Origin of the sequence: Saccharothrix sp. CCNWYY140 (assembly GCF_037401995.1) — a bacterium.
Classification (GTDB): Bacteria; Actinomycetota; Actinomycetes; order Mycobacteriales; family Pseudonocardiaceae; genus Actinosynnema.
The window spans coordinates 1-46261 of record NZ_JBBEGC010000060.1; the positions used below are offsets into that span (position 1 = coordinate 1).

A 46261-nucleotide genomic window follows, 5' to 3' on the forward strand; every position below is an offset into this window, starting at 1 on the left:
GGATGACACAAGCAAGAAGCCCCCGCCCTTGTAGTTGTGTCATCCTTGGCGGCCTGCCCGCCGGCGAGGCTCTTTTAATCTCTAGACCGGACCTCCGCTGCTCAAGCCCACGCTTCGCGGGTCCAACCGCAACACGCTCCACCCACGCAAGCTCGAACGAACCCCGCGCTCTCAAACGCTCCTACCCACACCCACTCACACCAGGTCCGCCAAATTCGCCGAACGCAGTTGATCCGGCGACACCGCCGCCTGCGAATCCACCAACGCCTGCAACGCCACCCCATCATCCCACTGGTTGACGTTCATAGCCGCCCGCAACCGCCCCTCCCGCAACCAAAACGCCGTAAAATCCCGATCCTCCAACGACCCCCGCACCACCAACTGATCCTTCTCCGCATCGGCAAGCCCCCGGTACTCCATACCCAGGTCATACTGATCGGAAAAGAAATAGGGCGCCACCACATACGGCTCCCCACGCCCAAGCAGCGTCCCAGCAACGTGAGCACCCTGATCCTTGGCGTTGGCCCAATGCTCAACCCGCACCCGCCGTCCATACCGCGGATGGTCATGAGCAGCGATATCCCCAGCCGCGCAAACGTCAGGCACCGAGGTCCGCAGCGCAGAGTCCACCGCGACACCCCCTTCAGCCAACGCCAGCCCAGCCTTCTCCGCCAACTCGACAGCCGGCCGCGCCCCGACCCCCACCACAACCACGTCACCCTCGACCACGGACCCGTCCGCCAACCGAACCCCGTTCGGCTCGAACCCGTCGACCCCGACCCCCAACCGCCAGACCACACCTCGATCCGCATGCAACCCGCGGAACACCTCCGCCACCACCGGACCGAGCACCCGCCGCAACGGCAGGTCCACCGGATCGATGACGGTCACGTCGGCCCCGCGCACCCGCGCCGCCGCGGCCACCTCGCACCCGATCCACCCGGCGCCGACGACCACGAGCCGGACCCCCGGCACCAGCACCTGGCGGAGCCCGAGCGAGTCCTCGACCGTCCGCAGGTACCGCAGACCTGGGAGGTCTCCGCCCGGAACCGGCAACACCCGCGGCACGGACCCGGTCGCCAGCAGCACCCGATCGTACGAACGGGTTACTCCTTCGGAGTCCACGATCACCCGTTCGCGCACACGGACCTCGGCGACCTCGACCCCCAACCGGAGCTCCACGCCGTGCGCCTCGTAGTAGCCGGCCTCGTGCACCCGGTTGGGCCACTCGGCGTTCCCGAGCAGCACGTCCTTGGACAAAGCGGGCAGCTCATAGGGCTCGTGCCGCTCCCGGCCGTACACGACGAGGTCGCCGTCGTAGCCCCGTTCCCGCAACGCGCCGGCCGCCGAGGCACCGGTCAGGCCCGACCCGATTATCACGATCCGTTGCGGTTCAGCCATTTTTCACCCTCCCAGGTGACTGGAGTGATGACCACATGCGACGCTATCGACAGCTCGGCACGGTCGCCCGTCGGGATTTTTCCCGTCATGGCACCAACCCCCGTGCGTCCCTTCCCCGGGCGCACCCGGATTGGTCCGAGCACCCGTGTCGAGAAGTAGGAGGTATGGGGGCCGTGGGTACTGGCAAGGAGTGGCAGATCTCCTGCCGCGACATCGCATCCCGTCGTCGCGACATGACCGTCTTCGTCAGCCAGGGGCACGTGGTGGTCACCGTGCCGCCGGGCGAGGCGGCCGTCCTGACCCCTCTGGAAGTGGGCCGCCTGCGGGCAGCTCTGCGCGACGCGGTCGTCACCGCGTCCGTTCCACCGGAAAACTGAGCCCGCCGACCGGGGATCTCACCAACACACACCGGGAACTGTGCCGCGCAGGCCGTTCCCGTGGTCTGCGCACCCTGCCCGATCTCGTACGCTTCCGTGCGCCTCAGCGCAGCCGCACGCCCAGCCCCGACGCCAAACCCGCAGCTCAGCGCCTTCGGAAACGGTCAACGGCCGGCCGCCGCCCCCCGGTGACCATTCTCCCACCGACCACCGACATTTTCGGCACGCACTCTTCCTACTCGCGGGTAGGTAGTGCCAGTATCGAGCCGTGAGCACCTACTTCGTGACCGGCGCAACCGGCTTCATCGGTCGCCGCCTGGTCGAGAGGCTTCTGGCGCGGCCCGACTGCGACCACGTGTTCGCCCTGGTCCGGCCGCAGTCGGCGGACCGGGTCGCGAAGCACGACAAGCTCACCGTCGTCCCAGGCGACCTCACCGCCCCCATCGAGAAACACACGCACCCGATCGACCACGTCGTCCACCTGGCCGCGATCTACAACCTCACCGCTCCCGACGACATCCAGCACCAAACCAACGTCACCGGCACCCGACACATCCTCGACTTCGCCCGCGCCCACCAGGCAGTCCTGCACCACGTCTCCTCCATCGCCGTAGCCGGCGACTACCGCGGCACCTTCCACGAGGACGACTTCGACCTCGGCCAGCACCACCCCTCCCCCTACCACCGCACCAAGTTCGAGGCCGAAAAACTCATCCGCGCCGACCAAACAACCCCCTGGCGCATCTACCGCCCATCAGCAGTGGTCGGCGACTCCACCACCGGCGAGATCGACAAGGTCGACGGCCCGTACTACTTCTTCCCCGCCATCGCCGCACTCGCCAAACTCCCCACCCACCTCCCCCTCATCGCCCCGCACTTCGGAGCGACCAACATCGTCCCGGTCGACTACGTCGTCACAGCCCTCGACCACCTCATCCACGCCGACGTCCCGGACCACAGCACGTTCCACCTCACCTCCGACAACACCTCCCTCACCGACGTCTACAACGCCCTCGCCACCCCCGCCGGAGCCCCGAAGGTCCGCGCCGCCTGGCCGCCCCTCCCCCTCCCCACCGCCCCGACCAGCGCGATCCTCACCGGCACCCTCACCGAGCTGGGCATCCCGCCGCAGGTCCTCCCCCACCTCGCCCTCCACGCCACCTTCGACTCCACGACCACCAGAACCGTCACCGGCCTCGAACCCCCGCCCCTGCACACCTACGCCGACGTCCTCTGGCGCTACTGGCAGGACCACCTCGACCCGCTGCGCGCCGCGCGCAAGCACGGGCTGGCCGGCCGCACGGTCCTGATCACGGGCGCGTCCTCGGGCATCGGTCGGGCGACCGCCCTCGCCGTCGCCAAAAAGCAAGCCACCGTCCTGCTCGTCGCCCGCCGCGCGGAGGAACTCGACCAGGTCGCCGACCAGATCCGCCAGGACGGCGGCACCGCGCACACCTACCCGTGCGACCTGACCGACGCCGAAGCCGTGGACGCCCTCCTCAAACGGGTGCTGGCCGACCACGACGGCATCGACATGCTGGTCAACAACGCGGGCCGCTCGATCCGCCGGTCCGTGCACCTCAGCGTCGACCGCCTGCACGACTACGAGCGCACGATGGCGTTGAACTACTTCGCCCCGCTGCGCCTGATCCTCGGCCTCCTCCCCCACATGAGGGAGCGCCGGTTCGGGCACGTCGTGAACATCTCCAGCATGGGCGTGCAGATCAACACCCCGCGCTTCTCCGCCTACCTCGCCTCGAAATCCGCGCTGGACGCGTTCAGCCGGGTCGCGGCCAGTGAAACGGTCTCGGACGGCGTCACCTTCACCTCGGTCCGGATGCCGCTGGTGCGCACGCCGATGATCGGACCCTCGAAGGTGTACGACGCGTTCCCCGCCGCCACCCCGGAACGTGCGGCACAGTGGGTCGTGCGCGCGCTCGAACGCCGCCCCGAGGAAGTGAACCTGCCACTCGGCGTCCTGGTCGAACTGGCCCGGAAGGTCGCCCCGAAGACGATGAGGTCGTTGGTGCACTTGGGATACCGCGCGATGCCGGAACGCATGCCGGAACGAAGCGAACGCACGTCACCGCTGGCCGCCGTGGCCGGCGGCGTGACGCGCCTGACCCTGCGGGCACTGCGGTGAACCGGGTCGCGGGCGCGGCCCGCGCGCTGCTGGTCCTGGTCAAGGCCGGGGTCGTGCGGCCGATGAACCCCCTGAAACTGCTGAAGGTCCTCGACGCCTACCTCCAGTGGGACATCACCATCGCGTCCGGGTTCGCCATCGGCGCCGCCCGTCACCCGGACCGGCCGGCGATCGTCGACGACCTGGGTTCGTTGTCCTACAAGGAGGTCGACGAGCGCACCACCCGCCTGGCGCACGGCCTGCGCGACCTCGGCGTCACCGCCGGCACCAAGGTCGCGGTGCTGTGCCGCAACCACCGGGGGTTCATCGAGACCACCACCGCGTGCGTGAAGATCGGCGCGGACGTCGTCCTGCTCAACACCGGCCTGAGCGCCGGCCAGATCGCGACCGTGCTGCGCGAGCAGGACGTGTCGGTCGTCGTGGCGGACACCGAGTTCCGCGACCTGCTGGCCAACGCACCGCGCAAGGTCCGCCGCGTCATCGCGTGGGTGGACAGCCCCACCAAGAGCCGCACGCTCGACGAGCTCATCGCCGGCTCCCCGGCCACCCCGCTGCCCCGGCGGCCACCGCGCGGCCGGCTGATCGTGCTCACCTCGGGCACCACCGGCGCGCCCAAGGGCGCCAAGCGGCCCGAACCGGCCAGTCTCATGCCGGCCGCCGCGCTGCTCTCGCGCATCCCGCTCAAGGCGGGCGACCGGTTCGTCGTGCCCGCGCCGCTGTTCCACACCTGGGGGCTGGCCGCGTTCCAGATCGGTCTCGTGCTGGGCACGACCTTCGTGCTGCGGCGCAGGTTCGACCCGGCCACGACGCTCGCCGACGCTCGCACCCAGCGCGCGGACGCCTTGTTCGTCGTTCCCGTGATGCTGCAACGCATCCTCGAACTCGACCACCGCGCCCACCTGCCGCACCTGCGGGTCGTGGCGTCCAGCGGCTCGGCGCTGCCGCCGCCGGTCGCCAAGCGGTGCCTGGAGGAGCTCGGTCCCGTCCTCTACAACCTGTACGGGTCGACGGAAGTCTCGTGGGTCAGCATCGCCCGGCCCGACGAACTGGCCCGCCACCCCGACACCGCCGGCCTGCCGCCGCACGGCACCCGCGTGGAGATCCTCGACGACGAGGGCCGTCCCGTGCCGCCGGGCGCGACCGGCCGGATCTTCGTCACCAACGACATGCTGTTCGACGGCTACACCAACGGCAGCGGCAAGGAGGTCCGCGACGGCCTGATGTCCACCGGTGACGTCGGCTACCGCAATGGCTCCGGTCTGCTGTTCGTCGCCGGACGGGACGACGAGATGATCGTCTCCGGCGGCGAGAACGTGTACCCGCGCGAGGTGGAGGACCTGCTCGCCGGTCTCAAGGGCGTGCGCGAGGTGGCCGTCGTGGGCGTGCCGGACAACCAGTTCGGCCAGCGGCTGGCGGCGTACGTGGTGTGCGACGAGCCCGGCGCGCTGGACGCCGAGGCCGTGCGCGAGCACGTGCGGGAGAACCTGGCCAAGTTCTCGGTGCCGCGCGAGGTGGTGTTCCTCGACGCCCTGCCCCGCAACGCGACCGGGAAGGTGCTGAAGCGCGAGCTGAAGTGAGTATCCTGCCCGTCGGGGGGCGAGCGAACCCGATGATTCCCGTGCCACGCAACGACGCGACGCCCGAAGCGGTGCCCATCCACACCCCGGACGACCACACCCCGGACGACCACCCGGACGACCTGACCCCGGACCCGGCGCACCGGCGTGCCGCCCGCCCGGCGGACCCGCGCGCCGGCGCCCTGGCCAACCTGCGCGAAGCCCGCCGCGCCCTGGACGAGGGCCGCCCCGGCGACGCAATGGAAGCCGCGGAGAAGGCCGTGGCCGCCTTCTCGTGGCTGGACGACGCGGAGGGCGTGGCGTTCGCCGTGCTCACCCAGTCCATCGCGCTGGGCAAGCGCGGCCTGCTGCCCGGCGCGCTGGACACCATCGACCGGATCCGCCAGATCGCCTCCGCCAACCGCCACACCCAGCTCCAGGCGTGGTGCAGCTACGCCCAGGCCGTGGTCGAGCTGCGCCTGGACTCGCGGGAGCGCTCGATGCACTCGCTGTCCCGGGCGCTGGGCCTGGCCGAGCTGACCGGCGACCACGAACTGGTCGGCTCGATCCTGTTCGAGCAGGCCGCGCTCATGCGCACCCAGTACCACGAGCACTGCATGACCCGCTCCGACGCCGCGCGGTGCAGCTCGGACGGCGAACCGTGCCTGCGCAAGCTGCGCCGCGCCGAGGCCCTGTGCGGCCAGGTGCGGGAGAAGTGGAAGCCGCTGGACGACCCGATCCGCCTGGCCCGGGTCATCCTGCTGCTGGCCCACGTCCGCTTGGACCTCGGCGACGTCGACCGGGCGCTGCGGGCGTGCCGCCGCGCCGACCAGCTGCTCGCCGGGCACGACCGGCCGGCGCTCAAGGCCGAACTGCTCATGGCCCGTGCCCGGGTCAACGGGGCACGGGGTCGCAACGCCGACGAGGTCCGGCAGCTCGCCCAGGCCGCCGAGCTGGCGATGGGATGCCTGGCCCGCGAGGTGGCGGTGCGGGCGCACGGCGCGCTCAGCGCCGCCCACGAGCGCACCGGCCGCCTCGACGCGGCCCTGCGGCACGCCCGCGCCCAGCTGGAGCAGTACCGGCTGTGGGAACTCCAGGAGGGTCGGGACCTGTTGCGGATGCGCGAGCACGACCTGTCCGCGCGGCTGGTCGAGCAGTTGGCGCACCAGCGGTTCGAGCCGCGCCGGGAGGCCACCGTGGCCCGCCGACCGGACCGGCGGGAGCCGCTGCGCGCCACCTCCACCGCCGAACAGGTCAGCCGGCGCATCGCCCGGGCGTTGGACGCGGGCCTGACCAAACGGGGCATCGAAGTGCTCCGCCGGGTCGCCGCCGGCGAGAGCACCACCGCCATCGCCGCGGACCTCGGGCTGTCCCCCAAGACCGTGCAGAACCACCTCCAGCGGATCTACCGGACCCTCGGTGTGCGGGACCGCGCGGGCGCGGCCGTGTGGTGGGTGGACGCGGGCGACGGCGGCAGTGGCTGAGAACACATCCCGACTCCGTCGTGACCGGGATGGCCGAGCGGTGCCGCCAATGGTGGGATGTTCACGACGAACGCACCACCGCGCTTGGGGGATTTGCCTATTCCGCTGCGACAGAACTGGGTGATGAGCCGCACGACACCTCTGTGCCATGCTCCGCTTGGACGCTTCTCCCTGCGTCCCCTGGCGAAGCGGCGGTAGTGCGATGCGGTTGGTCGGTGGGCAGTGGGGCCCCGCGGACCAGACCCGTGCGCCGCGGTGCCGGGCGCCCTCCGGCCGTGCGGGTGCGGCCGGTCGATCAGGCGGAACCGGCCCCGCCGCGCCGGCCGTACGGCCAACCCCCTCCAGTCCAGGCCGCTACCGATCGAACGGAGCTAGACGATGGTTGTGAACGCGATCCGCAGAATCCTCGCCGTGGCCGCGCTGTGCGCGGGCCTCGGGGCGGTGCTCGCCGCGCCGGCGATCGCCGAGGTGCAGGGCTCGAGCACGGCCACGGAGATCTTCACGCCGCCGTACGTGCAGCCGTAAGCGGCGTTGGATGGCGCGCCTCCGGCGCGCGGCTCGGCCGCCCGGAAGTCGGCTCATCGCGCCGCGTTTCCCGCCGATCGAAAAGCGTGATCGTCGGGAAAGGCGGCGCGACAAGCCGACGGCGGCCTCGCGGCACGTCTCGAGGCCGGGTCCGTGACCACGCGGGGCCGGCCTTGGGGCACAGTGGACTCGTGAGCACCGATCAGCTGCGCCTGCGCGCGCCGCGGCACAGGGTGAGCCGCAAGTCGATCACCCTCTGGACCCTGCACGCCGTGATCGGCTGGACGGTGCTGCTGGTCCCGCAGCTGGTCGCGCTGGTGTTCAGCCGCAGCCCGTGGCAGGTCACGGCGGTGGTCGCGACCCTGGTCGTGGGTGTCGCGCACACCCTGGTCATGCCGCGGTGGCGGTACCGGGTGCACCGCTGGGAGGCCACGCCGGACGCGGTCTACACGCTGGCCGGGTGGCTCAACCAGGAGTGGCGCATCGCGCCGGTGTCCCGCATCCAGACCGTCGACACCAAGCGCGGCCCGTTGCAGCAGCTCCTGGGCCTGTCGACGGTGACCGTGACCACGGCGTCGGCCGCCGGCCCGGTGCACATCGAGGGCTTGGACCACGACGAGGCCGTCCGCCTGGCCGACGAGCTCACGACCACCACCCAGGCCACCCCGGGCGACGCGACATGACCACCTCGCCGCCCGACCGCCCGGCCTCGCCGCAGGACTACCCGGACCACCCGGCCTCCCCGCTCGACCTCCCGCCGGCCCCGGAACCCCCGGCCCCGGTCGTCGACTGGCACCGGCTGGACGTGCGGATGCTCGTCGTCCGCCCCCTCAACGAGATCATCAACCTGGTCCCGGTCTTCCTCGGCCTCCTCGTGCTCGGCCGGGGCGAGACGTGGCGCGTCCTGGCCAGCGTCGGCGTCATCGTCGCCATCGTGCTGCTGGGCCTGTTGCGCTGGGTCACCACCCGCTACCGGATCACCGCCGACCAGGTCGAGCTGCACACCGGCCTGTTCGTGCGCAAACGCTTGGCCGTGCCGCGCGAGCGGATCAGGACCGTCGACCTGACCGCGAAGCTCGGCCACCGCCTGTTCGGCCTGTCCGCGATCCGCGTCGGCACCGGGCAGCGCGACCAACCCGGCGAGGACGGCCTGACCCTGGACGCCGTGTCGTCGGCCGAGGCCGAACGCCTGCGCGTCCTCCTCCTCACCCGCACCGCCGCCCCCACCGACTCCGCCCAGCCGGATGAGCGCCCCGGCACGGTTCTGTCCGCTTTGGACACCCGTTGGCTGCGCTACGCGCCCCTCACCCTGTCCGGACTGGTCGCGGTCGGCGCGTTGTTCGGCCTGGTCACCAACTACGCGCGCGAGCTGGACGTCGAGGTGCTCGGCCCGCTCACCGAGGCCGCGCACTGGGTGGTCGAGCAGCCCTTGTGGCTGACGGTGTCCCTGTTCGCCGGCGCGGTCGTGGTGATCGCCGGTGTCGGCTCGGTGCTGGTCTACCTCGTGCAGTTCTGGGGTTACCGGCTGACCCGCGAGCCCGACGACACCGTTCGCGTGCAACGGGGTCTGCTCACCACGAGGTCCGTTTCGGTTGCCGAGCAACGACTTCGCGGTGTCGAGGTCGAGGAACCCCTGCTGCTGCGCGCGGGTCGTGGCGCCCACGCGAAGACCGTGACCACCGGTCTGGGCCGCAAGGGCGAGAGCAACCTCCTGCTCCCGCCGGCCCCCATCACGGAGGCCCACCGCGTCTCGGGCCTGGTCCTGCGCCAGGAGACCCCGCCGACCCGGACACCCCTGCGCCGCCACCCCCTGGCCGCACTGCGCCGCCGCTTGGTCCGCGCGGTCGTGCCGCTGCTGGTCGTGGCCGCGGTCCTGGCCTACCTGGCACCGCCGTGGGCGTGGGTTCCCCTGACCCTGCTCCCGCTGTCGGCGCTGCTGGGTTGGGACCGCTACCGCTCGCTGGGCCACGCCCTGACCGACCGCTACCTGCTGGCCCGGCAGGGCTCGCTCATCCGGGAAACCGTGGCGCTGCAACGCACCGGCATCATCGGCTGGCGGATCTCGCGGTCGTTCTTCCAACGCCGCTCGGGCCTGGTCACCATCTCCGCCACCACGGCGGCCGGCGACGGCGCCTACCCCGTGGTGGACGTGGCGGAGACCGATGGCCTGGCCCTGGCCGACGAGGCCGTGCCGGACCTGCTGCGGCCGTTCCTGGAACGCGACTCAGGCTGACCGGAAGGTGGACCGGTAGGCGCTGGGCGACACCCCCAGCAGGGCGCCCATCTGCTGGCGCAGCGCCGCGCCGGTGCCGAACCCGGAGTGCCGCGCCACCTGGTCCACCCCCAGGTCCGTCGTCTCCAGCAGGTGCCGCGCCAGCTCGACCCGCCGCTCGGTGATCCACTTCCCGGGCGACACCCCGGTCTCCTCCCGGAACCGCCGGGTGAACGTCCGCACGCTCATCCGCGCCCGCTCCGCCAGCACCCGCAGTTCCAGCGGGTCCGCCAGGTGCTCCAGCGCCCAGGCCCGCGCGGGGGCCGTGGAGGCGTCGGCGACGTCCGGCACCGGGCGCACGATGAACTGCGCCTGACCACCGGGCCGCCACGGGGGCACGACACAGCGCCGCGCGGCGAGGTTGGCGATCTCGGTCCCGTGGTCCTCGCGCACCACGTGCAGGCACAGGTCGATCCCGGAGCCGACGCCGGCCGAGGTCAGCACGTCCCCGTCGTCCACGAAGAGGACCTCCGGGTTGAGGTCGACCAGCGGGTACAGCGCGCGGAACCGGTCGGCGTGCATCCAGTGCGTCGTGGCCCTGCGCCCGTCCAGCAGACCGGCCGCCGCCAGCACGAACGCGCCCGTGCACGTCGACATCACCCGGGCCCCGCGCGCCGAGGCCGCCCGCAGCGCCGCGCACACCTCCGGGTCCACGACGCCGTCGAGCACCTCGGAGCTGGGGTTCACGCCGGACACGACGACCGTGGCCACCTCGGTGAGCAGCTCCAGGCCGTGGTCCGGGGTGACCGTGAACCCCGACGAGCTGTGCACGGGCCGGCCACCCGGCGTGCAGATCCGCACCCGGTAGAAGCGCCGGTCGTCCTCGTCCCGGGCCGCGTTGAAGACCTGCGGCGGTGTGCCCAGGTCGAAGCCCACGACCTCGTCCAGCGCGAGCACGGCGACCTCGTGGCGGTGCATGGCCGGATTCTTTCACACAATGGCTGCTCGGCCACTTCCGTGCGGGCGGCCGATCATGGAAGCTGTCCGCGTGACTGGGATGAACGTGACTGGGAGAACCCAGAACTGGGCTTGGGTGGTTGCCGGGGTGTCCTTCGTGGCACTCGTGGGGGCGGCTGCCTTCCGCGCGACCCCGGGCGCGTTGATCGAACCGCTCCAGGAGGAGTTCGGCTGGTCCACGGGCCTGATCGGCCTGGCCGTGTCGGTGAACCTGGTGCTGTTCGGGGTGACCGCGCCGTTCGCCGCCGCCCTGATGGAACGCTTCGGCGTGCGGCGGGTGGTGGCGTTCGCGCTGGTCATGGTGGCGATCGGCAGCGGACTGACGGTGTTCATGACCACCGCGTGGCAGCTGGTGCTGTTCTGGGGCGTGCTGGTCGGGCTGGGCACGGGGTCGATGGCGCTGGCGTTCGTCGCCACCATCACCGGCCGGTGGTTCATCAAGCACCGGGGCCTGGTGACCGGTGTCCTGACCGCGGGCGGCGCGACCGGGCAGCTGGTGTTCCTGCCCGCGGTGGCGCACCTGTCGGAGTCGTCGGGCTGGCGGTCGGCGTCGATCATGGTGTCGGTGGCGGCGCTGGCCGTGGTGCCGCTGGTGTGGTTCCTGCTGCGCGAGTACCCGGCGGACCTGGGCGTGCCGCTCTACGGGGGCACCGAGGTCGTGCCCCGGCCGGAGAAGGCGACCGGCGCGGCCCGCCGTGCGATCGGCGCGCTGACGTCGGCGGCCCGCACCGGCCCGTTCTGGTTCCTGGCGGGCGGTTTCGCGATCTGCGGCGCCACCACCAACGGCCTGGTCGGCACCCACTTCATCCCCGCCGCCCACGACCACGGCATGCCCACCACGACCGCCGCGGGCCTGCTGGCGCTGGTCGGCATCTTCGACATCGCCGGGACGATCCTGTCCGGCTGGCTCACCGACCGCGTCGACTCACGGATCCTGCTCGCGGCGTACTACGTGCTGCGCGGCCTGTCCCTGCTCGTGCTGCCGCAACTGTTCCACGAGTCCGTGCACCCGAGCATGCTGGTGTTCATCATCTTCTACGGCCTGGACTGGGTCGCCACCGTGCCCCCGACCGTGGCGTTGTGCCGCGAGGTCTTCGGCGCTTCGGCACCGGTCGTCTTCGGTTGGATCTTCGCCTCGCACCAGTTGGGCGCAGCCATCGCCGCCACCGCCGCCGGCCTCACCCGCGACCACTTCGGCAACTACCACCCGGCCTGGTACGCGGCCGGAGCACTGAGCATCGGCGCGGCATTCCTGTCCATGAAGGTCCGCCGCAAGACCCCGGAGCCACTCACGCCTCAGCCGGTGTGACGGGAGGCTGAGTCGATCACCGGTCGTACAGCTCCTCCCGGGTCCAGGTGGTCCCACCGCGACTGGTGGCGTTGTCCAGCGCATCCAGCGCCCGCATCCTCGCCATCAGGTAGCGCTCGTTCTCGTCGACAAGTGCGCGCACCTGCTCCGCCAGCAACGCGCTCACCGACGTGTTCCTGCGCGCAGCCGCGACCTCGGCCAGCTGGATGACTTCCTCGTCCAACTGGAGCGTTACCTTCCGCTTAGCCATGACCACAGTCTGACGTGTGGCGCACGTGGTTTTCACGTGGACTAGCGGCGCTTGCGGGCGGTGCCGAAGAGGCCGCGGGTGATCTCGCGGCCCAAGGCGCTGGCGGCCGAGCGCAGGAAGGACTTCACCGCCGAGTTGCCCAGCACCTTCTCCACCACGCCGGGCTCCTCCCGCTGGGCTTCCTGCGGCTCGGCAGGCGCTTCGGCGGGAGGCGCGACCTTCGCCGCCAGCTTCTCGTAAGCCGACTCGCGGTCCACCGTCTCGGCGTACTTCCCGTGCAGTTCGGACGCCGCAGCCGCCGCCTTGATCGCGTCCGCGCCGACAGTGTCCATCAAGGACCGAGGAGGACGAAGTCGGGTCCACGCAACAGGAGTAGGCGCGCCCTTCTCGCTCAGCACGGTCACCACCGCCTCCCCGATCCCCAGCGAAGTCAACGCCTTCTCCAAGTCGTAGTGCGCCGACGTCGGGTACGTCTTCACCGTCTTCGCCAGCGCCGCCTGGTCCTCCGGCGTGAACGCCCGCAAGGCGTGCTGCACCCGAGCACCCAACTGCGACAGCACGGAGTTCGGCACATCGGTCGGCAGCTGCGTGCAGAAGAACACGCCAACCCCCTTGGACCGGATCAGCTTCACCGTCTGCGTGATCTGCTCCAGGAAAGCCTTCGACGCGTCCGCGAACAGCAAGTGCGCCTCGTCGAAGAAGAACACGAGCTTCGGCTTGTCCAGGTCCCCTTCCTCGGGCAGCTCCTGGAACAGCTCCGCCAGCAACCACATCAGGAACGTCGAGAACAACGCCGGCCGCGCCTGCAACTCCGCCAGTTCCAGCAGCGACACCACGCCGCGGCCGTCGGAGGACACCCGCATCAGGTCGCGCGGGTCCAGCTCGGGCTCGCCGAAGAACGTGTCGCCGCCCTGCGCCTCCAGGTTCACCAGCGACCGCAGGATCACCCCCGCCGTCGCCGACGACACCCCGCCGAGGCCCTTGAGGTCCGCCTTGCCCTCGTCGGAGGTCAGGTGCGTGATCACCGACCGCAGGTCCTTGAGGTCCAGCAGGGGCAGGCCGCGCTGGTCGGCCCAGTGGAAGACCAGGCCCAGCGTCGACTCCTGCGTGTCGTTGAGGCCCAGCACCTTCGACAGCAGGATCGGCCCGAAGCTGGTGATCGTCGCCCGCACCGGCACGCCCGCGCCGCCCGTGCCCAGCGACAGGAACTGCACGGGGAACGCGGCCGGCTGCCAGTCGTCGCCCGTCTCGGCCGCCCGCGTGGTGATCCGGTCGTCGGCCGCGCCCTCCCGGGACAGCCCGGACAGGTCGCCCTTCACGTCCGCCATGACCACCGGCACGCCCGCCGCCGACAGCTGCTCCGCGACCAGCTGCAACGTCTTGGTCTTGCCGGTGCCGGTGGCGCCCGCGACCAGGCCGTGCCGGTTCAGGGTGGCCAGCGGGACGCGGACGCGGGCCGTGGGCTCGACCGCGCCGTCGACCAGCACGGCCCCGAGTTCGATGGCCGCGCCCGCCGCGGCGTAACCAGCGGCGATCTCGCTCTGAGCCGTCATTGCAGCGAGCGTAATGAGATTGGTAGGTCCCGCCACTCGAAGCGATCGCGGCGTCCGACGACCCGACGACTAGGCTCGCTCGGGTGATGGATCGCTTGGTGTGGATCGACTGCGAGATGACCGGGCTCGACCTGGGCAAGGACGCCCTCATCGAGATCGCGGCGCTGGTGACCGACGCGGAGCTCAACGTGCTCGGCGAAGGCGTGGACGTGGTGATCCACGCCGACGACACCGCGCTGGACTCGATGCCGGAAGTCGTGATGGCGATGCACGCCAAGTCGGGCCTGACCGAGGAGGTCCGCCGCTCCACCGTGACGCTGGCCGACGCCGAGGCGCAGGTGCTCGCCTACATCAAGGAGTGGGTCCCGGACCCGCGCACCGCCCCGCTGGCGGGCAACTCGATCGCCACCGACCGCGGGTTCATCGCCCGGGACATGCCCGAGCTGGACGCCCACCTGCACTACCGGATGGTCGACGTGTCCTCGATCAAGGAGCTGGCCCGGCGCTGGTACCCGCGCATCTACTACGCGCAGCCGGAGAAGGGCCTGGCGCACCGGGCGCTGGCGGACATCCGCGAGTCCATCCGGGAGCTGGCCTACTACCGGCGGACGGCGTTCGTGCCGCAGCCCGGCCCGTCGACCGAGCAGGCGCAGGCCGTGGCGGCCGAACTGCTGGCCGCCGACCGCGCCGCCGGTTCCGACCCCGGGAAATAGGGTCGATTTCAGTCCCGGCGGTAGGGCACTGTATGCTTCATGCCGCCGGGTCGACCGGTCTTGGTGGGTGTAGCTCAGCTGGCAGAGCACTGGGTTGTGATCCCAGGTGTCGCGGGTTCAAGTCCCGTCACTCACCCCAAGCGAAACGCCCCCTGGCCACCCGGCCCGGGGGCGTTTTTCTCATTCGAGGAGTTCAGTCCCAGTGAGCGCCACTCTCGTCGCGAAAGGTCTCGCCGCGGGTCACGGTGACCGCGTGCTGTTCTCCGACCTGGACCTGGTCGTCGCGCCCGGCGACGTCGTCGGCCTGGTCGGGGTGAACGGGGCCGGCAAGTCGACCCTCCTGCGCACGCTCGCGGGCCTGCTGCCGGCCGAAGAAGGTGTGATCCGCCTCTCCCCCACCAGCGCGACGGTCGGTCACCTGCCGCAGGAGCCCGAGCGCCGGCCCGGCGAGACGGTCCGCGACTTCCTGGCCCGCCGCACCGGCGTCACCGCCGCGCAGGCCGAGCTGGACCGGGCGACGGAGGCGCTGTCCGAGGGCGTCGACGAGGGGTACTCCGAGGCGCTGGAGCGGTGGCTCGCGCTGGGCGGCGCGGACCTGCCGGAACGGGCCGAGGAGGTCGCCGCGGACCTCGGGTTCACCATGAGCCTCGACCAGCCCATGACGTCGCTGTCCGGCGGCCAGGCGGCCCGCGCGGGCATGGCGTCGCTGCTGCTGAGCCGGTACGACGTCTTCCTGCTCGACGAGCCGACCAACGACCTGGACCTCGACGGCCTGGCCCGGCTGGAGGCGTTCGTCACGGGCCTGCGCGCGGGGACCGTGGTGGTGTCCCACGACCGCGAGTTCCTGGCCCGCACGGTGACCCGGGTGGTCGAACTGGACCTCGCGCAGCAGCAGGTCCGCACCTACGGCGGCGGCTACGAGGCGTACCTGGAGGAGCGCGAGATCGCCCGCCGGCACGCCCGCGAGGACTACGAGGAGTACGCCTCCACCCGCCAGTCCCTGGAGGAGCGGGCGCGGGCGCAGCGGGCATGGATGGAGAAGGGCGTCAAGAACGCGCGGCGCAAGGCCGGTGACAACGACAAGGCCGGCCGCAAGTTCCGCACCGAGGCGACCGAGAAGCAGGCGTCCAAGGCCCGGCAGACCGAACGGCTCATCGAGCGCCTGGACGTCGTGGAGGAGCCGCGCAAGGAGTGGGAGCTGCGGATGGAGATCGCCGCCGCCCCGCGAGCCGGTGCCGTGGTCGCGGTGCTGCGCGGGGCCGTGGTGGCGCGCGGCGACTTCACCCTCGGCCCGGTGGACCTCCAGATCGACTGGGCGGACCGGGTGGCCATCACCGGCGCCAACGGGGCCGGCAAGTCCACGCTGCTGGCCGCCCTGCTGGGCCGCGTCGAGCTCGCGGAGGGCACGTCGTCTCTCGGGCCGGGCGTGGTGGTCGGCGAGATCGACCAGGCGCGGGGGTTGTTCCTGGGCGACGAGGCCCTGGTGGACGCGTTCGGGGCGGCGGTGCCGGACATGGCCCCGGCCGACGTCCGCACGCTGTTGGCGAAGTTCGGGCTCAAGGCGGCGCACGTGCTGCGGCCGGCTGCGTCCCTGTCGCCCGGCGAGCGCACCCGTGCGGCGCTGGCGCTGCTCCAGGGCCGGGGCGTGAACCTGCTGGTGCTGGACGAGCCGACGAACCACCTCGACCTGGCCGCGATCGAGCAGCTGGAACAGGCCCTGGACACCTACACCGGCACCCTGCTCTTGGTCACCCACGACCGGCGCATGTTGGACGCAGTGCGCACGACCCGCCGCCTGGAAGTGGCGGCGGGTCGTGTGAAAGACCTCTGAGGTGCGCTTTTAGCGGTCTTAGCGGTTCCCGCCGGTGACCCACTGCTCCCACGGGATCTGCCAGTCGCCGAAGCCGTCGGTGGGCTCCAGCGCCGGTCCGCCCGAGTTGGTGACGATCACGATGTCACCGGGCTGGGAGATGTCGTAGACCCAGCGCGCGTTGTCCGGCGACAGGTTGAGGCAGCCGTGGCTGACGTTGCGGTTGCCCTGGTCGGCGATGGACCAGGGGGCGCTGTGGAAGAAGATGCCGCTGTGGGACATGCGGGTCGCCCACTTCACGTCGGTGACGTAGCCGCCCGCGTCCAGGGCCAGGCCGTAGGTGCGGGAGTCCATGACGATGTCGGCGTGCTTCTCCATGAGCACGTAGGTGCCCGTGGGGGTGGCGTTCTCGGCGTTGCCCATCGAGGTGGGCATGGTGCGCGCGACCTGGCCGTTGATCTTGGTGACGACCTGGTGGGTGCCGCCGTCGGCCTCGTGGACGATCGAGTCGCCGATGGTGACCGTGGCCGCGCGGTCCTCTTCGCCGTAGACGCCGTTGCCGAGGTGCTTGCCGTAGACCTTGGCGTTGACGGTGATCTTGGTGCCGGGTGCCCAGTAGTGCTGCGGGCGCCAGTGCACGGTCTTCTCGTCGAACCAGTAGAACGCGCCGTCCACCTTGGGCTCGGTGGTGATGCCGATCATCGCCTCGGCCGCGACCTTGTCCGCGATCGGCTCGTCGAAGGAGAACGAGAGGGGCTGGCCGACGCCGACGGTCCAGCCGTCGAGGGGGTAGATCGACAGGAAGGTCAGCGTGCGCGGCTTGACGGTGGTGAAGGTGGAGGTCTTGGTGGCGGTCTTGCCGTCCGCACCCTGGCCGGTCACGGCGAGCGTGTAGCTCTTGCCGTACCCGAGGGGCTCGGTGTTGACCCACTGGAGACCGTCCGGCGAGAGCTGCCCGGCGACCGCCTTGCCCTCGGGGTTGGTCAGGGCGACCTGGGTGAGCTTCCCGTCAGTGGCGGTGGCGACAACCGGCAACCCGGGCGCCACGTCGACGGCCTGGTCCACAGGCCCGGTGCTCAGGGACACGGGCTTCGGCGGCGTTGTGGTCGTAGTGGCGGTACTGGACCCGGTCGAAGGACTCTCGGCAGCCCCACTGGCCGTACACCCGACCGCGACCAAGGCGACCAGCCCCATCGCCAACGCTCTCAGCGTCCCCCGGCGCACCGACATCCCCGTTGCCTCTCTTCCCCTCACGACACACCCCATCGGGTGTCCCCACACAAGGTGACGCTTGGAGGGTTGACGTTGTTGCCCGAGATGCCGGATCGTTACCCCCGCGAAGTTCCCCTTGGACCGAGGGCACGCACACCGCCCCTGACCAGGCGATTGGGAACCGCGTAGGACGCTGTGCTAATGTTTCTCCCGTCGGAAGGGCCAAGCCCCTCCAGCGCCGCTAGCTCAACTGGCAGAGCAGCTGACTCTTAATCAGCGGGTTCGGGGTTCGAGTCCCTGGCGGCGCACTTCCCGAAAGCCGGGTCGCATTACGCGGCCCGGCTTTTTGCTTTTGCGGGTTTATGTCTTCTTCGTGGCTGAGGTCACAATTTCCAGTGGCTTCCTTCAGCCGAAGGCCAGGGCGATGCGGCGGCCCGAGAGCAGGCGAGTGCGGTGGACTTCCTCGTCGACGGTCAGGGTGGGGTTGCGGTCCAGGCGGTGGAAGGACCTGGCCAGGAGCCAGTGGGCGGCTTCCGGGTTGATGCGGTGCAGGGGGCCTTGTTCGGAGAGTTTGGCGTGGGCCGTGGTGATGTTTCGGGTTACGAAGGCTTTTCGGACTACGCCGCCGGTCAGTTCGTCGATCAGGAAGACCATCGCGTGCTCTTCGGTGAAGCGGTACGTGCAGAGGAGGGCCAGGTAGCCGGCGTCGAGTGAGCGGTCGCAGATCCAGGAGTCGCCGGTGGACAGAGCCGGTTGTGCGGCGGGGACTGCGTTGGCGGCCCATTCTTGGGGGCGGCCGGTGAGCATGGCGGCCAGTACGCGCAGCAGGCGGTCGTTGCGGCGGGTGGGGCGGGTGGTGGCGTGGTCGATGACGCCGGCCCAGAACTCCTCGTCGGCGGTGATGTCGGACACGGCGGTGCTGACCGTCAGTTCGGCGTCGAGTGGGTCGGCTAGTTGGAGCAAGGGTCGGCAGCGGTCCAGGAAGCGGCGTTGGGCCAGGGTCAGTGGCGTCCCCTGTGGACGGTGGACGACCATGATCGGCCGCCGGGGGCGGGTGCGCGTCTTCCGGCTCACCGCGCGAGGCTGGCACGTCCGCAGCCGCACCGGGCGCAGCGACACCGCGCGGCGGGAGGACAATCACCGATCGTGGACACCCTGCGCGACGCGATCCTCCGGGCGGCGACCCATCGGCGTGCCCCGCTGCCGCGCACCGGCGGTGTGCCCGCGGCCGATGTGGACGGTGCGGCGCGTGACGTCCTGGACCGCGTGCTGGTCGGGTTGTGGGAGCACGGGTGGCTGCCGGTCGACGTCGTGGAGGTCGTGCGGCGGGAGGCGGAGCCGCGGGCCGAGTCGATCGTGGTGGACGCGGTGGTGCGGACGCTGGCCGGGTATCGGTCGCTGCACCCGGAGTGGGTGGAGCAGATTGGTGATGTTGGGGCGGTCGTGTGGTGGGACCCGTCTGAGCCTTACCTGACGCAGTGGGCAGCTCGGCACATCGAGGTGTTGGACGAAGCCGTGGCGGTGGTCGTCGCGGCTCTTGCGGCTTTGATGCCGCTGCCGGCGGTGCCCCGGATCGTGCCGCCGCCCGGGACGCCGCTGGCCGACGTCACGCACCACCACGTGGACCCGAAGGTGCTCAAGCGGGTGCGGGGGTTGTTGGCGAAGGCCGAGTCGACGGCGTTCCCCGAGGAGGCGGAGGCGTTGTCGGCGAAGGCGCAGGAGTTGGTGACGCGGCACGCCCTGGAACGGATGCCGACCGAAGCCGCGACCACCGCCTCGAGGCGGGTGTGGCTGGACAAGCGGTACTTCGACGGCAAGGCGCAGATCGTGCACGTGGTGGCGGAGGCGAACCGGTGCCGAGCGGTCGTATATGACCTGGGGTTCGTGGCGCTGGTGGGCGAGGAACTGGACCTGGAGATCGTGGAACTCCTGTCCGCGTCCCTGCTGGTCCAGGCGACCCGCGCGATGGTGGCGGCGGGCGATGGCGCGCGCAAGGGCGACGAGTCGCGGTCGTTGGCGTACCGGAAGTCGTTCTTGCTGTCTTACGCGCACCGGGTGGGCGAGCGCTTGAAGGCAGCGAACGAACCACCGGCCGACGACGACCGACTGCTGCCCGTGCTGGCGGAGCGGAAGCGGGCGGTGGACCAGCTTTTTACCACCTTGTTCACGAGCACGGTGTCGAAGTCCACCCCCGTTCGGAGTGAGGCCGGCTGGCAGGCCGGCCGCGCAGCAGCGAACCGCGCCGACCTGGACGTCCGGCGTTCCTGAGGCCAATTGGTGTGACGTCGGTTGGCGTGAGGCCAGCCGGTGTGACGTCGGCGGCGTGAGGCCGGCTGGCGTAAGGCCGGCGGCGTGAGGTCGACCTGCGTGAGGTCGGCGGCGTTTGTGCGTGGTGGGGTGCGCTGGGCCGACGTGGGTCGGCCCAGCGCGGTGGGGGCCTCAGGGGGTGTTAGTGGCGGACCTTGGAGCGCTTGGAGAGGGCTGTTACGCCTGCGCCGGCCAGGCCGACCTGGAGGGCCAGTTCGATCCAGTCGATGCCGTCCGTGTTGGCCACGCCGATGATCGACGCCGCGAACGTGCCCACCAGAGCCGCCGCTATGCCCACCACCATCGTCATCAGCAGGGAGATGTGCTGCCTGCCCGGGACGACCAGGCGGCCCAGGCCGCCGATCGCGATGCCGATGAAGATGGCCGAGATGATGCCGGTGATCTCCACGTGAGGTCCCCTCCTCGATGGTGCGCGGTCACCACGAGCATCACTCGACTCCCTCCCCCGGCGAATCGGGTTCTCCCCTGAGAACGCCCTGATGCCGACCCTGAACTCCCAGGACCGCCGCCGCCTCCGGGGACAGGGACCGGCCTGGGATGTCCGGGTCGCAGCCGATCCTCGCCAAGCGGGCGCGGATGGAGGTGGCGGAGCGTTCGTGGGTTCGGGCCAGGGTTCGGATCAGGTCGGTGGTCGTGGTGTCGGGGGTGGCGTCGAGCCAAGTGGCGCGGAGGTGGGCGTCCAGGTCGTCGGTCCAGGGTTGGTTGGCGTTGGCGGGGCGGGAGCGTGGGGAACGGGGTGGCGGTGCGCCTAGCCTGCCCAGGGCGTCCAAGACTTGGGCCAGGAGCTTGCCTACCGTGGCACCGGCGTCCAGGGGCAGTCTGAGGGAGCCCTGGGCCACCATCGCGCCGGTCGTGTCGGTGCCGGCCAACTCCAGGAACAGGTCCGGGTCGGCTGCCGCGCGCAGGCGGTAGTTGGTGGTGCCGATGCGGGTCTGGGTTTCGTACGTGGTCGTCGTCATGCTCGGCAACGTACGACGGGGGTACGACAAACCCAGGCGTGTCAGCAGAGGGGGCAGTCGGAAGTTTTTTCCGCGGCGCCGGTCAGGTGCGGTTTGAGGTGGTTGGCGATGGCGCGGGCGAGGGTCGGCGGGACGGCGTTGCCGATCTGGCGGGCCACCTCGATCTTCGTGCCGCACCACTCGAAGTCGTCCGGGAAGGACTGGATGCGCGCGGCTTCCAGGTGGGTGATCGGGCGGTCGTGCTGGGGGTGCAGGTAGCGGCCCTTCTCGGGCTTGTAGAACTCGGTGCGGATGGTGAGGGACGGTTCGTCCCAGCGCATCCGGCCCATGACGTCGGTGGTGCCGGTCTTCTTCTCCCGCCAGCAGCGCGGCAGGAGGTGGTCGGGCAGGTCGAACCGGCCGCCGCCGGGCGGGATGTGGCGGTAGCGCTCGACCGACAGCGGGGTCGGGTTGCGGCCGATGTGCAGGTCCGGGCTCTTGTGCCGGCCGGGCAGCTCGACGCCGAAGAACTCGACGCGGGAGTTCGGCAGCGCGGTGGTGCGGGGGCGGTTCGGGAGGCCGGTGAGGACGTCGCGGACGGTGTGCCAGCGGGGTTTCGGGTGCGTCGGGGTGGGCAGCGGGATGCGGCCGACGCGGGAGCCGATGACGATGGCGCGGCGGCGGCGTTGGGGCACGCCGAAGTCGGCGGCGACGAGCAGGCCGGCGCTGAGTTCGTAGCCCTTGGTCTCGGCTTGGAGGAGGGCGAACTCGGTGGAGGTCAGGAAGCGGTCGACGTTCTCGATGACGAAGACCTTGGGCTTGGCCTTGCGGACGAAGCGCAGGTACTCGCGCCACAGGGAGTTGCGCGGGTCGTCGACGTCCTTGCTGCCGAGGTTGGAGAAGCCCTGGCACGGGGGTCCGCCGACGATGATGTCCACTTTGGGGATGGCGCGGTTGGGGATGGCGGCGATGTCGGACCAGGTCATGTGGTCCTCGCCGAAGTTGGCCGCGTAGGTGGCGGCGGCGTGCAGGTCCCACTCGACCGCCATGACCGGGTGGTAGCCGCCCGCCGCGGCGAAGCCGGAGGTCATGCCGCCGCAGCCGGCGAAGAGGTCGATCATGGACAGCACGGTGGCCAGGCTAGCCGGCCTGGTGGGCGCGGCGACATCGACACGCCGGCCTGGCTGGCCGGCGGTGCGGGCCTCCGGCTGGTAGTCCTCGCCACCGGCCGGCGGCGCGTGCCTCCGGCTGGCGGTGCGGGCCTCCGGGCGGCGGTGCGGGCCTCCGGGCGGCGGTGCGGGCCTCCCGGGCGGCGGTGCGTGCCTCCGGCCGAAGGTGCTTGCCTCCGGGCGGCGGCGCATGCCTCCGGGCGGCCGTGCGGGCCTCCGGGCGAAGGTGCCGGCCTCCGGCCCCCGATGTCCATTGTCCCAGCGGGGTACGACATTGCTGGGCGTGGTGGGGTCAGGGGCGTTTGGGGCGGCGGGTGTCGACGGCGGTGTGGATGCGGGTGGCGGCGGTGGTGGGGTCTTCGTGTTCCCAGACGCGTACCGCTAGCCAGCCCGCTTCGGCCAGGAGGTGGTCGGTGTTGGCGTCGCGGGCCTGGTTGGTCTCGATCTTGGTGCGCCAGAAGTCGCTGTTGCGCTTGGGCCACGTGCCGTGGTCCGGGCAGCCGTGCCAGAAGCAGCCGTCCACGAACACCGCGACCTTCGCCGGGCCGAAGACGACGTCCGCCTCCCGGCGCACGGCCTTGATCGGGCGCTGGTGCACGCGGTAGCGCAGGCCCAGGCGGTGCAGTTCCTTGCGCAGCGCCACCTCGATCCCCGTGTCGCGGGAGCGCTGCCTGCTCATCCTCTGGCTGGTGTCGGCCGTGGTCGGGAGGTTCGGCACGCGGTCAATCATGGACCATCCGGGTACAGGATCCGGCGGAGACTCCTCGCGGCTCGGTCGAGGTCGTGGCGGGAGGGCAGGGTGACGCAGCCGACCTGTTCGTGGTCGGCGATCGCCAGGTCGTGGAAGAAGAACGGCGGCATGGCCTGGATCAGGAGGCGGGCCGAGCGGTGCGCGCCGCCGCGGGGGTTGAGGATCAGGCGCTCCGCCCAGGCGTCCACGTCGAAGACCAAGTCGGCCAACGGGTGCACGCGCACGTCCAAGTCCGACTGACGCAGGTGTGCGATCACGGACAGGTAGCGCAGGAAGTCCGCGAACTCCCCGACCACCTTGTGGCGCATGGCGTCCCGCGCCAGCGCACGGTCGGTGGTCGAGGCGATCGCCTCCGCCGCCGGAGTCCACAGCATCGCCCTGGTCGGCTCGTCGGACTCGCAGAACTCCCGGAACTCGTCCCAGACCGGTAATCGGCCCAGCCGCTCCACCACGTGGTGCGCCACCTGCGTGAACGGGAACTCCGGCCGCCACTGCCGGATCTCCGGCACGTCGGGGGGCCGGTCGGCGCTCGGGAGGCTCGCACAGGCCGAGCGGACGTCGTCGGGCGTGACCCGCAGGACCGCCGTGGCGGCGTGGGACATCACCCGCTCCACCAGCGGTGTCCGGTCGCGGAACCAGCCATTGAAGCGGTACCTCGTGTCCTGCGTGACGTTGAAGGTCTTGCGCACGTCCATAGCGGTGATCGTCATGACCCAGAGGGTACGGACGAGCACCGACAGTCCCGGCGAATGCGCTGGTCGGGGACCGCATAGAGTCGGGAGCGTGTTGGTGCTCCACGGGCTGTGCGCGCCCGACGGGCGGACGGCCGTCTGGGCCGAGGACGCCCGCCTCCCGGTGAAGGTCGGCTCGCGGCTGCCCAAGTCGCCCGTGCCGCACCCGTTCGCGGTGGACGGCGCGGACCTCGCGGCCCTGGTGGACGGCAAGCACGGCGAACTGGTGGTCCGCCTCCCCTCCTACGCCTCCGGCCCTGCCGAGTCGCCGGAACTGGTGCGCGACCCGCTGGCCAAGCCGCCGGTGCGGCGGGGCGCGGTGCGGCTGCGGTCCTGGGTGGTGCCGGTGGTGTGGGTGGACGACGTGCCCGACGCGCTGCCCGAGGCCCGGCTCGGCGCGTCGGCCCGCTACCTGGCCGAGGTGGTCGCGTTCGCCCGGGACCTGGTGGCGCGGGGCCGGGTCGTGCCCGGTGGCGACGCGCGCTGGCGGGCGGCGCCCGAACGGCTGCGGCTGACCCGGTTGCGGGACGCCATGCCGCCCGCGTTCCGCGCGGTGGACGGGGTCGACGACCCGCTCGACGCCGTGCTGGACGCGGTGGTGGACAAGGAGGTCCGCGGCCGGCTGCGGGACGTCGAGGTCGACGGGCGCGGTGTCGTGGGGCGGTGGCTGAAGGCGCTCACCGGCACCGGGTCGGCGCCGCACGACGACGCCCTGGTCAACGCCGTCGAGGCGTGGCGGGCGGAAGAGTCGGAGCTGGTGCGGACCTGCTTCCGGCTCGCCTCCCCCGACCAGGGCGGACCGGACCAGGAGGGGTGGCGGCTGGAGTTCCTGCTCCAGGTCGTGGACGAGCCGAGCGTCCTGGTGCCGGCGCGGGACGTCTGGCGCCACGACGCCGTGCTGCGGCGGTGGACGCCCAGGCCCGAGGAAGTCCTGCTCGGCGACCTGGGCCGCGCCTCACGGCTGTTCCCGGCGCTGGACCGCGCGCTGGCCGAGCGCCACCCGGCCGCCGTGGACCTCGACCTGGACGGCGCCTACGACTTCCTGACCCGGGCGTCGCTGCTGGCCGAGGCCGGGTTCGGGGTCATGCTGCCGTCGTGGTGGCGGCACCCGCGGCAGATCGGGCTGTCGCTGACCGCGACCAGCCGGGGCGCGGCCGGTGTCGTGGCCAAGGAGAGCGAACTGGGCATGAAGGCCCTGCTCGACTACCGCTGGGACCTCGCCCTGGGCGACGAAAAGCTCACCCAGGCGGAACTGTCCGCCCTGGCCAAGGCGAAGTCGCCGCTGGTCCGGGTGCGCGGCCAGTGGGTGCACCTGGACCGGGCGCGGCTGGCCGAGGGCCTGGCGGTGCTGGGCAGCGGGCGGATGACCGCGGGGCAGGTGCTGCGGATCGCGGCCGGCGACGACCCCGACCTGCCGCTGCCGGTTACCGCCATGCACGCGGACGGGTGGCTCGGCGATCTGCTGTCCGGCGAGGCGGAACAACGGCTCGACACCGTGGAGGCACCGGAAGGCCTGACGGCGGTGCTGCGGCCCTACCAGCTGCGCGGCTTGTCGTGGCTGGTGTTCCTGGACCGGCTCGGGTTGGGCGCGTGCCTGGCCGACGACATGGGTCTCGGCAAGACCGTCCAGTTGCTGGCGCTGGAGGCGTACGCGCGGCAGCACGTGACGAGGCCGCCGACGTTGCTGATCTGCCCCATGTCGGTGGTCGGCAACTGGCAGCGCGAGGCGGAGCGGTTCACCCCGGGCCTGAAGGTCCACGTGCACCACGGCGGCGACCGGGTCGCGTCGGCGTTGCGTGGGAAGCACGACCTGGTGATCACGACCTACGCCGTGGCCACCCGGGACGCGGCGGCGTTGGCCGAGGTCGAGTGGGACCGTGTGGTGCTCGACGAGGCCCAGAACGTCAAGAACAGCGCCACCCGCCAGTCCCGGGCGGTCCGAGGGCTGCCCGCACGGCACCGGGTCGCGCTCACGGGGACGCCGGTGGAGAACCGGCTCGCCGAGCTGTGGTCGATCATGGACTTCGTCAACCCGGGCCTGCTGGGCACGGTCAACACCTTCCGCGCCCGCTACGCCGTGCCGATCGAACGGCACCACGACGACGAGGCCGCGGTCCGGCTGCGCAAGGTGACCAGGCCGTTCGTGCTGCGCCGGCTCAAGACCGACCCCCGGATCATCGACGACCTGCCGGAGAAGATCGAGGTCAAGCAGCTGTGCACGCTGACCGCCGAGCAGGCCACGCTCTACCAGGCGGTCCTGGACGACATGTTCGCCCGGATCGCCGAGGCCGAGGGGATCAAGCGCAAGGGCCTGGTGCTGGCGACCATGTCCCGGCTCAAGCAGGTGTGCAACCACCCCGCGCAGCTGCTGGGCGACGGGTCCAGGGTCGCCGGGCGGTCGGGGAAGCTGGCGCGGCTGGAGGAGGTGCTGGAGGAAGCGCTCGCCGATGGCGACAAGGCGTTGTGCTTCACCCAGTTCACCAAGTTCGGCGCGATGGTGGTGCCACACCTCTCCGCGCGGTTCGACACCGAAGTGCTGTACCTGCACGGCGGGACGCCCGCCAAGGCGCGCGACGAGATGGTGCGGCGGTTCCAGGAACCCGACGGGCCTTCGGTGTTCGTGCTGTCGTTGAAGGCGGGCGGGACCGGGCTCAACCTGACCGCGGCGAACCACGTGATCCACCTGGACCGGTGGTGGAACCCGGCGGTGGAGGACCAGGCCACGGACCGGGCGTTCCGGATCGGGCAGCGGTCGCACGTGCAGGTGCGCAAGTTCGTGTGCGTGGGCACGGTGGAGGACCGGATCGACCGGATGATCGAGGAGAAGCGCGGGTTGGCGCGGCTGGTGGTCGGGGCCGGGGAGGACTGGTTGACCGAGCTGTCCACGGCGGAGTTGCGGGACCTGTTCGCGTTGTCCGGGGAGGCCGTCGGTGAGTGACTGGCACGGCGAGCGGCCGTACTCGCGACCCATCCGGGTCGAGGGCGGGTTGACGCTGCGCAGCAAGCGGGGCGAGGTCGCCCGGACGTGGTGGTCGCGGCGGTTCATCGAGGTCCTGGAGTCGTTCGGCATGGGCGGGCGGCTCGCGCGCGGGCGGACCTACGCGCGGACCGGGCAGGTGATGTCGCTGTCGCTGTCCACCAGCGTGGTGGTGGCGCTGGTGATGGGGTCGCGGCCGGAGCCGTACCGGGCGCGGATCGGGGTGCGGAAGTTCTCCGACGAGGACTGGGTGCGCATCGAGCGGGCGTTGGCCGACCGGGCGGTGTTCGCGGCCAAGCTGCTGGCCGGGGAGATGCCGGCGGAGATCGAGGAGTTGTTCGCGGGGCTGGGGTTGGCGTTGTTCCCGGCGTCGCCGCGCGAGATGTCGATGGACTGCACCTGCCCGGACTGGGAGGTGCCGTGCAAGCACCTGGCGGCGGCCTGCTACCTGCTGGCGGAGTCGTTCGACGCGGACCCGTTCGAGATCCTGGCCTGGCGGGGACGCGGTCGGGAGGACCTGCTGGAGCGCCTGCGCGAGTTGCGCGCGCCGATGCCCGCCGGGGGGACGGCGGTCGACGAGCGGCTGCCCGCGCTGGAGACCGTGCTGGACGCCTTCTGGCAGCGGCCCGCGGCGGAGGCGGTGCCGGCGCCGGACGAGCCGGTGGCGCACCACCCCGGCGCGGTGTTGGACCGGTTGGGACCCCTTTCGGTTCGCGGGCGGTCGGTGACGGACGAACTCCGGCCGCTGTACCGGAGGTTGGGCGGCTGACGGTTCAGCCGCCGGCCACCGAAGGCAGGATCTGGATCTCGGTGTTCGGGCGCAGCACGGTGGCCGGGCCGTCGAGGCGGCGGCACTCCTCGCCGTCCAGGTAGAAGTTCACGTACCGGCGCAGGGACGCGCGCTCGTCGCGCAGGCGGCGGTCCAGCAGGGGGTACCGGCCGGCCAGCTCGTCCAGCACCGCGCCCAACGTGGCCGGCTCCGGGACGTCCAGTTCCAGCGTGGACTGGTTGGCCGCCGCCGGCCGCAACACGCCCGGCAGCAAGACGGTGATCTTCATCAGACCTCCGCCGCCCGCACGCACACCACGTCGGGCAGGTGTTCGACCACCCGGTGCCACGTCTCGCCCTCGTCCGGGCTGGCGTAGACCGAGCCCGAGCGGGAGCCGAAGTAGATCCCCGCGGGTGTGGCTGTGTCCGTGCACATCGCGTCCCGCATGACGGCTGTCCAGAAGCCGTCCGGCAGGCCGGTGTGCAGCGCTGTCCAGGATTCGCCGCCGTCCGGGGAGCGGTAGACCGCGCACTGCCCGCCCGGCGGGAACCGCTCGCCATCGGCGACCAGCGGGAAGTTGTAGACCACCTCCGGGTCGTGCGGGTGGACGGCGATGGGGAAGCCGAAGTCCGAGGGCAGGCCGTCGGCGATGGAGTCCCAGGTGGCGCCGCCGTCCGACGACCGGTACACGCCGTGGTGGTTCTGGAGGTACAGGCGGTCCGGCGCGGACGGGTGGCGCGCGATCTTGTGGACGCACTGCCCGAACTCCGGGTACGGGTCGGGGAGGAAGTACGCCTTCACGCCCTTGTTGCTCGCCTCCCACGACTCGCCGCCATCGGCTGTGCGGTAGACGCCGCCGGTCGACATGGCCACGGTGAGCCGGCTCGGGTCGGCCGGGTCCGGCAGGATCGTGTGGATCGCCTGACCGCCGAAGCCCGCGCCCCACTCCTTGCGGTGCGGGTGGTCCCACAGGCCCCGGACCAGCGAGTATGTCCGGCCACCGTCCTCCGAGCGGAACAGCGCGGACGGCTGGGTGCCGGCGTAGACGACATCGGGGTCGTCGGTGAGGGCCAGCTGCCACACCCGTTCCAGGGCTGTGTCCTCCGGGAACGCGATGGGCGCGTGGTCCGGCTCCTCCCAGGTCTCGCCGAGGTCGTCGCTGGTCATGACCGTGGGGCCGAAGTGGGAGCTCGTGGTCCCGGCGAGCAGGCGGGGCCGACGCGGGTCGATGGCGACCGCGTACACCTCGGTCATGGGCAGCAGCGGCCCGCGGACCTCCCACGACGCCCGGTCGGGGCTGGTCGCGAGCCACAGGCCCTTTCGCGTGCCGATCGCGAGCAGGTGCATGTCTTCCTCCAGCGGCTGCGTGTGACGTGGAGCACGCTACGCGGGGGGTACGACAACCACCCGCCGACGGCGCGGGGAAGGCGGGGGCGGCGCGACAAGTTACCCGCTGGTAACGTGCCTGCGCAGACGAAGGGAGCAGGCCGGTGTTGTTCGATCCCAACAGCTTCGAGGGCACGCACCTCGACCCCGAGAGCAGGCGTCTGCTGCGGGCCACCATCGACTGGTTCGAGGAGCGCGGCAAGCGCCGCCTCATCGCCGACGACCAGTCCCGGGTCTGGTACGCCGAGTTCCTGGAGTTCCAGGCGCGCGAGAAGTTGTTCGCCACCTTCCTCACCCCGGCGGCCGAGGGCGGGGGCGACCCGAACAAGCGCTGGGACGCCACCCGCAACGCCGTCCTGAGCGAGATCCTCGGGTTCTACGGCCTCCAGTACTGGTACACCTGGCAGGTCACCGTGCTGGGCCTCGGCCCGATCTGGATGAGCGACAACGCGGCGGCCAAGAAGCGGGCCGCCGACCTGCTCGACGCCGGCGCGGTGTTCGCGTTCGGCCTGTCCGAGAAGGAACACGGCGCGGACGTCTACTCCACGGACATGGTGCTGACCCCCACCGCCGACGGCGGTTTCGTCGCCAACGGCGGCAAGTACTACATCGGCAACGGCAACGTGGCCGGGATGGTGTCGGTGTTCGGCCGCCGCGCCGACGTCGAGGGACCGGACGGGTACGTGTTCTTCGCGGTGGACAGCGGCCACCCGAACTACAAGCTGGTCAAGAACGTCGTGGACTCGCAGATGTTCGTCAGCGAGTTCCGCCTGGAGGACTACCCGGTCGCGGCGGAAGACGTGCTGCACACCGGCGCGGAAGCCTTCAGCGCCGCCCTGAACACCGTCAACGTGGGCAAGTTCAACCTGTGCACGGCGTCGATCGGCATCGCCGAACACGCCACGTTCGAGGCGATCACCCACGCGCACAACCGAGTCCTGTACGGCAAGCGGGTCACGGACTTCCCGCACGTCCGGCAGAACTTCGTGGACGCCTACGCCCGACTGGCGGCCATGAAGCTGTTCGCGGACCGATCCGTGGACTACTTCCGCACCGCCTCACCGGAAGACCGCCGATACCTGCTGTTCAACCCCATCACCAAGATGAAGGTGACCAGCGAGGGCGAACAGGTGATCGACCTGCTGTGGGACGTCATCGCTGCCAAGGGGTTCGAGAAGGACACGTACTTCTCGATGGCCGGCCGTGACATCGGCGCGCTGCCCAAGCTCGAAGGCACGGTCCACGTGAACTTGGCCCTGGTGCTGAAGTTCATGCCGGCGTACCTGTTCCTGCCCACCGAGTTCGACACCGTGCCCACCGTGCACGACCCGAAGGACGACGACTTCTTCTGGCGGCAGGGACCGGCCCGTGGCCTGGGCTCCATCCGCTTCCACGACTGGGAGACGGCCTACCGGAGCTTCGCCCAGGTGCCCAACGTGGCACGGTTCCACCAGCAGGCGCAGTCCCTGCGGACGCTGCTGACCACCGCCGCGCCGGACGCGGAACAGCAGGCGGACCTGGACTTCCTGCTGACGCTGGGCCAGTTGTTCACGCTGGTCGTCTACGGGCAGCTGGTGTTGGAACAGGCGGCGGCGACCGACGTCGACGCGGACCTGCTGGACCAGATCTTCGACGTGCTGGTGCGGGACTACTCGGCGTGGGCCGTGGCCCTGCACGGCAAGTCCTCGTCGACCGGCGCACAGCAGGAGTGGGCGCTGGGTCAGGTCCGCAAGCCCGTGGTGGACCGGGAGCGGTTCGAGCGGGTGTGGGAGCGGGTCGCGGCCCTGTCCGGCACCTACGAGATGCGCCCGTAGCCCGCACGCGTCCGGCAGGCCGCGTCCAGGAAGCGAAGCGCTCGACCAGAGACGAGCGCTGCGCCTTAGGCGTGGTCTGCCGGCGTGCGTCTTGACTGGTGCCGTCGACGGGTGTTTGGGTCGGGCTCCTGGGCGAGGGAAGGGGACGCCGTGACCGCGTCCAAGTCGCTCCGGGCGCTGCGCGAGGCCATCGTGCTGGAGCACCTGGAAGCGGAGAACGAGCGGGAGTTCGAGGCCGCCGTCGGGGTGTTCGACCGTCCCCTGTGGGAGGTCGTGGCCACCGGCGAGGTGCTGGAGGGGCGGGCCGCCGTCGTCGAGCACTACCGGCGGGCGCCCGGATCGCACAGCCGGCTCGACTCGCTGCACCACGCCGACAGCGCGGTGATCGTCGAACTGCGGGTGGACGGGGCCGCGGGACCGGCGCGCAGCAGCGTGTTCTTCCTGTTCGACGGCGCCCGGCTCATCGGCAAGCGGGTCTACGCCGTGGCGCAAGAGAAGAGCCGCCACCCCGTGGCCGGGATGGCGGCTCCACTGCTATCCGATGGAAATCGGACCTAGGTCAGACCGGTCGAACCGCCTGCGCCTGCGGGCCCTTCTGGCCCTGGCCGATCTCGAACTCCACCCGCTGGTTCTCTTCCAGCGTGCGGTAGCCGGAGGACTGGATCTCCGAGTAGTGCACGAACACGTCCGCGCCACCGTTGTCCGGGGAGATGAAGCCGAAGCCCTTCTCCGCGTTGAACCACTTGACGGTGCCCTGAACTGCCATCTTGCTACTTCTCCTCTAACAGGTGCCGGATCGCGCTTGCGACCACCGGGTCCGTTGGGGCGACGAGCCCCTCACTGTCGAGGAAGATCTACGCCCGCAACTCCGATCCGCGAGCGTGGTGGAACACGAACACAGATAGGTACGACCAAGAACAGTCAACCACGACAACCCGGCGACAGTCGAGAAGGAGAAGGCGGCGAGTCGCGCTGCTACGGTGGGCGAGGACGCGATCACAGGGGGTCCTCGCCATGACCGAACCCGTTCTGGTGACCATCGCCGCCGCGCTCGCCACCCGCTCCTCCGCCGGCCTGTACGCGCTGGTCCGGGCCAGGTTCGCGGACGACCCGACCGCCACCGCCGCGCTCGTCGCCGCGGAGGGCGCCGCACCGGGTTCGCCGCAAGTCGCCGCCTTGGCCGAGGTCCTGCGGAGGGCCGAAGCCGAGGACCCCGCGTTCGCCGCCCGCCTCCGCCGTGAACACGAACGGGGGCGCGTCACCAACAGGGTGACCGGACGCGTCACCGGATTGGTGGTGCAGGCGGAGGAGATCACCGGGGACATCACCCTGAAGTAGGCCGGTCGAGTGAAGATGGTGGGGTGTTCTCCGCCCTCCACCTCCCCCAGACCCGGTTGTTGTCCTTCTTCTTCGGCCTGGTGGTCACGTTCGTCCTGATCAGGATCAGCGTGCGGCTGATCCGGGCGAAGGTGCGCTGGTGGCCGGGCAACATCACCCCCGGCGGCACGCACATCCACCACGTCGTGTTCGGCACGGTGTTCATGCTGGTCGGCGGCGTGACGGGGCTGGCCGTGCCGGACGAGGAGCACGGGTGGCGGGTGGCCGCGTCGGCGCTGCTGGGCGTGGGGGCGGCGCTGGTGCTGGACGAGTTCGCGCTGATCCTGCACCTGCGGGACGTGTACTGGGAGAAGGACGGCCGGCTGTCGGTGGACGCGGTGTTCCTGGCCATCGGCATGACCGGCCTGCTGCTGCTGGGCGCCCGGCCGCTGGGGTACGACGAGTTCTACGGCGAGGGCGTGTGGCTGCGGGTGGTGGTCATCCTGGTCAACCTCGGCTTCGCCATCGTCGCGCTGCTCAAGGGCAAGGTGTGGACCGGGTTGCTGGGGCTGCTGGTGCCGGTCCTGCCCGAGATCGGCGCGCTGCGGCTGGCCCGGCCGGGTTCGCCGTGGGCGCGCTGGCGCTACACCGAGGGGTCCCGCAAGCTGCGCCGCGCCTACCGGCGGGAGGCGCGGGTGCGGCAGCCGCTGATCCGGGCGAAGATCCGGTTCCAGGAGTTCATCTCCGGCCGCCACGACGGCGACTAGCCGGCCAGGCTGGTGAGCCAGCGGTCCGGACGGCCGGTGAACAGGACGAACGTGCCCGCCGGGTGGGCGATCTCGGCCTCGGCGAACTCGCGGGCGTCGTCCTCGGGCATGTACCGGGCGGCGACGGCGACCACGTCCTCCACCGCCGGTGGCCCTTCAGTCCGGACGACTGTGCACTCGGCGGTCACGTAGGCGTACGGGGGCTCGGCCCGTTGCACGCACAGGCTGAACGCGCCGGTGTCGGCCAACAGCCGGGTCTTGCGCGCCGAACGCCCCTGCGTGCCGGTGAAGAAGCTGATCAGCCCGTCGCGGTAGGCGTAGAAGACCGGAACGGTGAGCGGCGGGCGGTTCCGGGCGGCGATGGTCAGCACCGCCACGTGCGGTTCGGCGAGGAACGCGTCGCGCTCGGCCGGGGTGAGGTCCACCGTCAGCTCCCGTACTCGTCGCGCGGGCGCAGCCAGGCCATCGTCGGGGTCTGGGGCCAGCCTTCGGGTGAGTCCTCCCAGGTCTCCTGGCGGCCGTACGGGGTGAGGTCGAGGAGGTTGAAGTCCAGCCGCAGGCGGTCCACACCGCGTGAGGTCGTGTAGTAGCTGTAGAAGACCTCGTCGCCGTCGCGCAGGAAGACGCTCAGGCGGAAGCCGCCCTCCAGGCCGATCTCGGTGTAGAAGGCAGGGTCGGCGGAGTACCACGGCACGGTCCAGCCGAAGCGGTCGCGCACGGCGTCGATCTCGGCGCGGGGCGCGCGGGACATCAGCACCAGCGTGGTGTCGCGGGCGTTGAGGTGGGACTGGTCGGCGATGTTGTCGGTGAACGACGTGCAGCCCCCGCACACCCAGTCCTGGCCGGGTTCGAGCATGTGGTGGTAGACGACCAGTTGGCGGCGGCCGGCGAACACGTCGGTGAGGCCGACGAGCGAGCCGTCCGGCGCGGTGAACCGGTGGTCGGTGGACAGGCGGACCATCGGCAGCCGGCGGCGGGCGGCGGCCAGGGCGTCCAGTGCCCGCGTCTGCTCCTTCTCGCGCACGAGCAGGTCGGCCAGCGCACCCTGCCACTGGTCCTTCGACACGACGTCCGGGCGGTTCATGACACCTCCAGGTGAGTTCCTTGAGGGAACCCTAGCAGGCATCAGTTCCTTCAGGGAACCCTTCGGCGTAGACTCGGGTGGGTGCAGCGGACTGACTTCGGGACCATGACGTGCTCCATCGCGCGCACGCTGGACGTGATCGGCGAACCCTGGTCGCCGCTGATCCTGCGCGACGTCTACGCGGGCATCACCCGGTTCGACCGCATCCAGGAGGACCTCGGGATCTCCCGCAAGGTGCTCACCGAACGCCTCAAGTGGCTGGTCGAACGCGAAGTGCTGGAACGGCGCGAGTACGCCACCAACCGCTACGAGTACGCGCTCACCGAACGCGGCACCGAACTGGTCGAGGTGCTGATGGTGATGGTGCGGTGGGGCGACCGGTGGGTCTCCCCCGACGGGCCGCCCGTGCTGTACCGGCACCACGCGTGCGGGCAGGTCAGCCACGTCGAGCTGACCTGCGCCCACTGCGGCGGGCCGATGACCGCGAAGGACATCGACCTGCTCGCCGGACCCGGCTCTAGTTGACCAGGATGCCCAACTCGTCGCACACCGGCTTGACGTCGCCCGCGCACAGGTCCACGGACTTCACCACGCTCTCCGCCACCAGCCGCCGCACGTCGGCCTTGGTGATCAGGTCCGCGCCCAGCAGCACCGACTTCACGTCCCGGCGCGAGACCAGGTCGCGGGTGTTGCCGGTGGCCAGGTCGTCCGCGCCGCTGAGGTCGCCGCGCGCCACCGCGATCGCCAGCCGGGCCGCCGCCTCCGCCTCGTCGCGGATCGGCTTGTAGACGGTCATGCACTGGTCGCCGCGCAGCACCGCGCGCAGGCCCTCCAGGGTGGCGTCCTGACCGGTCACCGGGACCTTGCCGGCCAGGCCACGCGCCTTGAGCACCTCGATCACCGCGCCCGCGAGACCGTCGTTGGCGGCGACCACGCCGTCCACCCGGCCGCCGTTGTCGTCCAGGATCTGCTCGAAGGTCGCCTTGCCCCGCACCGGGTCCCAGTTGTCGACCGGTTGGCTCTTCACCAGCTTCAACGCGCCGGCGTCGTACTTCGGGCCCAGCTTGCGGCGCTGGCCGTCGGCGAACAGGGTCGCGTTGTTGTCCGTCGGCGCGCCCTGGATTTCGATGATCTGCGCGCCCGGCTTGTTGCCCAGGCACTTCAGCAGGCCCTCGGCCTGGAGTTCGCCGACGTTGAGGTTGTCGAACGAGACGTAGTACTCGGCCTGGCCGCCGAGGCTGATCCGGTCGTAGTTGATGACCGGGATGCCCGCCTGCTTGGCCTTGCGCTCGACGGTCGCGCCGCCCTCGGTGCTCAGCGGCGTGGTCATCAGGACCTTCACGCCCTGCGCGATCATGGCGTCGGCGAGGCTCTGGAACTTCTTCTCGTCGCCCTCGGCGTTCTCGATCAGCGGCGTGATGCCGGCGAAGTTCAGCGCGGACTCCAGCAGCGGCCGGTCCTGCTCCTCCCAGCGGTCCGACGACGCGCGGTCGGGCAGGATCACGCCCACCACGGGCTTGTCCGCCGGGTTGAGCGGCGCGACGGCCGTGCCGCTGGGCTTGCGCTCCACGCCGCAGGCCGCCGCGGTCAGGACGAGCAGCGCGCAGCACACCACTCCGCGTAGTCTTCGCATTCGCCAACCCCTTGCGCGGACCGACCGCCGTCCGGTGTATCGAAACAGAGTGTGCGGATTCCATCCCTCGCGGAGCGGCTTCGTCAAGATGCAGCAACGCTTTTGTGCCGAATGGACCGCTCCGGTCGACCTGTGGATGTCGAAAGCGCAGGTCGGATCGTTACCCAAAGCCACGATGTAACTGCGCGCGCACGTCCGGCTACGGATCTCACTGACTACGAAAGACGTCTACCGGGACGGGGTTTTGTTTGCCAGGGTGTCGCCCGACCCATACCCCCTCCGGGTCTGTGAGGAGACACGCGTGAGAACACGCAGAATCGTTCCGTCGGCGTTGGTGGTGGCGACCACCGCCGCCCTGCTGGCGACCGGGACACAGCCCGCGACCGGCCAGCAGGGCACCGTCGACTTCACCGTCGTCGTCGAGGAAGGCGCGAGCGCCGACGCGGCCAAGGCCGCCGTGGCCGCCGCCGGTGGCGAGGTCGTCGGCGAGAACACCGCCGTCGGCACCCTGACCGTCAAGGCGCCCGCGGCGGGCTTCGTGCAGCGCGTCTCCGCCTCCGACGCGGTGCTCGGTGCGACCGGCCTCAAGCCGCTGGGCGCGGCCCCGACCGAGACCCCGCGCAACCGGGAGTGGAAGGTCGTCGAACGCGAGCACCTGGGCGGCGCCGCGCCGTCCCCGGCGCAGTCCTCCGACGCCACGGCGGGCATGGACCCGTTGGACGACAAGCTGTGGGGCCTGAAGCTGGTCCGCTCCGACCTGTCCCGCACCCGGCAGGCCGGCGACAAGCGGGTCTACGTCGGCATCCTGGACACCGGCGTCGACGGCAACCACCCGGACATCGCGCCGAACTTCAACCGCGCGCTGTCCCGCAACTTCACCATCGACATCCCCGCCGACCCCAACGGCGGCGAAGTCGACGGTCCGTGCGAGTTCCGCGGCTGCGTGGACCCCAACGACCACGACGACAACGGCCACGGCACGCACGTCGCCGGCACGATCGGCGCGGCGGCCAACGGCTTCGGCGTCTCCGGCGTCGCGCCGAACGTGTCCCTGGTGAACATCCGCGGCGCCCAGGACTCCGGCTACTTCTTCCTCCAGCCGGTCGTGGACGCGATCACCTACGGCGCCGACGTCGGCCTCGACGTGATCAACATGTCGTTCTACATCGACCCGTGGTACATGAACTGCCTCGACAACCCGGCCGACAGCCCGGAGGCCAGGATCGAGCAGCGCGCCACCATCACGGCCGTGCAGCGGGCGCTGAACTACGCCCACCGCAAGGGCGTGACCCTCATCGCGGCCGGCGGCAACAACCACGAGGACCTGGGCAACCCGCGCACCGACGCCCAGAGCCCGAACTACCCGGTGGGCACGAGCTACCCGCGCGCCATCGACAACGCCACCTGCCTGCACCTGCCGACCGAGGGCGAGCACGTCATCTCGATCTCCTCGCTCGGCCCGTCGACCGCCAAGGCCGACTACTCCAACTGGGGCACCGAGCAGACCGACCTGTCCGCCCCCGGCGGCTGGTTCCGCGACGGCTTCGGCACCCCGTGGTACCGCACCAACGAAAACCTGATCCGCTCCACGTACCCCCGCAACGTGGCACTGGCCGAAGGCAACATCGACGAGGCCGGCAACGTCACCCCGAAGGGCGAAGCGGCCGGCGTGGCGAAGTACTGCACCGGCACCACCTGCGGCTACTACCAGTACCTCCAGGGCACCTCGATGGCCGCTCCCCACGCCGCCGGCGTGGCCGCCCTCGTGGTGAGCGAGTACGGCAAGAAGGACCGGGCCCACCCGGGCACCCTGACCCTGTCCCCGGACAAGGTCGAGAAGGTCCTGATCAAGACCGCGACGCAGCGCGCGTGCCCGGTCCCGCGCACGGTCTCGTACGAGCGGGAGGGCCGCCCGGCCGAGTTCACCGCGACCTGCGAGGGTGACACGCAGTTCAACGGCTTCTACGGCCACGGCATCGTGGACGCCTACAGCGCCGTGACCCGCGGCGGCAGCTTCATCTGATCTGCTGACGCGAAAGGCCCTCGCCACGCCGGCGGGGGCCTTTCGCCTTGCTCGGGGAGGTTCTGCTCCCGCTCGGGGGATCAGCCCAACGCCGTGCCCAGCGCCTGCCAGTCCAGCACCGGCGCGGCCAGGTCGCGGATCGACGCCAGCAACCCGAGGCGGGCCTTGCGGACCTCCGGGTCCTCGGCCATGACGAGCACCTCGTCGAAGAACGTGTTCACCGGCCCGGTCAACCCGCTCGCCGCCGACGCGAACGCCGCCAACCCCGTGCCCTCGAACGACACCTCCGCCAACGCCTTGTGCAGCGCCACCTCGGCAGGCTCGCTCAACACCCCCGCGTCGTACTCCGGCGCAGTCTCCGCCGGCACGATCCGCCGCACCCGCTGCAAAGCCGCAACAAGCGCCGCGAACTCCTCCGACCCGGCCAACTCCGTCAACTCGGCCAACGTCTCATCAGCCTGAGCCGGGGCATCCGCCAACGGCAGCACCGCGTTCACGAACCGATGGTCATGACCCGCATCCAACAACTGCTGCTCGTACCGCCGCACCGCAAACTCCCGAGCGGCCTCCAGAGCATCCGCCGAGACATCCAAATCCTGCGCCGCCAACGACAACGCACGAGTCAACGTGATGTCCCGCAACTCCGGGAAGGCCCGCAGCACACTCACCGCACCCAACGCCGCCCGCCGCAACCCGAACGGGTCGGAGCTACCCGTCGGGTTGGCACCGATGCCGAACAGACCCGCCAACAGGTCAAACCGATCCGCCAGCGACAACAGCGCACCCGCCCGCGACGCCGGCATGGCGTCGCCGGCCGACCTGGGAAGCTCCATCTCGTACAAGGCCTGGGCGACCTCGGACGTCTCGCCCGCCCGCACCGCGTACTCCCGAGCCATCACGCCGGCCAGACTCGACAGCTCGATCACCATCTGCGACCCAAGGTCGAACTTGGCCAGCTCACCAGCCCGCACCAAGGTCTCGTCCGCGCCACCGACCGCCTCGGCGAGCCGACCGGCCAGGACCGCGATCCGCCCCGCACGGTCGGCCATCGAGCCGAGCTTGTCGGCGAAGGTCAGCTTCTCCAGGCCCGCCTTCATGTCCGCCAGCGGAGTACGCAGGTCGGCACGCCAGAAGAACGCCGCGTCCTCGTACCGCGCCCGCAGCACAGCCTCGTTGCCGCGCCGCACCAGGTCCTCGTCCACCGAGCCGTTCGCCACCGCGACGAAGTGCGGCAGGAGTGCTCCGTCCTCGGTGCGGATCGGCAGGTAGCGCTGGTGCTTGCGCATGACCGTGGTCAGGATCTGCTGCGGCAGTTCCAGGTACTTCGCGTCGAACGAGCCCAGCAGCGGGGTCGGCCGCTCGACCAGGTTGGTCACCTCGTCCAGCACGCCCTCGAAGTCCACGACGCCGCCGACCGACTTCGCCAACTCCGCCGCGCGCTCCACGATCACGTCGCCGCGGACCGACGCCGACGCCGTGATGCCGTGCCCCGCCAGGAACTCCAGGTATCCGTCCGCGGTGGACACCTCGACCACCGGGGTCTCGGCGGTCCGGTGCACGCGGGTGGTCGTGCCGGAGACCAGGGCGGACACGCCCACCGGGATCGGTGTCGTGCCCAGCAGCGCGAGCAGCCAGCGGATGGGGCGGGTGAACGACAGCTTCGGGTCGTTCCACTTCATGTTCTTCTCGGCCCGCAGCTCCGCCACCACCGACGCGAGCAGCGACCCCAGCACCTCGACCGCGCCGCCACCGGGCACGGTCTTGACCACGGCCACGTGCTCGACGCCGTTCTCCACGACCCGGGTCAGGTCGGCGACGTCCACGCCCTGACCGCGCGCGAAGCCCTGTGCGGCCTTGGTGGGCTCGCCGGAGGCGTCGAACGCGGCGGACACGCGCGGTCCGCGCATGGTCTTCTCGGCGTCGGGCTCGCGGGGCGAGACCTCGGGCACCAGGACCACGATCCGGCGCGGGGTGCCGTGCACCTGGACCTCGCCGTGCGTGAGCCGGGTGCCGGCGAGCTTCTCGGTCACGGCCGCGCGCACCGCCTCGACGGTCCTGGTGACCTCGGCGGGCGGCAGTTCCTCGGTGCCGATCTCGAACAGCAGCGTCTCGGGCTTGTCGGTGGCCCCGGCGGCGGGCAGCGCGGGTGCTTCCAGCGGCTCGACCAGGCCCAGCGGGTGCCCCAGCTCCTCGCGCCGCGCGGCCCACAGCTGCGCGACCTCGCGCGCCAGGCCCCGCATGCGGGCGAAGGCACGGGCGCGTTCTGTGGTGCTGATCGCACCGCGCGCGTCGAGCACGTTGAACGTGTGCGAGCACTTCAGCACGTAGTTGTGCGCGGGCACGGGCAGGCGGGCGTCGAGCATCCGCCGCGCCTCGGACGCGTACTCCTCGAACAGCCGCTTGTTGGCCTCGACGTCCGCGTCGTCCAGGTAGTAGCGGGACATCTCGTACTCGGCCTGGCCGAACGCCTCGCCGTAGGAGATGCCGGGCGCGTAGGCGATGTCCTTGAAGTGGTCGACGCCCTGCAACGCCATCATGATCCGCTCGATGCCGTAGGTGATCTCCACCGACACCGGGTCCAGCGACATGCCGCCGGCCTGCTGGAAGTACGTGAACTGGGTGATCTCCAGGCCGTCCAGCCACACCTCCCAGCCCAGGCCCCAGGCGCCCAGCGCGGGCGAGGCCCAGTTGTCCTCGACGAACCGCACGTCGTGGGCGCGCACGTCGATGCCGAGCGCTTCGAGGCTGCCCAGGTACAGCTCCTGCGGGTCGCCCGGGTCGGGCTTGAGGATGACCTGGAACTGGGTGTGGGTCTGGAGGCGGTTGGGATTCTCCCCGTACCGGGCGTCGTCGGGCCGCACGCTGGGCTCGACGTAGGCCACCCGCCACGGCTCGGGGCCGAGGACGCGCAGCACGGTCGCCGGGTTGAGGGTGCCCGCACCGACCTCGGTGTTGTACGGCTGCACGACGATGCAGCCCCGTTCGGTCCAGTACCTGGTCAGCGCCAGCAGCGCGTCCTGCATCGTGAGCACGGGGTGAAGTCTACGAACGGGGCACGGGTGCCCTCACCATCGGGCTACTTCACTGGTCACAGCCTGTCAAGACCCGGTATCCCCACGTCGTGGTGTGGGCCTGTGCCACCCTTTGGGCAACCTCAGAGGGCACCGGCACGTCCACCAGGGCAGGACCGGAACACAAGGGAGGAGCGCGAGTGGACAACCGGCCGCCGAGGCCGGGCGAACCCGACGGGTTCCGCCGGCGACCAGTGCCCCCTCGCGCACCGCAACCCCCGCGCGCGGGCCAAGACCCGCGCCGCACCCCCGCGGACCAGCCCCGCCCCGACCACCCACGCTCCACCGACCGGCCTTTCCCGGACGGCGACCCCCGCCGCTCGGGAACCCCGCGCAGTGGCGAACCTCACCCCCGCCCTCGCGGCGAGGCCCCGCGCTCGGCCGGCACCGGCCCGCGCGGCGACGCTCCACGCTCCGCAGGCCCCCGCGGTGACGAGCCCCGCAGCCGCTCCGCCGAGCCCCCGAGCCGCTCCAGCGACCCCCGCAGCCGCTCCGGCGAACCCCCGAGCCGCTCCGGCGAGTCTCCGAGCCGTTCTGGCCAGCCCCGGAGTCGTTCCGGCGAGTCGAGCCGTTCCAGCGAGCCCCCGCGCCCGACCAGCCGGTCCGGCGAAGCTCCGCGCCGCGACCCGCGCGCCGCTTCCGGCGAACCCCGCCGACCCGACCCCACCGGCGACCCTCGCAACCCCCGACGCACCCCCGACGCCCGTGGTGCGGCCGGCCGGGCGGGCGAGCCCCGCACATCCGCCGCACGTGCCGGCGACGCGGCTCGTGGCAGCGTGGCGCGCGCGGGTGCCGAAGGGGTCTCCCGCCGACCCGCCGGCCCGCGCGGCGAAGCAACCCGAGCCGAGGCAGCCCGAGGGGAAGCAGCCCGGGGCGCAGCCGGACCCCGCAGCCGGCCCCCGCAGCGTCCCCCGGCCCGCAGGCCGGCCCAGCGCAGGCCAGAGAAGAACGGCAACCTCTTCGGCCGCACGGTGGCGGCGTTCTTCTCCGTCGCCGTCCTCGTGGGCACCGGCTACGCCTGGGCGAACTTCCAGGCGCTCACCAACAACCTCACCACCACCGACGTCATCGGCGAGGAAGGTGGCGGCGAGCGCCCCGCGGACGGGTCCATCGACATCCTGATGGTCGGCATGGACGCCCGCACCGACGCCAAGGGCAACCCGCTCCCCCAGCACATCCTCGACGAGCTCCAGGCCGGCGACGAGACCGCGGGCGGGCTGAACACCGACACGATCATCCTCATGCACATCCCGAACGACACCGGCAAGGCGGTCGCTGTGTCGTTCCCCCGCGACTCGTACGTGAAGATCGCGGGCGGCTACGGCCGGCACAAGATCAACTCCGCGTACGGCTACGGCAAGAACGCCGCCGTGGCCGACCTGGAGAAGAAGGGCGTCAGCGACCCGGCCCAGGTCGAGCAGGAGTCGAAGAAGGCGGGCGCCAAGAACCTCATCCAGACCGTCCAGGACCTCACCGGCGTCACCATCGACCACTACGCCGAGATCAACCTGGTCGGCTTCTACGACATCACCAAGGCCGTCGGCGGCGTGGACGTCTGCCTCAACCAGGCCACCGAGGACGAGTACTCGGGCGCGGACTTCGCCAAGGGGCCGCAGACCATCCAGGGCCGGGAAGCCCTGTCCTTCGTCCGCCAGCGCTACGGCCTGCTGCGCGGCGACCTGGACCGGATCGTCCGCCAGCAGGTCTTCATGGCCGGCCTGGCCAAGAAGATGCTGTCCGCGGGCACGCTGTCCGACCCGGGCAAGCTGCGCTCGATGATCGACGCCCTGACCAAGTCGATCGTGCTGGACAAGGGCTGGGACGTGTTCAAGTTCGCGACCCAGATGAAGGACCTGTCCGGCGGCAACATCGAGTTCGAGACCATCCCGACCGGCAACCCCGAGCTGGAGACGCCCGAGGACGGCCAGGCCGTCCAGGTCGACGAGGCCGAGGTCAAGCGGTTCTTCAAGAACCTGGGCAAGCCGGCCGGGGGCACCTCGTCCACCGCGCCGAGCGTGGACCCGTCGACGGTCACGGTCGAGGTGCGCAACGCCTCGGGCACGGCCGGGCTGGCGGGCCGGGTGCTCGACGCGCTGGTCGCGAAGGGGTACGTCAGCGGCGGCGCGGCCAACGCCGACGCCCAGCTGGCGAAGTCCGTCGTCCGCTACGGCCAGGGCGGCGAGGCGGGCGCGCAGGCCGTCGCCGCCGCGCTGGGCGGGCTGGACGTCGAGCAGGACGACAACATCCCGACCGGCCACGCGCGGGTGTTCGTCGGCGGCGACTACTCCGGTCCGGGCTCGCAGAGCCTCGTCGGCACGCCGCTGCTGAGCTTGGACGGCGCGAAGAAGGCCCAGCCGCAGACCACCGAGGAGCCGCCGATCACGGCGGACGGGGTGCGCTGCGTCAACTGACCTGGGGGTACTCATGGGGGCGTTCCTGAAGCGGATCCGCTGGAAGCGGGTGCTGGTCGTGGTGGGGCTGGCGGCCGTGCTGGCGTCCGTGCCGCTGGTGTGGGTGCACGTGTCGAGCGCGCCCTACCGGCACGCGGCGGCGGACGTGCCCGAGACGCCGGTCGCGCTGGTGCTCGGCGCGGGCCTGCGCGGCGGCAAGCCGACGCCGTTCCTGGCCGGCCGCCTGGACGTGGCCGCCGACCTCTACCGGCGCGGCAAGGTCGAGGTGCTGCTGGTCAGCGGCGACAACAGCCGCAAGGAGTACGACGAGCCCACCGCCATGCGCGACTACCTGGTGGCCCGCGGCGTCCCGGCGGAGGTCGTCGTGGCGGACTACGCCGGGCTGGACACCTGGGACTCGTGCACGCGGGCCCGGCGCATCTTCGGTGTGACCAAGCTGACCGTGGTGACGCAGGAGTTCCACCTGCCGCGCGCGGTCGCGCTGTGCCGGTCGGCCGGGCTGGAGGCGTTCGGCGTGGGCCACGACACGTCCCGGCAGTGGGGCACCACGACCGCGTACGGGCACTTCCGCGAGGCGTTCGCGAGCGGCAAGGCGATGTGGGACGGCCTCGTCGCCAAGCCGGACCCGCGATTCCTCGGTCCGGTGGAAACCGGCGTGACCAGCGCACTTCGCCGCTGAACAGCTACTGACAGTACTTCTCGACTAGCCCGATCGGGGGATAAACCGGTCAAGTCGCGTAAGCGGAGGAAGGGTCACGCTTTCCATCTGCGTGGGGTCTGTCGGGGCCCCCGCGGACATGGAGGACTTGACGGTGCAGATCGACACAGCGGCGTACCAGCGCGTGCTCGGTGATGAGCTCCGCAGTCTTCGCAAGCAGCGCGGGTGGACCCGCAAGGAGCTCAACCGGCGCCTCCAGAGCGACATCTCGTTGCAGACGCTGGCCACCTACGAGCTGGGCACCCGGCAGTGCTCGGTGGTGCGGTTGGTCGAGATCTGCGTCGCGCTCGGCGTGCCCGCCCACCACGTCCTGGCCCGCGTGCACGACCGCGTGTTCGGCGACGCGCCCGCCGGGCACCTGGCCGTGGACCTGGCCGCCGTCGTCGCCGACGACCGGCCCCAACTGCTGCCGCTGCGCCGCTGGGCGCAGGGCAGGCTGCACCAGCTCCCGCCCGGCCAGCCGCCGGAGGTGCACCTGGACCTGCCGGCGCTGGAGTACATGGCGCAGTTGTGCCAGCTCAGCACGGTGGACCTGATCAGGACCCTGCGGGAGTTGGACGGCCACCGGCCCCGGTAGCATCGGCGGCACCCCTCCCCACCCCACCGACGCGGGAAGTCGCTTGCCGAACACTCCTGGTGCAGACCCAGCCCGCCTGCCGCTGCGCACTGCGGCGGCCGTGCGCCTGGGCAACATGAGCTCGAAGCTGTCGCAGAAGATGGGCCTGGGCGCGGGCGGCATGATCGGTGGCCGCGTGGCGCTCAAGCTGGACCCGCAAGCCCTGGCGCACCTGACCGCCGGCCGCGAGGTCGCCCTGGTCACCGGCACCAACGGCAAGACGACGAGCACGATGATGCTCGCGCGCGCCATGTCGGCCCTGGGCCAGGTCGCCACCAACCACGGCGGCGCGAACATGCCCGACGGGCACGTCACGGCGCTGTCCAAGCAGCCCGACGCGCCGTACGCCGTGCTGGAGGTGGACGAGGGGTACTTCCCCGAGGTCTGCCGCGCCAGCGCGCCCGGCGTGGCCGTGCTGCTCAACCTGTCCCGCGACCAGCTCGACCGGGTCGGCGAGGTCCGCACCATCGAGAAGTCGCTGCGCACGGCACTGGCCGGCGTGCCCGGCGTGGTCGTGGCCAACTGCGACGACATCATGGTCACCTCGGCCGCCCGCGACGCCAAGAACGTCGTCTGGGTCGCGACCGGCACGGGCTGGCACAACGACGCGGCCTCGTGCCCGCGCTGCGGCGACCCGATCCGCTGGCAGGGCGAGCACTGGCACTGCACCGGCTGCGACCTGGCCCGCCCCAAGCCGGACTGGGTGACCGGCGACGGCTACCTGGTCACCCCCAACGGCGAGAAGGTCGACCTGAGCCTGCGCCTGCCCGGCAAGTTCAACGCCGCCAACGCGGTGATGGCGACGGCGGCGGCGTTCGCACTGGGCGTGCCCGTGGCGGAGGCCGTCGAACGCCTGCGCGCGGTGTCCAACGTGGCCGGCCGCTACCGCACCATCCAACGCAGCGGCCACCGCGCCCGACTCCTGCTGTCGAAGAACCCGGCGGGCTGGAGCGAAACCCTCACCGTCGTCCGCGAGGCCGACCACCCGGCGGTGCTGGTGATCAACGCCCAGGAGGCGGACGGCCGCGACCTGTCGTGGCTGTGGGACGTGCCGTTCGAGCGACTGCGGGGCCGCCAGGTCATCGCGTCCGGCGAACGGGCGACCGACCTGGCCGTGCGCCTGACGTACGCCGAGGTGGAGCACACGATCGTCCCCGACCCCTTGAAGGCCATCGACGCGATGCCGCCCGGTGCCGTCGAGGTCATCGCCAACTACACCGCTTTCCGCGACCTGAACGCGAGGGCCGCCCAGTGAGTGCGTCGAAGGTCTCCATCGCCCTGGTCCTGCCGGACCTGCTCGGCACGTACGGCGACTTCGGCAACGCCGTGGTGCTGGAGAAGCGCATGGCGTGGCGCGGCATCCCCGCCGAGATCGTGACCATCCGCTTCGGCGAACCGGTACCGGACTCGTGCGACATCTACGTCGTAGGCGGCGGCGAGGACACAGCTCAAACCTTGGCCGTCCGCCACCTCCGCGACCACCCGGGGATGCAACGGGCAGCCGGCCGCGGTGCTGTCATCCTGGGCGTGTGCGCCGGCATCCAGATCTTCGGCGAACACTTCACCAGGGCCGACCAGGTCACCCACCCGGGCCTGGGCCTCATCGACTCCACGTCTCATGCAGGCGGCAGCCGAGCAATCGGCGAGGTCATCGCCACCCCTGCGGACGGCTTGTTCGAGGGCCTGCTGACCGGCTTCGAGAACCACCAGGGCCGAACGGTCCTGGGCCCCTCGGCGAGGCCCCTGGCGCATGTGAAGGTCGGCACCGGCAACGACGGCTCGGTGGAGGGCGCGGTACAGGGCCGAATCCTGTGCACCTACCTCCACGGCCCGGTCCTGCCCCGCAACCCACAGCTGGCGGACCTGCTGATCGAATGGGCCACCGGCACCAAGCCGGCACCGCTGGATCTGCCCGCCGTAACCCAGCTACGAGCCGAACGAGCCAAGGCCGCCGGCCTCTAACCACCCAACCCCGCTGCGCGCACTCTTCAGGGCGCGCAGCGGGCTTTTCACGAAACTGCCGCACGGCACACCTCTGCCTGGGCTTCTTGCTTGTGTCCATCCTTGGCGGCCTGCCCGCCGGCGAGGCTCTTTTAAGCTCTTCAAGATCTTTGAACTTGACGCTTCGCTCTCAAGCCGAACGCGCTTCGCGCTCTCAAGATCAAAAGCTAGCAGGGAGACCACCGATGGGGGGTG

General features: G+C 71.1%; 42 protein-coding genes and 2 tRNA genes. 26 read left to right on the forward strand and 18 right to left on the reverse strand.

What is annotated here, in order from left to right; translation table 11 throughout:
* Positions 1 to 195 precede the first annotated feature (195 nt).
* The gene (locus WBN91_RS24085; protein ID WP_337726506.1) at positions 196 to 1401 is read right to left on the reverse strand and encodes an NAD(P)/FAD-dependent oxidoreductase; all 1206 of its coding nucleotides are present in this window, start codon (positions 1399 to 1401) and stop codon (positions 196 to 198) included.
* Positions 1402 to 1565: 164 nt separating this feature from the next.
* On the opposite strand from WBN91_RS24085, the gene WBN91_RS24090 reads away from it, so the two are divergent.
* The 7 genes from WBN91_RS24090 (at position 1566) to WBN91_RS24120 (ending at position 9719) form a co-directional block, all read left to right on the forward strand.
* Positions 1566 to 1778, forward strand: coding sequence for a hypothetical protein (locus WBN91_RS24090; RefSeq protein ID WP_337726507.1), 213 nt, complete (start codon positions 1566 to 1568; stop codon positions 1776 to 1778).
* A gap of 268 nt (positions 1779 to 2046) precedes the next feature.
* The gene (locus tag WBN91_RS24095) at positions 2047 to 3921 is read left to right on the forward strand and encodes an SDR family oxidoreductase (protein WP_337726508.1); all 1875 of its coding nucleotides are present in this window, start codon (positions 2047 to 2049) and stop codon (positions 3919 to 3921) included.
* Positions 3918 to 5498, forward strand: a complete 1581-nt coding sequence (locus tag WBN91_RS24100; protein WP_337726509.1) for an AMP-binding protein — start codon at positions 3918 to 3920, stop codon at positions 5496 to 5498. Before WBN91_RS24095 ends, WBN91_RS24100 begins: the two co-directional genes overlap by 4 nt.
* A gap of 41 nt (positions 5499 to 5539) precedes the next feature.
* A complete protein-coding gene (locus WBN91_RS24105) occupies positions 5540 to 6961 on the forward strand; it encodes a LuxR C-terminal-related transcriptional regulator (protein WP_337726510.1) in 1422 nt (473 codons plus the stop codon).
* 378 nt (positions 6962 to 7339) lie between these two features.
* Positions 7340 to 7486, forward strand: a complete 147-nt coding sequence (locus WBN91_RS24110) for a hypothetical protein (RefSeq protein ID WP_337726511.1) — start codon at positions 7340 to 7342, stop codon at positions 7484 to 7486.
* A 191-nt stretch (positions 7487 to 7677) separates the two neighbouring features.
* Positions 7678 to 8169 carry a PH domain-containing protein gene (locus tag WBN91_RS24115; RefSeq protein ID WP_337726512.1) on the forward strand — a complete coding sequence of 164 codons (492 nt, stop codon included), beginning with the start codon at positions 7678 to 7680 and terminating at the stop codon, positions 8167 to 8169.
* On the forward strand, positions 8166 to 9719 hold the full coding sequence (locus WBN91_RS24120; RefSeq protein ID WP_337726513.1) for a PH domain-containing protein: 1554 nt from the start codon (positions 8166 to 8168) through the stop codon (positions 9717 to 9719). The genes WBN91_RS24115 and WBN91_RS24120 overlap by 4 nt, the downstream gene beginning before the upstream one ends.
* Here WBN91_RS24120 and WBN91_RS24125 read toward each other — a convergent pair.
* Complete coding sequence (locus tag WBN91_RS24125; protein WP_337726514.1) at positions 9711 to 10676, reverse strand: GlxA family transcriptional regulator; 966 nt, start codon at positions 10674 to 10676, stop codon at positions 9711 to 9713. The genes WBN91_RS24120 and WBN91_RS24125 overlap by 9 nt on opposite strands.
* 55 nt (positions 10677 to 10731) lie before the next feature.
* Here WBN91_RS24125 and WBN91_RS24130 point away from each other — a divergent pair, with 55 nt between their 5' ends.
* Positions 10732 to 12024, forward strand: coding sequence for an MFS transporter (locus WBN91_RS24130; protein ID WP_337726515.1), 1293 nt, complete (start codon positions 10732 to 10734; stop codon positions 12022 to 12024).
* Positions 12025 to 12040: 16 nt separating this feature from the next.
* Here WBN91_RS24130 and WBN91_RS24135 read toward each other — a convergent pair whose 3' ends face one another.
* Together WBN91_RS24135 and WBN91_RS24140 are read right to left on the reverse strand one after the other, a co-directional pair.
* A complete protein-coding gene (locus WBN91_RS24135; RefSeq protein ID WP_337726516.1) occupies positions 12041 to 12274 on the reverse strand; it encodes a DUF6364 family protein in 234 nt (77 codons plus the stop codon).
* A 41-nt stretch (positions 12275 to 12315) separates the two neighbouring features.
* Positions 12316 to 13827, reverse strand: a complete 1512-nt coding sequence (locus tag WBN91_RS24140; protein WP_337726517.1) for a helicase HerA-like domain-containing protein — start codon at positions 13825 to 13827, stop codon at positions 12316 to 12318.
* Between the two features lie 86 nt (positions 13828 to 13913).
* Here WBN91_RS24140 and orn point away from each other — a divergent pair, with 86 nt between their 5' ends.
* The 3 genes from orn to WBN91_RS24155 all read left to right on the forward strand — a co-directional run bounded on the left by orn (position 13914) and on the right by WBN91_RS24155 (position 16371).
* Complete coding sequence (gene orn, locus WBN91_RS24145; RefSeq protein ID WP_443217787.1) at positions 13914 to 14540, forward strand: oligoribonuclease; 627 nt, start codon at positions 13914 to 13916, stop codon at positions 14538 to 14540.
* 63 nt (positions 14541 to 14603) lie between these two features.
* Positions 14604 to 14679 (forward strand) — tRNA-His (locus WBN91_RS24150).
* A 63-nt stretch (positions 14680 to 14742) separates the two neighbouring features.
* Positions 14743 to 16371 carry an ABC-F family ATP-binding cassette domain-containing protein gene (locus WBN91_RS24155; protein ID WP_337726519.1) on the forward strand — a complete coding sequence of 543 codons (1629 nt, stop codon included), beginning with the start codon at positions 14743 to 14745 and terminating at the stop codon, positions 16369 to 16371.
* A gap of 18 nt (positions 16372 to 16389) precedes the next feature.
* Here WBN91_RS24155 and WBN91_RS24160 read toward each other — a convergent pair whose 3' ends face one another.
* The gene (locus tag WBN91_RS24160; protein WP_337726520.1) at positions 16390 to 17436 is read right to left on the reverse strand and encodes a L,D-transpeptidase; all 1047 of its coding nucleotides are present in this window, start codon (positions 17434 to 17436) and stop codon (positions 16390 to 16392) included.
* Between the two features lie 361 nt (positions 17437 to 17797).
* Here WBN91_RS24160 and WBN91_RS24165 point away from each other — a divergent pair.
* Positions 17798 to 17870, forward strand: a tRNA-Lys gene (locus tag WBN91_RS24165).
* A gap of 97 nt (positions 17871 to 17967) precedes the next feature.
* Here the strand turns inward: WBN91_RS24165 and WBN91_RS24170 are convergent.
* Positions 17968 to 18636: a hypothetical protein gene (locus WBN91_RS24170; protein WP_337726521.1), complete on the reverse strand. Its 669-nt coding sequence runs from the start codon at positions 18634 to 18636 to the stop codon at positions 17968 to 17970.
* A 72-nt stretch (positions 18637 to 18708) separates the two neighbouring features.
* On the opposite strand from WBN91_RS24170, the gene WBN91_RS24175 reads away from it, so the two are divergent.
* Positions 18709 to 19830: a DUF2786 domain-containing protein gene (locus tag WBN91_RS24175; RefSeq protein ID WP_337726522.1), complete on the forward strand. Its 1122-nt coding sequence runs from the start codon at positions 18709 to 18711 to the stop codon at positions 19828 to 19830.
* Positions 19831 to 20011: 181 nt separating this feature from the next.
* Here WBN91_RS24175 and WBN91_RS24180 read toward each other — a convergent pair whose 3' ends face one another.
* From WBN91_RS24180 to WBN91_RS24200, 5 genes are all read right to left on the reverse strand, one after another.
* Positions 20012 to 20278, reverse strand: coding sequence for a GlsB/YeaQ/YmgE family stress response membrane protein (locus tag WBN91_RS24180; RefSeq protein WP_337726523.1), 267 nt, complete (start codon positions 20276 to 20278; stop codon positions 20012 to 20014).
* A 40-nt stretch (positions 20279 to 20318) separates the two neighbouring features.
* Complete coding sequence (locus tag WBN91_RS24185) at positions 20319 to 20849, reverse strand: hypothetical protein (RefSeq protein WP_337726524.1); 531 nt, start codon at positions 20847 to 20849, stop codon at positions 20319 to 20321.
* Between the two features lie 41 nt (positions 20850 to 20890).
* Entirely contained in the window at positions 20891 to 21949 is a 1059-nt protein-coding gene (locus tag WBN91_RS24190; RefSeq protein WP_337726525.1) for a DNA cytosine methyltransferase, read from the reverse strand.
* A gap of 340 nt (positions 21950 to 22289) precedes the next feature.
* Complete coding sequence (locus WBN91_RS24195; protein WP_337726547.1) at positions 22290 to 22676, reverse strand: very short patch repair endonuclease; 387 nt, start codon at positions 22674 to 22676, stop codon at positions 22290 to 22292.
* Between the two features lie 47 nt (positions 22677 to 22723).
* Positions 22724 to 23458, reverse strand: coding sequence for a hypothetical protein (locus WBN91_RS24200; protein WP_337726526.1), 735 nt, complete (start codon positions 23456 to 23458; stop codon positions 22724 to 22726).
* On the opposite strand from WBN91_RS24200, the gene WBN91_RS24205 reads away from it, so the two are divergent.
* On the forward strand, positions 23457 to 26417 hold the full coding sequence (locus WBN91_RS24205) for a DEAD/DEAH box helicase (protein WP_443217788.1): 2961 nt from the start codon (positions 23457 to 23459) through the stop codon (positions 26415 to 26417). The genes WBN91_RS24200 and WBN91_RS24205 overlap by 2 nt on opposite strands.
* Positions 26410 to 27225 carry an SWIM zinc finger family protein gene (locus tag WBN91_RS24210; RefSeq protein ID WP_337726528.1) on the forward strand — a complete coding sequence of 272 codons (816 nt, stop codon included), beginning with the start codon at positions 26410 to 26412 and terminating at the stop codon, positions 27223 to 27225. The genes WBN91_RS24205 and WBN91_RS24210 overlap by 8 nt, the downstream gene beginning before the upstream one ends.
* A 4-nt stretch (positions 27226 to 27229) precedes the next feature.
* Here WBN91_RS24210 and WBN91_RS24215 read toward each other — a convergent pair whose 3' ends face one another.
* Positions 27230 to 27514 (reverse strand): MoaD/ThiS family protein, encoded by a 285-nt coding sequence (locus WBN91_RS24215; protein WP_337726529.1) that lies wholly within the window; start codon positions 27512 to 27514, stop codon positions 27230 to 27232.
* Complete coding sequence (locus WBN91_RS24220) at positions 27514 to 28572, reverse strand: WD40/YVTN/BNR-like repeat-containing protein (RefSeq protein ID WP_337726530.1); 1059 nt, start codon at positions 28570 to 28572, stop codon at positions 27514 to 27516. Before WBN91_RS24220 ends, WBN91_RS24215 begins: the two co-directional genes overlap by 1 nt.
* Positions 28573 to 28715: 143 nt before the next feature.
* Between WBN91_RS24220 and WBN91_RS24225 the strand changes: the two genes are divergently transcribed.
* Complete coding sequence (locus WBN91_RS24225) at positions 28716 to 30425, forward strand: acyl-CoA dehydrogenase (protein WP_337726531.1); 1710 nt, start codon at positions 28716 to 28718, stop codon at positions 30423 to 30425.
* A 150-nt stretch (positions 30426 to 30575) separates the two neighbouring features.
* On the forward strand, positions 30576 to 30983 hold the full coding sequence (locus WBN91_RS24230) for a nuclear transport factor 2 family protein (RefSeq protein ID WP_337726532.1): 408 nt from the start codon (positions 30576 to 30578) through the stop codon (positions 30981 to 30983).
* 1 nt (position 30984) lies between these two features.
* Here WBN91_RS24230 and cspE read toward each other — a convergent pair whose 3' ends face one another.
* Positions 30985 to 31191, reverse strand: coding sequence for a transcription antiterminator/RNA stability regulator CspE (gene cspE, locus WBN91_RS24235; protein ID WP_337726533.1), 207 nt, complete (start codon positions 31189 to 31191; stop codon positions 30985 to 30987).
* Between the two features lie 248 nt (positions 31192 to 31439).
* Between cspE and WBN91_RS24240 the strand changes: the two genes are divergently transcribed.
* On the forward strand, positions 31440 to 31763 hold the full coding sequence (locus tag WBN91_RS24240; RefSeq protein ID WP_337726534.1) for a hypothetical protein: 324 nt from the start codon (positions 31440 to 31442) through the stop codon (positions 31761 to 31763).
* A 23-nt stretch (positions 31764 to 31786) separates the two neighbouring features.
* Positions 31787 to 32509 carry a hypothetical protein gene (locus WBN91_RS24245; protein ID WP_337726535.1) on the forward strand — a complete coding sequence of 241 codons (723 nt, stop codon included), beginning with the start codon at positions 31787 to 31789 and terminating at the stop codon, positions 32507 to 32509.
* On the opposite strand, the gene WBN91_RS24250 is transcribed toward WBN91_RS24245, so the two are convergent.
* Complete coding sequence (locus WBN91_RS24250; RefSeq protein ID WP_337726536.1) at positions 32506 to 32934, reverse strand: pyridoxamine 5'-phosphate oxidase family protein; 429 nt, start codon at positions 32932 to 32934, stop codon at positions 32506 to 32508. The two genes, WBN91_RS24245 and WBN91_RS24250, sit on opposite strands and share 4 nt — an antisense overlap.
* A 2-nt stretch (positions 32935 to 32936) precedes the next feature.
* The gene (locus tag WBN91_RS24255) at positions 32937 to 33593 is read right to left on the reverse strand and encodes a DUF899 family protein (protein WP_337726537.1); all 657 of its coding nucleotides are present in this window, start codon (positions 33591 to 33593) and stop codon (positions 32937 to 32939) included.
* An 81-nt stretch (positions 33594 to 33674) separates the two neighbouring features.
* Here WBN91_RS24255 and WBN91_RS24260 point away from each other — a divergent pair, with 81 nt between their 5' ends.
* A complete protein-coding gene (locus WBN91_RS24260; protein WP_337726538.1) occupies positions 33675 to 34118 on the forward strand; it encodes a winged helix-turn-helix transcriptional regulator in 444 nt (147 codons plus the stop codon).
* Here the strand turns inward: WBN91_RS24260 and WBN91_RS24265 are convergent.
* Positions 34111 to 35226, reverse strand: a complete 1116-nt coding sequence (locus tag WBN91_RS24265) for a sugar ABC transporter substrate-binding protein (protein ID WP_337726539.1) — start codon at positions 35224 to 35226, stop codon at positions 34111 to 34113. The two genes, WBN91_RS24260 and WBN91_RS24265, sit on opposite strands and share 8 nt — an antisense overlap.
* A gap of 301 nt (positions 35227 to 35527) precedes the next feature.
* Here WBN91_RS24265 and WBN91_RS24270 point away from each other — a divergent pair, with 301 nt between their 5' ends.
* Positions 35528 to 37249 carry a S8 family serine peptidase gene (locus WBN91_RS24270; protein ID WP_337726540.1) on the forward strand — a complete coding sequence of 574 codons (1722 nt, stop codon included), beginning with the start codon at positions 35528 to 35530 and terminating at the stop codon, positions 37247 to 37249.
* 80 nt (positions 37250 to 37329) lie between these two features.
* On the opposite strand, the gene WBN91_RS24275 is transcribed toward WBN91_RS24270, so the two are convergent.
* Positions 37330 to 40272: a glycine--tRNA ligase gene (locus WBN91_RS24275; RefSeq protein WP_337726548.1), complete on the reverse strand. Its 2943-nt coding sequence runs from the start codon at positions 40270 to 40272 to the stop codon at positions 37330 to 37332.
* A 1019-nt stretch (positions 40273 to 41291) separates the two neighbouring features.
* On the opposite strand from WBN91_RS24275, the gene WBN91_RS24280 reads away from it, so the two are divergent.
* From WBN91_RS24280 to WBN91_RS24300, 5 genes are all read left to right on the forward strand, one after another.
* Positions 41292 to 42731, forward strand: coding sequence for an LCP family protein (locus WBN91_RS24280; protein WP_337726541.1), 1440 nt, complete (start codon positions 41292 to 41294; stop codon positions 42729 to 42731).
* Between the two features lie 13 nt (positions 42732 to 42744).
* A complete protein-coding gene (locus WBN91_RS24285) occupies positions 42745 to 43410 on the forward strand; it encodes a SanA/YdcF family protein (protein ID WP_337726542.1) in 666 nt (221 codons plus the stop codon).
* 133 nt (positions 43411 to 43543) lie between these two features.
* Positions 43544 to 44026 (forward strand): helix-turn-helix domain-containing protein, encoded by a 483-nt coding sequence (locus tag WBN91_RS24290; RefSeq protein WP_337726543.1) that lies wholly within the window; start codon positions 43544 to 43546, stop codon positions 44024 to 44026.
* Between the two features lie 115 nt (positions 44027 to 44141).
* Positions 44142 to 45320 carry a Mur ligase family protein gene (locus tag WBN91_RS24295; protein WP_337726545.1) on the forward strand — a complete coding sequence of 393 codons (1179 nt, stop codon included), beginning with the start codon at positions 44142 to 44144 and terminating at the stop codon, positions 45318 to 45320.
* Entirely contained in the window at positions 45317 to 46027 is a 711-nt protein-coding gene (locus tag WBN91_RS24300; protein ID WP_337726546.1) for a type 1 glutamine amidotransferase, read from the forward strand. The genes WBN91_RS24295 and WBN91_RS24300 overlap by 4 nt, the downstream gene beginning before the upstream one ends.
* The last annotated feature ends 234 nt before the right edge of the window (positions 46028 to 46261 follow it).

Coding starts and splice junctions, on each gene's coding strand:
- WBN91_RS24120 (WP_337726513.1), top strand. CDS start 8,166: ATGACCACCTCGCCGCCCGACCGCCCGGCCTCGCCGCAGGACTACCCG.
- WBN91_RS24205 (WP_443217788.1), top strand. CDS start 23,457: ATGACCCAGAGGGTACGGACGAGCACCGACAGTCCCGGCGAATGCGCT.
- WBN91_RS24135 (WP_337726516.1), bottom strand. CDS start 12,274: ATGGCTAAGCGGAAGGTAACGCTCCAGTTGGACGAGGAAGTCATCCAG.
- WBN91_RS24255 (WP_337726537.1), bottom strand. CDS start 33,593: ATGAACCGCCCGGACGTCGTGTCGAAGGACCAGTGGCAGGGTGCGCTG.
- WBN91_RS24130 (WP_337726515.1), top strand. CDS start 10,732: ATGGAAGCTGTCCGCGTGACTGGGATGAACGTGACTGGGAGAACCCAG.
- WBN91_RS24085 (WP_337726506.1), bottom strand. CDS start 1,401: ATGGCTGAACCGCAACGGATCGTGATAATCGGGTCGGGCCTGACCGGT.
- WBN91_RS24200 (WP_337726526.1), bottom strand. CDS start 23,458: ATGACGATCACCGCTATGGACGTGCGCAAGACCTTCAACGTCACGCAG.
- WBN91_RS24195 (WP_337726547.1), bottom strand. CDS start 22,676: ATGAGCAGGCAGCGCTCCCGCGACACGGGGATCGAGGTGGCGCTGCGC.
- WBN91_RS24265 (WP_337726539.1), bottom strand. CDS start 35,226: ATGCGAAGACTACGCGGAGTGGTGTGCTGCGCGCTGCTCGTCCTGACC.
- WBN91_RS24295 (WP_337726545.1), top strand. CDS start 44,142: ATGAGCTCGAAGCTGTCGCAGAAGATGGGCCTGGGCGCGGGCGGCATG.
- WBN91_RS24275 (WP_337726548.1), bottom strand. CDS start 40,272: ATGCAGGACGCGCTGCTGGCGCTGACCAGGTACTGGACCGAACGGGGC.
- WBN91_RS24090 (WP_337726507.1), top strand. CDS start 1,566: ATGGGGGCCGTGGGTACTGGCAAGGAGTGGCAGATCTCCTGCCGCGAC.
- WBN91_RS24140 (WP_337726517.1), bottom strand. CDS start 13,827: ATGACGGCTCAGAGCGAGATCGCCGCTGGTTACGCCGCGGCGGGCGCG.
- cspE (WP_337726533.1), bottom strand. CDS start 31,191: ATGGCAGTTCAGGGCACCGTCAAGTGGTTCAACGCGGAGAAGGGCTTC.
- WBN91_RS24190 (WP_337726525.1), bottom strand. CDS start 21,949: ATGATCGACCTCTTCGCCGGCTGCGGCGGCATGACCTCCGGCTTCGCC.
- orn (WP_443217787.1), top strand. CDS start 13,914: ATGGATCGCTTGGTGTGGATCGACTGCGAGATGACCGGGCTCGACCTG.
- WBN91_RS24285 (WP_337726542.1), top strand. CDS start 42,745: ATGGGGGCGTTCCTGAAGCGGATCCGCTGGAAGCGGGTGCTGGTCGTG.
- WBN91_RS24220 (WP_337726530.1), bottom strand. CDS start 28,572: ATGCACCTGCTCGCGATCGGCACGCGAAAGGGCCTGTGGCTCGCGACC.
- WBN91_RS24240 (WP_337726534.1), top strand. CDS start 31,440: ATGACCGAACCCGTTCTGGTGACCATCGCCGCCGCGCTCGCCACCCGC.
- WBN91_RS24125 (WP_337726514.1), bottom strand. CDS start 10,676: ATGCACCGCCACGAGGTCGCCGTGCTCGCGCTGGACGAGGTCGTGGGC.
- WBN91_RS24215 (WP_337726529.1), bottom strand. CDS start 27,514: ATGAAGATCACCGTCTTGCTGCCGGGCGTGTTGCGGCCGGCGGCGGCC.
- WBN91_RS24110 (WP_337726511.1), top strand. CDS start 7,340: ATGGTTGTGAACGCGATCCGCAGAATCCTCGCCGTGGCCGCGCTGTGC.
- WBN91_RS24185 (WP_337726524.1), bottom strand. CDS start 20,849: ATGACGACGACCACGTACGAAACCCAGACCCGCATCGGCACCACCAAC.